This window comes from Pseudomonas poae RE*1-1-14, from assembly GCF_000336465.1.
GTDB lineage: Bacteria > Pseudomonadota > Gammaproteobacteria > Pseudomonadales > Pseudomonadaceae > Aquipseudomonas > Aquipseudomonas poae.
Map to the genome: position 1 here is coordinate 1,660,226 of NC_020209.1, position 56,846 is coordinate 1,717,071.

49 protein-coding genes and 2 pseudogenes (2 of these 51 running past the window's edge) are annotated in these 56,846 nt (G+C 62.0%); 21 read left to right on the top strand and 30 right to left on the bottom strand.

The features are described from left to right. The 4 genes and pseudogenes from H045_RS07520 to H045_RS24390 all read right to left on the bottom strand — a co-directional run. Positions 1 to 245: the beginning of an MFS transporter gene (locus tag H045_RS07520; RefSeq protein ID WP_003236650.1), read on the bottom strand. Its footprint begins 928 nt before the window's first position; the window shows 245 of its 1,173 coding nt (coding positions 1-245); the start codon lies at positions 243 to 245; the stop codon falls past the left edge of the window. Positions 246 to 513: 268 nt separating this feature from the next. Next, the gene (locus tag H045_RS07525) at positions 514 to 2,100 is read right to left on the bottom strand and encodes an ABC-F family ATPase (RefSeq protein WP_003236651.1); all 1,587 of its coding nucleotides are present in this window, start codon (positions 2,098 to 2,100) and stop codon (positions 514 to 516) included. 5 nt (positions 2,101 to 2,105) lie between these two features. Then, positions 2,106 to 2,447, bottom strand: a pseudogene (locus H045_RS25430) (site-specific integrase); the annotation flags it as partial. Positions 2,448 to 2,656: 209 nt separating this feature from the next. Further along, positions 2,657 to 2,866: a DUF1654 domain-containing protein gene (locus tag H045_RS24390; protein WP_370671349.1), complete on the bottom strand. Its 210-nt coding sequence runs from the start codon at positions 2,864 to 2,866 to the stop codon at positions 2,657 to 2,659. 869 nt (positions 2,867 to 3,735) lie between these two features. Here H045_RS24390 and H045_RS07540 point away from each other — a divergent pair. Further along, complete coding sequence (locus tag H045_RS07540) at positions 3,736 to 3,978, top strand: hypothetical protein (RefSeq protein ID WP_015371924.1); 243 nt, start codon at positions 3,736 to 3,738, stop codon at positions 3,976 to 3,978. Positions 3,979 to 4,297: 319 nt separating this feature from the next. Then, positions 4,298 to 4,504 (top strand): hypothetical protein, encoded by a 207-nt coding sequence (locus H045_RS24140; RefSeq protein WP_015371925.1) that lies wholly within the window; start codon positions 4,298 to 4,300, stop codon positions 4,502 to 4,504. Positions 4,505 to 4,806: 302 nt separating this feature from the next. Here H045_RS24140 and H045_RS25975 read toward each other — a convergent pair whose 3' ends face one another. Continuing rightward, on the bottom strand, positions 4,807 to 4,956 hold the full coding sequence (locus H045_RS25975; protein WP_477749763.1) for a BstA C-terminal domain-containing protein: 150 nt from the start codon (positions 4,954 to 4,956) through the stop codon (positions 4,807 to 4,809). 336 nt (positions 4,957 to 5,292) lie between these two features. On the opposite strand from H045_RS25975, the gene H045_RS07550 reads away from it, so the two are divergent. After that, on the top strand, positions 5,293 to 5,496 hold the full coding sequence (locus H045_RS07550) for a hypothetical protein (RefSeq protein ID WP_003236665.1): 204 nt from the start codon (positions 5,293 to 5,295) through the stop codon (positions 5,494 to 5,496). A gap of 46 nt (positions 5,497 to 5,542) precedes the next feature. On the opposite strand, the gene H045_RS07555 is transcribed toward H045_RS07550, so the two are convergent. Both H045_RS07555 and H045_RS07560 read right to left on the bottom strand, forming a co-directional pair. Further along, on the bottom strand, positions 5,543 to 6,784 hold the full coding sequence (locus tag H045_RS07555; RefSeq protein ID WP_003236666.1) for an MFS transporter: 1,242 nt from the start codon (positions 6,782 to 6,784) through the stop codon (positions 5,543 to 5,545). A 238-nt stretch (positions 6,785 to 7,022) separates the two neighbouring features. Next, positions 7,023 to 7,409, bottom strand: coding sequence for a TIGR03067 domain-containing protein (locus H045_RS07560; protein WP_015371926.1), 387 nt, complete (start codon positions 7,407 to 7,409; stop codon positions 7,023 to 7,025). Between the two features lie 334 nt (positions 7,410 to 7,743). Here H045_RS07560 and H045_RS07565 point away from each other — a divergent pair, with 334 nt between their 5' ends. Together H045_RS07565 and lpxO are read left to right on the top strand one after the other, a co-directional pair. Then, positions 7,744 to 9,024, top strand: a complete 1,281-nt coding sequence (locus tag H045_RS07565; RefSeq protein WP_003234903.1) for a GNVR domain-containing protein — start codon at positions 7,744 to 7,746, stop codon at positions 9,022 to 9,024. A 252-nt stretch (positions 9,025 to 9,276) separates the two neighbouring features. Next, a complete protein-coding gene (lpxO, locus tag H045_RS07570) occupies positions 9,277 to 10,176 on the top strand; it encodes a lipid A hydroxylase LpxO (protein ID WP_015371927.1) in 900 nt (299 codons plus the stop codon). 234 nt (positions 10,177 to 10,410) lie between these two features. On the opposite strand, the gene ku is transcribed toward lpxO, so the two are convergent. Continuing rightward, on the bottom strand, positions 10,411 to 11,250 hold the full coding sequence (gene ku / locus H045_RS07575) for a non-homologous end joining protein Ku (protein ID WP_003234906.1): 840 nt from the start codon (positions 11,248 to 11,250) through the stop codon (positions 10,411 to 10,413). 183 nt (positions 11,251 to 11,433) lie between these two features. On the opposite strand from ku, the gene H045_RS07580 reads away from it, so the two are divergent. Both H045_RS07580 and H045_RS07585 read left to right on the top strand, forming a co-directional pair. Further along, positions 11,434 to 11,748: a hypothetical protein gene (locus tag H045_RS07580; RefSeq protein WP_032870814.1), complete on the top strand. Its 315-nt coding sequence runs from the start codon at positions 11,434 to 11,436 to the stop codon at positions 11,746 to 11,748. Between the two features lie 13 nt (positions 11,749 to 11,761). After that, the gene (locus H045_RS07585) at positions 11,762 to 12,919 is read left to right on the top strand and encodes a PQQ-dependent sugar dehydrogenase (protein WP_003234910.1); all 1,158 of its coding nucleotides are present in this window, start codon (positions 11,762 to 11,764) and stop codon (positions 12,917 to 12,919) included. A 57-nt stretch (positions 12,920 to 12,976) separates the two neighbouring features. Here the strand turns inward: H045_RS07585 and H045_RS07590 are convergent, their stop codons facing one another. Further along, positions 12,977 to 13,456 carry a nuclear transport factor 2 family protein gene (locus H045_RS07590; protein ID WP_003234912.1) on the bottom strand — a complete coding sequence of 160 codons (480 nt, stop codon included), beginning with the start codon at positions 13,454 to 13,456 and terminating at the stop codon, positions 12,977 to 12,979. 150 nt (positions 13,457 to 13,606) lie between these two features. Between H045_RS07590 and pssA the strand changes: the two genes are divergently transcribed. Further along, a complete protein-coding gene (pssA, locus tag H045_RS07595; RefSeq protein WP_015371928.1) occupies positions 13,607 to 14,950 on the top strand; it encodes a CDP-diacylglycerol--serine O-phosphatidyltransferase in 1,344 nt (447 codons plus the stop codon). A gap of 62 nt (positions 14,951 to 15,012) precedes the next feature. On the opposite strand, the gene efeO (H045_RS07600) is transcribed toward pssA, so the two are convergent. Genes efeO (H045_RS07600) through efeU form a run of 4 tightly spaced genes read right to left on the bottom strand, consistent with a single transcriptional unit; the run spans position 15,013 to position 19,224 of the window. Next, on the bottom strand, positions 15,013 to 15,831 hold the full coding sequence (gene efeO, locus H045_RS07600; protein WP_015371929.1) for an iron uptake system protein EfeO: 819 nt from the start codon (positions 15,829 to 15,831) through the stop codon (positions 15,013 to 15,015). A gap of 16 nt (positions 15,832 to 15,847) precedes the next feature. Beyond that, positions 15,848 to 17,152 carry an iron uptake transporter deferrochelatase/peroxidase subunit gene (gene efeB, locus H045_RS07605; RefSeq protein ID WP_015371930.1) on the bottom strand — a complete coding sequence of 435 codons (1,305 nt, stop codon included), beginning with the start codon at positions 17,150 to 17,152 and terminating at the stop codon, positions 15,848 to 15,850. 13 nt (positions 17,153 to 17,165) lie between these two features. Then, positions 17,166 to 18,368 (bottom strand): iron uptake system protein EfeO, encoded by a 1,203-nt coding sequence (gene efeO, locus H045_RS07610; protein WP_015371931.1) that lies wholly within the window; start codon positions 18,366 to 18,368, stop codon positions 17,166 to 17,168. Between the two features lie 10 nt (positions 18,369 to 18,378). Continuing rightward, a complete protein-coding gene (gene efeU, locus H045_RS07615; RefSeq protein WP_015371932.1) occupies positions 18,379 to 19,224 on the bottom strand; it encodes an iron uptake transporter permease EfeU in 846 nt (281 codons plus the stop codon). 168 nt (positions 19,225 to 19,392) lie between these two features. Between efeU and H045_RS07620 the strand changes: the two genes are divergently transcribed. The 3 genes from H045_RS07620 (at position 19,393) to H045_RS25025 (ending at position 22,184) form a co-directional block, all read left to right on the top strand. Then, a complete protein-coding gene (locus H045_RS07620; protein WP_003234923.1) occupies positions 19,393 to 20,418 on the top strand; it encodes an AraC family transcriptional regulator in 1,026 nt (341 codons plus the stop codon). Positions 20,419 to 20,526: 108 nt separating this feature from the next. Then, entirely contained in the window at positions 20,527 to 21,507 is a 981-nt protein-coding gene (locus tag H045_RS07625) for an IS5 family transposase (protein WP_015371933.1), read from the top strand. 293 nt (positions 21,508 to 21,800) lie between these two features. Further along, positions 21,801 to 22,184: a hypothetical protein gene (locus tag H045_RS25025; RefSeq protein WP_141687617.1), complete on the top strand. Its 384-nt coding sequence runs from the start codon at positions 21,801 to 21,803 to the stop codon at positions 22,182 to 22,184. A gap of 53 nt (positions 22,185 to 22,237) precedes the next feature. Here H045_RS25025 and H045_RS07630 read toward each other — a convergent pair whose 3' ends face one another. The 8 genes from H045_RS07630 to H045_RS07665 all read right to left on the bottom strand — a co-directional run bounded on the left by H045_RS07630 (position 22,238) and on the right by H045_RS07665 (position 33,665). After that, a complete protein-coding gene (locus tag H045_RS07630; RefSeq protein WP_003234925.1) occupies positions 22,238 to 22,762 on the bottom strand; it encodes a hypothetical protein in 525 nt (174 codons plus the stop codon). Positions 22,763 to 22,970: 208 nt separating this feature from the next. Further along, positions 22,971 to 24,386, bottom strand: coding sequence for an efflux transporter outer membrane subunit (locus H045_RS07635; RefSeq protein WP_003234927.1), 1,416 nt, complete (start codon positions 24,384 to 24,386; stop codon positions 22,971 to 22,973). Continuing rightward, positions 24,383 to 27,562: an efflux RND transporter permease subunit gene (locus H045_RS07640; RefSeq protein WP_003234928.1), complete on the bottom strand. Its 3,180-nt coding sequence runs from the start codon at positions 27,560 to 27,562 to the stop codon at positions 24,383 to 24,385. The genes H045_RS07635 and H045_RS07640 overlap by 4 nt, the downstream gene beginning before the upstream one ends. 15 nt (positions 27,563 to 27,577) lie before the next feature. Next, complete coding sequence (gene mexE, locus H045_RS07645; RefSeq protein ID WP_003234929.1) at positions 27,578 to 28,819, bottom strand: multidrug efflux RND transporter periplasmic adaptor subunit MexE; 1,242 nt, start codon at positions 28,817 to 28,819, stop codon at positions 27,578 to 27,580. Between the two features lie 247 nt (positions 28,820 to 29,066). Beyond that, on the bottom strand, positions 29,067 to 29,513 hold the full coding sequence (locus H045_RS07650) for a response regulator (RefSeq protein ID WP_003234930.1): 447 nt from the start codon (positions 29,511 to 29,513) through the stop codon (positions 29,067 to 29,069). Beyond that, a complete protein-coding gene (locus tag H045_RS07655; RefSeq protein ID WP_015371934.1) occupies positions 29,510 to 31,840 on the bottom strand; it encodes an ATP-binding protein in 2,331 nt (776 codons plus the stop codon). Before H045_RS07655 ends, H045_RS07650 begins: the two co-directional genes overlap by 4 nt. After that, positions 31,837 to 32,490, bottom strand: a complete 654-nt coding sequence (locus H045_RS07660) for a response regulator (protein WP_003234932.1) — start codon at positions 32,488 to 32,490, stop codon at positions 31,837 to 31,839. The genes H045_RS07655 and H045_RS07660 overlap by 4 nt, the downstream gene beginning before the upstream one ends. Continuing rightward, complete coding sequence (locus tag H045_RS07665; protein WP_015371935.1) at positions 32,487 to 33,665, bottom strand: sensor histidine kinase; 1,179 nt, start codon at positions 33,663 to 33,665, stop codon at positions 32,487 to 32,489. Before H045_RS07665 ends, H045_RS07660 begins: the two co-directional genes overlap by 4 nt. A 155-nt stretch (positions 33,666 to 33,820) precedes the next feature. Between H045_RS07665 and H045_RS07670 the strand changes: the two genes are divergently transcribed. Continuing rightward, the gene (locus H045_RS07670; protein WP_015371936.1) at positions 33,821 to 34,339 is read left to right on the top strand and encodes an SgcJ/EcaC family oxidoreductase; all 519 of its coding nucleotides are present in this window, start codon (positions 33,821 to 33,823) and stop codon (positions 34,337 to 34,339) included. A 186-nt stretch (positions 34,340 to 34,525) separates the two neighbouring features. On the opposite strand, the gene H045_RS07675 is transcribed toward H045_RS07670, so the two are convergent. The 5 genes from H045_RS07675 to H045_RS07695 all read right to left on the bottom strand — a co-directional run bounded on the left by H045_RS07675 (position 34,526) and on the right by H045_RS07695 (position 40,965). Next, positions 34,526 to 36,532, bottom strand: coding sequence for a TonB-dependent receptor (locus H045_RS07675; protein WP_015371937.1), 2,007 nt, complete (start codon positions 36,530 to 36,532; stop codon positions 34,526 to 34,528). Positions 36,533 to 36,676: 144 nt separating this feature from the next. Further along, positions 36,677 to 37,057, bottom strand: a complete 381-nt coding sequence (locus H045_RS07680; RefSeq protein ID WP_003234936.1) for a DUF2946 family protein — start codon at positions 37,055 to 37,057, stop codon at positions 36,677 to 36,679. Between the two features lie 211 nt (positions 37,058 to 37,268). After that, positions 37,269 to 37,823: a cytochrome b gene (locus tag H045_RS07685; protein ID WP_003234937.1), complete on the bottom strand. Its 555-nt coding sequence runs from the start codon at positions 37,821 to 37,823 to the stop codon at positions 37,269 to 37,271. 17 nt (positions 37,824 to 37,840) lie between these two features. Then, complete coding sequence (locus H045_RS07690) at positions 37,841 to 39,307, bottom strand: aldehyde dehydrogenase family protein (protein ID WP_015371939.1); 1,467 nt, start codon at positions 39,305 to 39,307, stop codon at positions 37,841 to 37,843. A gap of 281 nt (positions 39,308 to 39,588) precedes the next feature. Next, the gene (locus tag H045_RS07695) at positions 39,589 to 40,965 is read right to left on the bottom strand and encodes an aspartate aminotransferase family protein (protein WP_015371940.1); all 1,377 of its coding nucleotides are present in this window, start codon (positions 40,963 to 40,965) and stop codon (positions 39,589 to 39,591) included. Between the two features lie 208 nt (positions 40,966 to 41,173). Here H045_RS07695 and H045_RS07700 point away from each other — a divergent pair, with 208 nt between their 5' ends. Continuing rightward, positions 41,174 to 42,142, top strand: a complete 969-nt coding sequence (locus H045_RS07700; RefSeq protein WP_003234940.1) for a helix-turn-helix domain-containing protein — start codon at positions 41,174 to 41,176, stop codon at positions 42,140 to 42,142. Between the two features lie 255 nt (positions 42,143 to 42,397). Here the strand turns inward: H045_RS07700 and H045_RS25740 are convergent, their stop codons facing one another. From H045_RS25740 to H045_RS07710, 3 genes and pseudogenes are all read right to left on the bottom strand, one after another. Continuing rightward, the gene (locus tag H045_RS25740; protein ID WP_370671350.1) at positions 42,398 to 43,153 is read right to left on the bottom strand and encodes a methyl-accepting chemotaxis protein; all 756 of its coding nucleotides are present in this window, start codon (positions 43,151 to 43,153) and stop codon (positions 42,398 to 42,400) included. 150 nt (positions 43,154 to 43,303) lie between these two features. Continuing rightward, a pseudogene (locus H045_RS25745) lies at positions 43,304 to 44,572 on the bottom strand (methyl-accepting chemotaxis protein); the annotation flags it as partial. Between the two features lie 53 nt (positions 44,573 to 44,625). Further along, positions 44,626 to 46,101 (bottom strand): MFS transporter, encoded by a 1,476-nt coding sequence (locus tag H045_RS07710; protein WP_015371942.1) that lies wholly within the window; start codon positions 46,099 to 46,101, stop codon positions 44,626 to 44,628. Between the two features lie 307 nt (positions 46,102 to 46,408). On the opposite strand from H045_RS07710, the gene H045_RS07715 reads away from it, so the two are divergent. The 3 genes from H045_RS07715 (at position 46,409) to H045_RS07725 (ending at position 50,702) form a co-directional block, all read left to right on the top strand. Beyond that, positions 46,409 to 47,857, top strand: a complete 1,449-nt coding sequence (locus tag H045_RS07715; protein ID WP_015371943.1) for an APC family permease — start codon at positions 46,409 to 46,411, stop codon at positions 47,855 to 47,857. Between the two features lie 82 nt (positions 47,858 to 47,939). Next, positions 47,940 to 49,361, top strand: a complete 1,422-nt coding sequence (locus H045_RS07720; protein WP_015371944.1) for an aldehyde dehydrogenase family protein — start codon at positions 47,940 to 47,942, stop codon at positions 49,359 to 49,361. Between the two features lie 18 nt (positions 49,362 to 49,379). Further along, positions 49,380 to 50,702 (top strand): alginate export family protein, encoded by a 1,323-nt coding sequence (locus tag H045_RS07725; RefSeq protein ID WP_015371945.1) that lies wholly within the window; start codon positions 49,380 to 49,382, stop codon positions 50,700 to 50,702. A gap of 8 nt (positions 50,703 to 50,710) precedes the next feature. Here the strand turns inward: H045_RS07725 and H045_RS07730 are convergent, their stop codons facing one another. Then, positions 50,711 to 51,475, bottom strand: a complete 765-nt coding sequence (locus H045_RS07730) for an IclR family transcriptional regulator (RefSeq protein WP_003234952.1) — start codon at positions 51,473 to 51,475, stop codon at positions 50,711 to 50,713. Between the two features lie 209 nt (positions 51,476 to 51,684). Here H045_RS07730 and H045_RS07735 point away from each other — a divergent pair, with 209 nt between their 5' ends. The 5 genes in view from H045_RS07735 to H045_RS07755 are tightly spaced (at most 27 nt apart) and all read left to right on the top strand, a layout consistent with a single transcriptional unit that may run on beyond the window. Beyond that, positions 51,685 to 53,226, top strand: coding sequence for an acetolactate synthase large subunit (locus tag H045_RS07735; protein ID WP_015371946.1), 1,542 nt, complete (start codon positions 51,685 to 51,687; stop codon positions 53,224 to 53,226). Positions 53,227 to 53,237: 11 nt separating this feature from the next. Then, entirely contained in the window at positions 53,238 to 54,728 is a 1,491-nt protein-coding gene (locus H045_RS07740; protein ID WP_015371947.1) for an aldehyde dehydrogenase family protein, read from the top strand. A gap of 27 nt (positions 54,729 to 54,755) precedes the next feature. Continuing rightward, positions 54,756 to 55,550: an SDR family NAD(P)-dependent oxidoreductase gene (locus H045_RS07745; RefSeq protein WP_003234955.1), complete on the top strand. Its 795-nt coding sequence runs from the start codon at positions 54,756 to 54,758 to the stop codon at positions 55,548 to 55,550. Positions 55,551 to 55,562: 12 nt separating this feature from the next. Next, positions 55,563 to 56,603, top strand: coding sequence for a WD40/YVTN/BNR-like repeat-containing protein (locus H045_RS07750; protein ID WP_015371948.1), 1,041 nt, complete (start codon positions 55,563 to 55,565; stop codon positions 56,601 to 56,603). An 11-nt stretch (positions 56,604 to 56,614) separates the two neighbouring features. Further along, positions 56,615 to 56,846 carry the 5' portion of a VOC family protein gene (locus H045_RS07755; RefSeq protein WP_015371949.1) on the top strand. The gene runs 227 nt beyond the window's last position, so only the first 232 of its 459 coding nucleotides appear in the window; its start codon is at positions 56,615 to 56,617; its stop codon lies beyond the right edge, outside the window.

The following is a 56,846-nucleotide window of genomic DNA, read 5'->3' on the forward strand; positions in this document are numbered from 1 at the left end:
ACGATCGCGCGTTTGGTGCCCACGTTGTCCGATACGCGCCCGGCAAAGGGGCGGCTAAGCAGAGTGGCCAGATATTGCGCAGCAATGGTGACCCCGGCCACCATCGCGCTGAAGCCCAGTTGCTCGTGCACATAGCTCGGGATCACCGCAATCGGCAGGCCGATGCAGATAAAGGCGATGAAGGTGTAGAAGACTATGGAGACGATCTGCAGGGTGATCGACAAGGAGGAGGGGGTGGCAGACATGGCAACTCATTCGCGGGCGGGCGGTGGTTGCATCATGGCAAGGGCGTGCGGGAAATGAAAGCAGGCTAACTACTTCGACTGAAGCCTGCCTCATTGAATGAGCTTGTATCGTGGCGAGCAGGCTTGTCCTGCGCTGGGCTGCGCAGCGGCGCCCAATCAAAAACACCGCGTTCTGCCTGGCAGAATGCGGTGTCTGGTTTTAGGGCTGCTGCGCAGCCCAAACGCAGGGCAAGCCTGCTCGCCACAGAGGGCCCGGCAGGTTCGCTGCTTAGAACACCACGCCCTGGCTGCGCAGGTAATCGTCATAGGTGCCGCTGAAGTCGATCACGCCGCTGGCGCTCAGCTCGATGATGCGGGTGGCCAGGGACGAGACGAACTCACGGTCGTGACTGACGAAAATCAACGTGCCCGGGTAGTTCTCCAGCGCCAGGTTCAGCGCCTCGATGGATTCCATGTCTAAGTGGTTGGTCGGTTCGTCCATGATCAGCACGTTGGGTTTTTGCAGGATCAGCTTGCCGAACAGCATGCGACCCTGCTCACCACCGGAGATCACCTTGACCGACTTGAGGATCTCGTCGTTGGAGAACAGCATGCGGCCCAGGGTGCCGCGGATCACTTGCTCGCCCTGGGTCCACTGGCCCATCCAGTCGAACAGGCTCATGTCGGTTTCAAAGTCGTGGGCGTGGTCCTGGGCGTAGTAACCCAGCTCAGCGGCGTCGGTCCACTTGACGGAACCGGCATCCGGGGTCAATTCGCCCACCAGTGTGCGCAGCAGGGTGGTCTTGCCGATGCCGTTCGGGCCGATGATCGCCACGCGTTCGCCGGCTTCAACCTGGAAGTTGAAGTCCTTGAACAGCGTCTTGCCGTCGAAGCCTTTGGCCATGCGATCGACCATGACGGCCTGACGGTGCAGCTTCTTGGTCTGTTCGAAACGGATGAACGGGCTCACACGGCTCGACGGCTTGACCTCGGCCAGCTGGATCTTGTCGATCGCCTTGGCGCGGGAGGTGGCCTGCTTGGCCTTCGAGGCGTTGGCCGAGAAGCGGCTGACGAAGGATTGCAGTTCGGAGATCTGCGCTTTCTTCTTGGCGTTGTCCGACAGCAGCTGCTCGCGGGACTGGGTCGCCACGGTCATGTACTCATCGTAGTTGCCCGGGAACAGGCGCAGCTCGCCGTAGTCCAGGTCAGCCATGTGGGTGCACACGCTGTTCAGGAAGTGACGGTCGTGAGAGATGATGATCATCAGGCTGGAGCGCTGGGTCAGGATGTTTTCCAGCCAGCGGATGGTGTTGATGTCCAGGTGGTTGGTCGGTTCGTCGAGCAACAGTACTTCCGGGTCGGAGAACAGTGCCTGGGCCAGCAATACACGCAGCTTCCAGCCCGGGGACACTTCGCTCATCGGGCCGAAATGCTGTTCCAGGGGAATGCCCAGGCCCAACAGCAATTCACCGGCACGGGATTCGGCGGTGTAGCCGTCCATCTCGGCGAATTCGGTTTCCAGCTCGGCCACGGCCATGCCATCGTCTTCGCTCATTTCCGGCAGCGAATAGATACGGTCGCGCTCGGCCTTGACCTTCCACAGCTCCTCGTGGCCCATGATCACGGTGTCGATCACGTTGAATTCTTCGTAGGCGAACTGATCCTGGCGCAGTTTACCCAGGCGCACATTCGGCTCCAGCATGACCTGTCCGCCGGACGGATCGAGGTCGCCACCGAGGATTTTCATGAAGGTCGACTTGCCGCAACCGTTGGCACCGATCAGACCATACCGGTTGCCGGCGCCGAACTTGACCGAGACATTCTCGAAGAGCGGCTTGGCGCCGAACTGCATGGTGATGTTAGCTGTGGAGATCAATTACTTTACCTATCAATAGCTTGGGGTGCGCTTATTTGAGCTGGGACCAATTTGGGACCAATCTGGAGCTTTTCCATTTCGCTCCAGTCCGAGCTTGAGTTGATCCAACGCGCATAAGTCGAGAGCAGCATCTGCACACTATGGCCGAGCTGCTGGGAGATGAAGGCGGGGTTCATGCCAGACATAATGCATATTGTCGCATAGGTGTGACGACAGTTGTATGGCGGCCGACGGCGGATGTTCAGAGCTGTCAGCGTCGGCACTCGCTGCTCGTGTAGGTCAAAGGTGTGTTTCACGTACTCCGCATTCTTTGAGGGCGCAAAAATGAAAGGCGTTTCCAGCACCTTGTCGTTGATGTGTACCCGTTTCCGGACGAGCATGAGATGTACCGCGTGTTTTCCGATGTGGCTGTACCCCTCCCGCAGATGGCTGATAGATGGCAGCCGCTAATCAGCTCTCGGAAAAAGTCGGTAGCACCAGGTCTACATCCCAAACCCCGCTCTCCGTCCCGCTTGAAGACCTTGGTTCCAGTCGATTCCCTTATCGGGGGCTGGGATCATTTCGCTGATCCCGTGCTACCTGGCGGCTTCACCCGTCGTGTGGTCAGGCCCTGAAGCCCTTCGCAGTATTTTCGCCCACCGATCCTGACGGTGCCGTCATGCAAATGTTCGATCCTCACGCCAGCGGTGTCGACGATGTCTTGGATCACCTGTCGCCATGCCTCTGGGCTTTCGTCGTCTCTCCTGGTTACTTCGACCAACTGAATCCTCTGTACTTGAGGAGAGGTGATCAAGCCCTGCAGGCGGCGGCCAACAAGCTCGCAGGATTTTTATGCATAAATGCATATTATGGATGGGCAAGCGTCTGGATGCATAGAAAAGTAGGCACAGAACATCAAAAATCAATTCAAAAAAATATATTTTTGTTCAGCAAAGAGACAGGATTTGCCATTGCAACAAAATATTTCTTCGCTAGCTTGAAATATGGGCCACCTAGCCCCTGTCGCAATAATGCCGAATAGTGGCGTTGCGATATTAAATTATTCGGGCAGTGTTTTGGTCCGTCTAATAGGAGAGCAACAATGAAAATTGTAACCGGCGTAATTGCTATAAGCGTAGCGTTCGCAGCGTGCTCATCAGTTTATGCTTCTCAAATCAAAACCCCTATTGCCCAAGAAGCCAATACTCACGTAATCACTGGTTCACCACCGCTACTGCAACTAGCGGGGAATGGTGGATCGGGTGGTAATGGTGGCGCTGGAGGAAGTAACGGCGGCCAGGGCGGGGCGGGCGGAGCCGGTGGTGCTGGCGGTAGTGATGGTAACGGCAGCGGCAACGGTAACGGCAGCGGTAATGGCAACGGTACCGGCAACGGGAATGGAAACGGCGGGGGGGTAGGTGGAAGCGGTGGTGATGGAGGAAATGGGGGTGGAGGTGGCGATGGCGGCGGCGGTGGCGATTGAAACCTGATCTTTAACCTTCGAGGATTATCCCATGAAGAAGTTGATCATCTTTCCACTGTGTAGCTTGTGCGCTGTTCTACTGGCATATTCGAATGCCGCAGCGGCTTTTGAAGCCTCGACCATCAAAATGCCTCACTCAGCGACGACTGTTGCTGCCAGTGATACGCCCATTAATGGGAATTCAAGTTCCGCCGCCAAAGGTGGGCACGGTGGCAAAGGCGGAAATGGTGGCGCCGGTGGAGCCGGTGGTGCTGGAGGCAGTGGGTCCCAACCCGGCAAGGGAGGCTCTGGCGGCAAGGGTGGGGCGGCTGGCCCTGGCGGTACACCTGGTGCCGACGGTGCCCCGGGCGCTGATGGTGCACGGGTTCCAAGCGATCCGCCTGATAAAAAATCAAGCACCTAACTACTCGCAATAAATAGTTGGAAGGGAGGATCGACTCTCTTCCAACTTATTTGTGATTGAAAAAGGTGGTGTTATGCGCAAACTCTTTGTTGTTTCCTCTATATTTTTTGTAGGAGTGCTGAGCGCAGGTTCTGCGTCGGCAAGTTGGCTGCCGTCGAAAAAAATCAGTTGTAACCAGAATATCTACAGTTGCCTTGAGGCAAGCCTGGACAGCGCCAGCGCCGGTGCAAATGGAGGGCCTGGTCAGAATGGTGGCGCGGGTGCCGCAGGCAGCCCTGGGCAAAATGGAGGACGCGGAGGTGACGGAGGTGCCGGAGTAAACGGCGGTCCAGGTGGAAACGGTGGCGCCGGCGGAGCGGGTGGCGCAGGTGCATCTGGCGGAGATGGTGGAAACGGTGGAGCTGGAAGCGGCGGTTCTTCAGGTGGTAATGGCGGCGATGGCGGAGCAGGAGGCGATGGAGGAAATGGCGGGAACGGCGGGAACGGCGGTGATGGTGGTGACGGATAAAACGCCTTCACCAGGACTCGTGGCCCGATAGCTCGTCAGAGCGGAAACAAAAAGCCCGGCGCTGGTCCGGGCTTTCAATCAAGAGCAGGTTCCGCCCTTATGGTGCGACCCTGTTCCACCTGTTGGATGAGTGCCTTTGGGGCATGCCGAGGCGGAAAAGGAAGCAATCGAAATCAGGGCTACCAGGCTAATCACAGCGAATTTCTTCATAAAGCCTCCATGCACTGCGTAATGCAGTATCAGGGCATCGGCATGTTGAGATGCTACTTGAATCAAAAAGCCCGGCACTGGGCTGGGCTCCCGAAAACCGATATCGTCACGCCGATATCGGTCCTAAAACTTCTCAAGGAGTGCTGGCAAGTACTTAACAGCCGTTGCATCCCGTTCCTGAAAGTAGTCTAGGCAACGCGTTGGCATCCATACGCCATAGAAATAAGCTCGGAGCTCGCCAAGAAGTTCGTTTGGATAAAGGCGCGCCTGCACGACTCGGCCATCTACGGGGGCACAAAGCTACTACGCCGGCGATCACCCCAGCTATCGGCGGTAGCAGTGACGATGCTGGCGGGTTGTGCGACATCACCCAAGTTTCTTTGTTGAGCCTGGCCCCGTTAACCTTGGGACGGGTCTTGCGGAGTCCGGTCTTTGTGCTGGAGCAGCGATCAGAACCATCAGCGCGAACCTCAAGCCCGGCGCTGAAAGTTAGTTTCATATCAGTATCGATAATGGCCTGGTGCCACCGTTCGTCGGCTCGGCAGTAGTACCGCTGAACGATTTTCGCAGATTCGCGCTCTATGTCCGCGGACATTATCAGGTGCAAAAATGCAACGATCACTGCGGCGCTCTGCGGTAAAAACCTGGGCGCAGATCTACTCCCAAGTTGTAAACGAACAGAATATTGAGGACAAATATTTCAAATTGCTGAGGACGGCCGATGATATGGAGAGCAACGGCCTCATCGATGGGAGAGAGTGGAGGAAGCTTGTGCGCAAAGCCGGCGAATTCCTCGCAAGCACCGCAGAATAAGTCAGCGGGTGAGCGCTGCCCGGCTTTCCCCACCTTCCAGTAACGTTCAAGCGACCGTCGCAGCCCCCGCAAACGTCGGTTTTTTTGCCAACGTCTCCGGCACGGCCAGCCACACCAGCGCCAGCGCCACGGCGGCGACGCCGGCCAGGGTCAGGAAGGCGGCGTTGTAGCCCGCCTGCTGCACCACGAAACCGGCCAGGCTGCTGCTGAGCGCCGCCCCCAGACCAAACACCGTCGAGATCGCACCCAGGCTGACATTGAAGCGCCCGGTCCCCTGGGTCAGGTCCTTGACGATCACCGGGAACAGCGCGCCGAAAATGCCTGCGCCAATGCCGTCCAGCAATTGCACGGTCACCAGCCAGTACGGGTCGCCGGAGAGGGTATAGAGCACGCCGCGCAGCGGCAGAATAATGAAACCGGCCAGCAGCAACGGTTTGCGTCCCCACACATCCGCCTTGGCGCCCACCAGCCAGGCCACCGGCACCATCACCAATTGCGCAGCGACGATGCAGGCCGAAGTCAGCGGCGTAGCCATCTGCAGGTTGATCTGCGAGAGCTTCTGGCTGACCAGCGGCAGCATGGCTGCATTGGCCAGGTGGAACAGGGCGCAGCAAATGGCGAACAGCAGCAGCGGGCGGTTGGACAGCAATACCTTAACGCCGGAGGGTTGTTCGTCGTCGGTGTGATGCGCAGGGTCGAAGCCGCGTGCGACGTCGTGGTCAATAGCCGCGGCAGGAACGCAGCTGACGGCCACAAGGCTGGCGACCGCCATGAAGGCCATCAGGTAAAACACCACGACCGGGCCGAACAGGTAAGCCAGGCCTCCGGCCAACAGCGCGGCTACGGCATTCCCGGCATGGTTGAAGGTTTCGTTGCGCCCGGTACGCCTGGTAAAGGCCTTGGGCCCGGTAATACCCAGGGAAATCGCTGAAATCGCCGGGGCAAATACGGACGCCGCCACGGCGCTGGCGGCCTGGGTGAGCGCCACCAGGCTGAAATTGCTGACGAACGGCAGTATCAGGCAACTGGCTGTCACGAGGATCGCGGCAATGGCGATGACTGCGCGCTTGCTGCGGGTTCGATCGAGCAGCGCGCCCGCCGGCCCCTGTGTCATCAGCCCGGCGATGCCCGCCAGGGTCATCACCACGCCAATACTGGCCGGGTCCCATTTATGCACGGCGAGCAGGTAGATGGCCAGGTACGGCCCGAGGCCGTCACGCACATCCGCCAGGAAGAAGTTCAGGCTGTCCAGGGACAGGTTGGTGCGCAGGTCGGAGTGTCGGGCCACGGCAAGATCTTCGAAAGCGGCGTCCAGGGGGGCTGGACACTCGTTGGGTTAATGACCTGAGCCAGTGAAGATTAGTTTCGTGATCACTCGGCCTTTATAGCAGCCTTATTGCGCAGGCAAAAAAAAGCCCGCGAGGAGAGGCGGGCAAGTGATTCACTGGAGTAGGTAGGCCTCACCCTATAGGTCGTGAAGTGAAGGCTTTGTGAAAATCCTGTCGTGAATTCGGATGCTGTGGTGATCAGGATCTGCGCACAAAAGTGCGCATGGTTTGCCCTGGCCCGGTGCTGAATGAGGCAGGACGCGGCTGGCCCGCATCCGCAGCAATAAACGCGAAGGTGTCGCCATCAAGGCGATAGCTGGCGGGAAGCGGCTTACCGGCGTCATCGCCGATGGCGTCAACCCAGGTAATGCTTTTGGGGCGCTGGCTGCTGTCCAGCGTGAATCGCCCAGCCAACAAGACCTCGCCATCAACGGTGACCACCTCAAAGCGATCTGCGGCGATTGTGGTAATTGCACCGGGTGCGCTGTGGGCATCCGCAGGGTTGAGCACGCCACTGTCTTCGAGCGAGGTCTGCTCCCAGGTGCCCTGGAGGGCGTGGTAATCCGGGTCGGTGAGGGTCTGCATATAAGGTCCTTTTAATTTTCCCTTTGTCGGCAACTATTTATCGATCTTTTTACTACGCTTGTGATTAGAATAATCCTACGTCGTGTGTGTCTTTGCTAACGTCTATTTAAATACGACGGAAAGAAACTACGGCGGCATGGGATTTTTCTTCTAGACCCGGTGGTCAGACCTCAATTGGCGAGCCTTGTTATCGGCGTCAGGGCGTTGTCTCTGATGGGTATTCGAGGTCTTCGTGATGGCTCTTTGATATTGGCTTTAAGGTGCATACATTTTGAATCGAACTTCCCCACCCAATACTTCCCCCGCGTCAGATGAAATTGACCTGTTTGAATTGATGCATGCTGTTTGGCGGCAGAAAAAGCTGGTATTGGGTTGTGCGCTGCTAACGGGCGTACTCGGGGCAGGTTATGCGTTTCTGGCGCCTAAAACCTACGAAGTCAGCAGCGTTCTGCGCCCGGCCGCCATTAACGAGCTGGATGCGCTGAACCGCTCCGAGGTCTACAAGCTGCCGCCGGCGGATGCGTTGGCCAAAGTCGGCGCGCAATTGGATTCCTACGAAGCGCGGCTTGGCTTCTTTCGCTCCCACGAGCAGTTGTTTACCGCCTTTCAAAAGCCGGGGCAGAGCCTTGAGCAAAGTTTTGAGGACTTCAACCGCAACTCGGTCAACCTGATCCTGCCGGACCCCAAGAAGTCCGACTCCTTGAGCAGCTACATCCGTCTGGAGTTGCAATATCCCGCCGATGTGGATGGCGTGGCCATTCTCAACGGGTTTGTCGACTACGCCATTGCCTCCGAGCGTGAGCAGGTGGGCGCCGACCTCAAGGTAATCGTCAATAACCGCCTGAACGAGCTGAAGGGCAAGATCGACGCGGCGCGTGCCAATTATGAGACCGAGAAAGAATCCAAGATTGCCAAGCTGCTGGAGGATGACCGCCTCAAGCGTGCCCGGTTGCAGGATGAGCTGAGCGCCTTGCGCCTGCAGATGAAAATGGAACGTACCAATCGCCTGGCCGAACTGGCTGAGGCGATCTCGATTGCCAAGTCCATGGGCATCAAGACGCCGACCACGCCTTCCTCCATGGCTGACGCCACCCGAAGCGGTTCGAGCCAGGTGATGCGTACCGAGGTCAATAACCAGCAGATTCCCTTGTATTTCCTCGGTACCGAGGCCCTTGAGGCCGAGCGCACGGCGCTGCAGCAACGCACCAGTGACGACTTCACCAACCCGCGGATTGCCCAGATTGGCAAGGAGCTGCAGTTGCTCGAGGCCAACCGCGAGGTCGAAGTGCTGCGCAAGCGTGGCAACGAGGACATTTTCCTGCAGGACGTAGAGCCGTTGCGTGCCGAGGTCGCCAGGTTGCGCAATCTGAACATCGACATGAGCAACCTGAAGTTGGTCACGGTTGACCGCCGCGCCCAGGAACCACTGGCGCCGATCAAGCCGAAAAAAGCCATCATTCTGGCGGTGAGCCTGATCGCAGGTTTGGTCATCGGCACGCTGATCGCGCTGATCCGTCACCTGATCAGCTCGCGCAATCAGCCTGTGCCTTATTCGTCGCTTGAAGATGGACGCTTCGCCCGTCGCGAGCGCAAAGACGACGAGCCGGCGGCTTAACGCGCAGGGCCTGCCGCGTGGCAGGCCCTGACTTCTTCGCAGCACACTTCGTCGACGCTTTTTCACAATTCTTGGTTAACCTTTGGTTACAAAGTGTGGCTAAATAACGGCCAATGGCCGTAAAGCGGTTTGCCATCAAATCGCTGACTATCGCCTGTCTGTAAATTGTGAAATCAGATGCTGCTATCCAATCCTCGGCCGTCGTGGGCGCGCAGGAGCAGCCTGTTCTCTACTGACTTGTGACGAAATCCCTTGAAGCTCATCATTGTTGTTCTCTACGTCGTCTCCATTGCGTATGTCCACCTGCGCGGTCGGGTGCGGCACAAGTTGGGTCGCCAATTGAGTGATCACTCTACGTTCCTGGCGCCGATCAACTGCTTTCTCTATCTTTTTTCCAGGCTGCCGAGTCGGCCGTACCTGTCGCCCAGTGACTTTCCGGACCTGAGCCCGTTGCAGGAGCACTGGGAGGAAATCCGCCAGGAAGGTCAGAACCTGATGCGTGCGGGGGAGATCAAGCGGTCGGACCAATACAACGATGTGGGTTTCAACTCATTCTTCAAGTCCGGCTGGAAGCGCTTCTACCTGAAGTGGTACGGCGACAGCCATCCGTCGGCGATGAAGCTGTGTCCGCGCACTACCGAGCTGGTGCAGAGCATCGGCTCGATCAAGGCGGCGATGTTCGCCGAATTACCGCCGGGCTCCAAGCTGGTGCGCCATCGTGATCCGTACGCCGGTTCCTATCGTTACCACTTGGGGCTGGATACGCCCAACGATCCGGGCTGCTATATCAATGTGGATGGCGAGAGTTATTACTGGCGTGATGGCGAGCCGGTGATGTTCGACGAGACCTACATTCACTACGCGCAAAACACCACCCAGCACAACCGCATCATCCTGTTCTGCGATATCGAGCGGCCGATGAAGTACCGCTGGGCGGCGGCATTCAATCGCTGGTTCAGCCGCAATGTGATGGCGGCGGCGGGCTCGCCCAATGATGCTGGCGACAAGACCGGCGCGCTGAACCGAGCGTTTACGCGCCTGTACACGATCCGCCTGCGCGGTAAAGAGCTGAAAAAGCGCAACCGTACGCGGTATTACCTGGAGAAGTGGGCAATATTCGCTGCGCTGGCGGCTGTTTTCCTGTTGATCTGACGCGGCGCCAAGCTTCGACGCCTTGGCGAGCGGGATTGCCCCAATGCCGTTCAGTTAAACGTAGAGTCTCTGTGGGAATCGCGATGGCGTCGGCCCAGCCAGCATTGATGTTGACTGACCCACCGCTTTCGCGGGCAAGCCCGCTCCCACATTTGATCTGCATCGCTTTTGCGTCGGCTTGACTCAACGGCACTGTGCCAAGCCTGTTTGCCCCAGGGTGCCAAGGATAGTGACTCAGGACGCTTTTTTACCGGATTTCTTCGCCGCCGGTTTTTTTGCCGCAGGCTTGCCCGCCAGGCTGCGTTTGAGCAACTCGGTCAGGTCGATCACATCGGCGGACTTGCGCTCTTCAACGCCCTCAGCGCTCTCCACATCTTCGATCTTGCCCGCCTTGGCCTTCTTCTCCACCAGCGCCATGATCTTCTCCTGAAAGCTGTCGCGATACTCCTCCGGCTTCCAGTCCGCGCTCATGTCTTCCACCAGCCGCTTGGCCATGTCCAGTTCGCCCTTGGCCAGGCTCGGCTTGATGACATCGCTGCCCAGCTCCAGCTCGTCCAGGCTGCGCACCTCGGCAGGCCAGCGCAGCATCACCAGCACCAGCGCAGAATCGAGCGCCATCAGCGCTGCCAGGTGCTGCTTGGTGTGCAACACCACATTGGCCAGGGCGACCTTGCCGGTTTTTTTCAGCGTCTCGCGCAGCAAGGCGTAGACCTTGCCGCCGCGTTTATCGGGGGCGAGGAAGTAGGGCGTGTCGATATTCTGCAGAGGGATCTGATCGCTGGCGACAAACGCGATGATTTCAATCGTCTGGGTGGACTTGGGATGGGCCGAGCGGATTTCGTCTTCGCTCAGCACGACATAACGGCCCTTCTCGTAAGCCACGCCCTTGACGATATGTTCCTTGGTGACTTCCTTGCCGGTGGTCTTGTTGATGCGCTTGTAGCCCACCGGGTCCATGCTGCGCTTGTCCAGCCAGTCGAAATCGACGCCCTGTGAGGAGGTCGCCGAGACCAGTGACACCGGAATGTGGACCAGGCCGAAACTGATGGCGCCTTTCCAGATTGACCTTGGCATGGGGGTAGCTCCTTATGCGTTGACAGTCTTCTCGTGACTCGCCGGATCCGGCAAAAGTTTCGCCGCGCGGATGTGCGGACAGATCGTGTTACACCTGATGAGGAAGTATTTAGTGTCGAAATACGAACCCGGGGCGTAGCGTGTTATCGAAAGCAGGTACCACTCGCTCAGAGAGGCTTTGTCATGAACACTTGTGTGCGTCACCTTGCAGCGCTCGCGTTGGGCCTTACGGTTGTTTCCATGGCCCAGGCGCAGAACCTGCCCGGCAACAGCAACACCAACCAGGGGCCGATTCATCGGGCCAACCCCAACAGCATGCAGGGCACCCAGCCCAATGCGCCGGCCATCCGTGGCAACCCGACCGGCCCCATCACGCCTGCGCCGACCCTGGAGAACCGCGGTATCGGCAACCGATATCCCCAGCGCGAAGCCGCGCCCAGCCGGCCTTCGACCGAAACCAAAGCCCCCACCTATGACGCCAACGGCAATCGTCGCTAAGGATCCGTGTCTTATGTCTCTACGCAAAACGTTGCTGGCTGCGCTGTGCGCATCCACTTTTGTCCCCGTCGCGGCGGTATACGCCGCCGATCAGCAACAGTTTCCCAGCGAACAGGGCAGCATCACCGCCACGCCCGTCGCCAGGGGGCTCGATCATCCTTGGGCAGTGGCATTCTTGCCGGACAAGCAAGGTTTCCTGGTGACCGAGCGTCCTGGCCATCTGCGGTTTGTCAGCCCCGAAGGCAAGCTTTCGGCGCCTCTGAGCGGCGTGCCCGAGGTCTGGGCCAAGGGGCAGGGCGGTTTGCTCGATGTGGTGCTCTCGCCGGATTTCAAGCAGGACCGCATGGTGTACCTGTCCTATGCCGAAGGCGGCGGCAAGGGTGGCACGGCCGGCACTGCGGTAGGGCGCGGGCGCCTGTCGGAAGACTTGAGCGGGTTGAAAGACTTCAAGGTGATCCTGCGTCAGGAGCCCAAGCTGTCCACCGGCAATCACTTTGGCTCGCGGCTGGCGTTCGACCGGGCCGGTTATCTGTTCGTGACCCTTGGCGAAAACAACGACCGGCCCACCGCCCAGGACCTCGACAAGTTGCAGGGCAAGGTGGTGCGGATCTTCCCTGACGGCCGCGTACCCGACGATAACCCGTTCGTGGGCCAGCCCGGCGTGCGTCCGGAGATTTGGTCCTATGGCCAGCGCAACCCGCAGGGTCTGGCACTGAACCCCTGGAGCGGCACGATCTGGGAAAACGAACACGGGCCGCGTGGCGGTGATGAAATCAACATTATCGAGCGTGGCAAGAACTACGGCTGGCCGCTGGCGACCCACGGTATCGATTATTCGATGACGCCGATCCCCGAGGCCAAGGGCAAGACAGTGGAGGGCACGGTGGCGCCGCACCATGTGTGGGAAAAATCGCCAGGCATCAGCGGCATGGCCTTCTATGACGCAGACCGCTTCAAGCCATGGCAACACAACGTGTTCATTGGCGCGCTGGCCACCCAGGAGCTGATCCGCCTGCAGTTCGACGGCGACAAGGTGGTGCATGAGGAACGCCTGCTCGGCCAATTGAAAGCGCGAATCCGCGACGTGCGCCAAGGGCCCGATGGCTACCTGTACGTGTTGACCGATGAAGCCAATGGCATGTTGTATCGCGTCGGTTTGAACGAGGACTGACTGATTCGATCACAGCCAACCGTGGAGGGGTGCTGCCCCTTCCACCCTTTACGAGCGCTACAGACCCAGCTCGGACAGCCCCGGATGATCATCCGGGCGCCTGCCCAGCGGCCAGTGGAACTTGCGTTCGCTTTCCTTGATCGGCAGGTCGTTGATGCAGGCAAATCGATTAGCCATCAAGCCGTTTTCATCGAACTCCCAGTTCTCATTCCCGTAGGAGCGGAACCAGTTGCCCGAATCGTCGTGCCATTCATAGGCATAACGCACGGCGATGCGGTTACCGGTGAACGCCCACAGCTCCTTGATCAGCCGATAGTCGAGTTCCCTGGCCCATTTACGCGCAAGGAACTGCCTGGCGTCTTCCCGGTTGCAGGCGAATTCGGTACGGTTGCGCCACTTGGTGTCCAGGGTATAGGCCAGCGACACCCGCTGTGGGTCGCGCGAGTTCCAGCCATCTTCGGCCAGGCGTACTTTTTCGATGGCCGACTCGCGGGTAAACGGCGGCAGCGGTGGGCGGGTTTCAGGTGTGGATGACATCGGCAACTCCTCAGGATAGAACGTCGCCCCTCGCGGCGGCGACGGATTGACGGGTGTGTGACGGCAACGATGATAGCGCGGCTTTCGAGACCTCGGCAGCCTCATGGTGTAAGCTCGGGGCCTCTTCGGATTCGACCCATTGCGAGCCTTATGCCGTCGTTCTTCAAACGCTCCCTGTTGCCCAAACTGCGCGGTTTTCCGCTCTCCACCGATGCGATCCAGGTGCTATCCGGCGCAGCGGCCTTTCGGCACTGCCTGCTGGAAAAAATCCCCCAGGCCACCCGCCGCATCTACATCGTCGCGCTGTACCTGCAGCAGGATGAAGCCGGGCAGGAGATCTACGACGCGCTGCACGCCGCCAAAGCCGCGCGGCCCGAGCTTGAGATCGTGGTGGTGGTCGACTCGCTGCGAGCCCAGCGCGGCTTGATCGGCGCCGGCAAGCAGCCGGGCAACAGCGCCTGGTACCAGGCCATGACCCAATCCCATGCCAGTGAAGTGCCGGTGTACGGCGTGCCGGTGCAGACCCGCGAGCTGTTCGGCGTGCTGCACCTCAAGGGCTTCGTGATCGACGACAGCGTGCTCTACAGCGGCGCCAGCCTGAACAACGTTTACCTGCACAAGTTCGACAGGTACCGCTTTGACCGTTATCACCTGATTCACAGCCAACCACTGGCCGACTCCATGCAGCACCTGGTGGAGCATGGCCTGGTTGCCTCCCGTGCCGTGCACCGGTTGGACCTGCCGAACCCGCCGACCACCCGCAGCCTGCGCAACGACATCGGCGACCTGCGCAGCCGTCTCAAGCACGCCGCGTATGACACCACGGCCGGGCAGTTGCCCAACGGTCACCTGTCGGTCTGCCCGTTATTGGGGGTGGGCAAAAACAACCCCTTGAGCCGGGTGATCCTCGAATTGATCGCCAGCGCCCAGCAGCAGCTCACCATCTGCACGCCCTACTTCAACCTGCCGCTGCCGGTGACCCGCGAAATCAACCGGGCCCTGGCGCGTGGGGTGAAGATCGACATCATTGTCGGCGACAAGACCGCCAACGATTTCTACATCCCGCCCAGCGAGCCATTCAAAGTGATTGCAGCGCTGCCGTACCTGTATGAAATCAGCCTGCGCCGTTTCGCCAAGCGCCATCAGCCGATGATCGACAGCGGCCAGTTGAACCTGCACCTGTGGCACCACGGCGACAACAGCTACCACCTCAAGGGCATGTGGGTGGACGAGCGCTACACCTTGCTCACCGGCAACAACCTCAACCCAAGGGCATTTCGCCTCGACCTTGAGAACGCGCTGTTGATCGACGATCCGCAAGGCGAATGGCTGGCGCCGCGCGCGCAGGAGCTGGCGCAGATTTTCCAGCACACCACGCGTATCGGTGGTTATCAGCACCTGCAGACGCTGGTGGATTATCCGGCGGCCGTTGGCAAGTTCCTGCGCCGTGTCAGCCGGGTGCGCATCGAGCGGTTGCTTTACCGAATCCTGTAAATCGATCGGTAAAAAAAGACCCAGGTCCTTCACAGGGCCTGGGTCTTTTTGTATCGCAGGGTTTAGTTCAAACCCAACTTGCCCCGCAACGTCGACAAGTCTTCGGCCAACGTATTGACCGGACCCACCATGGCCTTGCGGTCGTTTTCCTTGACCTTGTCGTAGGTCTGGAAGCCACCGTCCGGCGTTTTGTATTTGGCGAGGATCTTGTCCACCGTCGCGAAATTCTTGTCGACCTTGGCCAGGAACGCCTTGTCCTGTTTGTCGATCTGGCCGCGGAACAGGTCGACGATTTTCTTCGCGCCGTCGATGTTGCCCTGGAAGTCGTACAGGTCGGTGTGGCTGTAGCGATCTTCCTCACCGGAGATCTTGGTCGCGGCGACTTCTTCGAGCAGCGCGGCGGCACCACCGACGACTTTTTCCGGCGGGAAGGTCAGGCCGTCGACGCGGGTTTTCAGGTCATTGACATCGGTGTTGAGCTTGGCGGTCAGTGCTTCCAGGCCCTGGGTGCTGTTTTGCGAGAACAAGGCGTATTCGATGCGGTGAAAACCGGTGAAGTCTTCGGCGGTCACGCCTTTTTCGTGGTCGTCGACACGTGAGTCGATGGACGCATCCAGGTCGCTGAACAGTTCGGCAATCGGCTCGATGGACTCGTAATGCACGCGGGTCGGTGCATAGAGTTTTTTCGCCGTGGCCAGGTCGCCCTTGTTGATCGCCGTGGTAAACGCCTGGGTCTGAGTGACCAGCTCAGCGATTTCTTCGGTGACATAGATCTTGTAGTCCGACACCGGACCGACCAGGTCCAGCGGTGCGGTGGCGGCAAACGCGCTCAGCGGCGACAGGGTCATCAGCAGCGACAGCGCAATAATCGACTTCTTCATGGAACGCTCCGGTGTTTTAGGTATTGGCAGTGGTTTGAGGGGGCGTTGCCGCCAGCAGCGTGCGCCCGATAAAGTCCTTGGGCCCGGTGACGCCCGGCAAGGTGAAGAAATACCCGCCGCCTACCGGCTTGAGGTACTCCTCCAGAGGCTCGCCATTGAGTCGGGTCTGCACGCTGATAAAGCCTTTTTCCAAGTCAGCTTGATAGCAGATGAACAGCAACCCCATGTCCAGCTGACCGTTTTTGTTGACACCGTTGGAGTAGTTGAACGGCCGGCGCAGGATCAGGTTGGCTTGGGTCTGCGGGGTGCGCGGGTTGGCCAGGCGGATGTGCGCATCGAGTTTGGTCAGCTTGCCTTCCGGGTCTTTGCTGTAGTCCGGCACTTGGGATTCGCTGTGGCCACCCATGGGGGCACCGGTGGGTTTGACACGGCCGATGATGCTTTCCTGTTCCTGCAGCGGCGTGCGGTCCCAGCGTTCGACGAAGTTGCGGATGATGCGCACCGCCTGGTAACTGCCATGAGCGGCCCAGGCCGGCTCATCACTGCCGGGCTGGACCCAGACGACCTGGTCCATGGCCTTGGCATTGTTGGAGTCGGGATTGGCCGAACCATCGCGAAAACCGAGAAAGTTGCGTGCGCTCTGCGCCGGTTCGCCGGGTTTGGCCGGCGCCTGGGGCGGCACGCTGCCTTCCTGTTTCCAACGCACCAGCAGCAGGTCGGGCAGGTTCTTCACGATGTCGCGCAGGGCATGGATATTGGTGTCCGGCGTGTTGGAGCAGAACTGCAGGCTCAGGTCGCCATGGCACTGCGCCGGCTCCAGCGCATCGTTGGGGAAACCGACCATTCGGCTCAGCCGCTTGGGCTTGACCGCTGCGAGGCCGAAGCGCTCGTCGAACAACGACTCGCCGACCGATACGGTGACGGTCAAGTTGTCCGGCGTGACCACCGGGCCAAGGATGCCGGAATCGGTGGGCGGCAGCTTCGGGTCAACCTGGGGCACGGCGCCGCCGGTCATCAGGAAGCTGATGCGCTCGTTGAGGGTGCGAAACAGCCGCTCCAGGTCTTCGCGGTCACTGGCCAATACATCGAACGCCACCAGCATGCCGCAGGCCGGGCGTGGAGTGACGATGCCGCTCTGGTGCGTGCCGAAAAAATCGTGGTGGTCCTGGGTCTTGTCACTGCGCGGTGCCGTGGCGACCTGTTCGGCCGCCGCTGCCATCGCCGGACAGCTCAGGCTGCTGCCGGCAATCGCGGCACCGGTGGCGGCCATGCCCAGCAGGACACGGCGGCGTTGTACGGAAAACTGCTCTGAATCACTCATCTATGCGTTCGTCTCACTGCAGGCCGGAAAGGCCAAGGGCGGGGTCGATTCCATCGAGTGTGGCGGCCAGTGCCTTGGCCTTGTCGGCGATCTGCTTGCGCTGATCAACGGTGATGCTGTCGTAGCGGGCGTAACCGTTATCCCCCTTGAACCCCTGGAGTTCGCTGTCGAAGGCGGCGAGGGCGCTGTCGATAGTCGGCAGCAGGCCGGCGGCGGATTTGCTCAGCAGAGGGCGCATCAGCTCGACCACTTTGTGCGCGACCTGGAGGTTGGCAGCAAATCCGTTGAGGTCGATATGGCTGTAGCGTTCTTCTTCACCGCTGGCCGCGCGCACGTCCGCCAGGCTGTTGAGGTTGCGCACCACAATGCTCACCAACTGCTCCGGCGGCAGGGACTGGGCCAGCAACTGCTGCTTGAGGGCGGTAACGTCGTTGACCAGACGCTGGGCAATCGGCGCCAGCCCGTCGAGGCTGTGCTGCTGAAACAGGCCGTACTCCAGGCGATGGAAGCCGATAAAAGCCGGATCCTGCTCGCGGTGTTCGAAGTAGTCGGCGCGGGCGTTGATCGCGTTGTCCAGTTCGGCCAATCGCTGAGCGGCCGGCGCCAGGCGTTGGTAGGCCTCGCGGGCCGGTACATACAGCGCCTGCGCCTGGCCCAGATCGCCGGCGTCGATGGCGTGTTGCAGCGCTGTTGTCGTCTTGACCAGCGCGCTGCCTTGCCCGCTCAGGTACACGCGGAACTCCGACAATGGGCCTATAAAGGCCACCATCGACGGTTTGGCCTTGGCCTGGGCGTCGGATTCGGCGGTCGGCGTGACATGCAGGGTGCCGCGCGGGTTGCTTAGCAGCCCGCAGGTGATCGCGTAATCGCCGGGCAGCAGGTTAGCGTTGATCACCTGGCTCAGGCCCGGCGCGATGTTCTCGCGCTCCTCGACCACCAGCACACCGTCGAGGATTTCCCACTCCACGGCGCGATCCGAACGGTTGACGATGCGAAAGCTCGCACGTCCTGCCGGCACGCTCAGCGCATTGGGCTCGCAGGCATGATCGTGAATGGTCACGGTGATTTCATTGTGGTTGGCCTGGCGTTTGCTCGCGGCCAATTGCGAGGCGTAGTAGAACAAACCACCAGCGGCGATCATCACGACCACCGAGCCCGCCACGGCCCAGCGCAAGGCGCGGGACGGCGGGGCGGGTTGAGGCGTTGGGCTGGACAAGAGACGGTCCTTACTGGCTGGAAGCGGAAGAAGGTTGAGCGACAGGCGCAGCGGGTGATGCGGGCAGGAAAAACATCACCAGCGCCACCACCAGGTAAATCAGGTAGGCGCCGAGGGTGCTCACGGTCGGCGCTTCCTGATAGCCGAACATCCCGGCCAGCACCGAGCCCAGCGGGCTGTCCATCGGCAGCGCGCTGCTGAAATCGAACAGCACGGTTTGCAGGTGGTTCCACACACCGGCTTCATGCAGGGCCTGCACCGAGTTGGCGAGAATGCCGGCGGCCACCACCAGGATGAACAGGCCGGTCCAGCGGAAGAACGCGCCGAGGTTCAAGCGCATGCTGCCACTGTAGATCAGGAAACCGACGATGATCGCCAGGATCAGGCCGAGCAGCGCACCGATCGGCGCGCCGGGGCCTTCGCTCTGCTGGAACACTGCCAGCAGGAAAAACACGGTTTCCAGGCCTTCGCGGGCCACGGCGAAAAACACCATCAGGATCAAGGCCGTGACCTGGTGCCGCGAACCTGCCAGGGCGTGATCGAGGGAGGCGTGCAGCGAGTGTTTGATCGAACGCGCCACCTTGCGCATCCAGAACACCATCGAGCTGAGGATACCCACGGCGACCAGTCCGACGATGCCTTCGAACAATTCCTGCTGCTTTTGCGGAAATTCCGCGCTGACCAATTCCAGTCCACCGCCCACCAGCAAGGCCAGCGCAGCGGCGAGGAACACCCCGATCCACACCGCCGGCATCCACTGGCCGCGGCCGGTCTGCTGCAGGTAACTGGCGATAATGCCAACGATCAACGCGGCCTCAATGCCTTCGCGCAGCATGATGAGAAAGGGGACAAGCATTCGGCACCACAGGGTAATTAGATAGGGTGCTAAGTTGTAACATAATGATACTCATTGCTAAACAGGAAATGTTGACGTTTGCTGAACCCCGGCTGAACGGTGGTGGCAAAGCGCAAGCGCCCTTATGATGCTCGCCATCTTCAGCTTGATCGGATTGCCCCGCAGCCCATGTCGGAAAAAGACACCATCTCCGTCCACCTCGTGCGCGAGGCTCTGCTGCAGAGCTGCGCGCCGGGCGTGGCCACGCTTGAGGCCCTGAGCAAGGTCGGCATCGACCCGGCGTTGCTGGGGCAGCCACTTGCCCGCGTTCCCGCCACGGCCTATGCGCGCCTGTGGCGTCTGCTCGCGCGGCGCAGCGACGATGAGTTCTTCGGCATGGACCCGCGCACGCTCAAATCCGGCAGCCTGGCGTTTCTGTGTCGCGCGTGCATGGCACAGCCCAGCCTCGCCGCCGGGTTGGAGACGGGCCTCGGGTTTCTGTCGTTGATGCTGGAATGCCTGCCGGCGCAGTTGGTGCGCCAGCAGAGCCTGGCGGAAATCGTCCTGCTCGAACCCGAGTCCTCGCCCAGGCGAGCGTTTACCTATTTCACCTACTGGATGATCGTGCACGGCGTGGCCTGCTGGCTGGCCGGGCGGCGTATCCCGATTCTGGCCATCGAACTGCGCTGCCCGCAGCCAGATTTTTGCGATGACTACCGGGTGATGTTTTCCGACAACCTGCGCTTTGACCGGCCGCGAACGCGCATGATTTTCGCAGCCGACTGTCTCGATCTGCCGATCAAGCGCAGCCCGCAGGAACTGCAGCGTTTTCTGGCGCATGCGCCGGCCAATATCCTGGTCAAATACCGCGACCCGCAAAGCCTGGCCACCCGCATCAAGCACGACCTGCGCCAGCTGCCCCCCGACACCTGGCCGGAAACCGACGGCCTTGCAGCCTCGCTGTGCGTCTCTGCGTCGACCCTGCGACGCCGCCTGGCTGAAGAAGGGCAGACCTACCAGGGCCTCAAGGACAACGTGCGTAAAGAATTGGCCATCGTATGGCTGGCTGAACCGCAGATCAGCTTTGCCGAGATTGCCGCGCGGTTGGGATTTGCAGACACCAGTTCCTTTTATAAAGCCTTTCGTAAATGGTCAGGATCAAATCCTGGCCATTATCGAAGTTTGATCCTGAATGAAATAATGCCTGACAAGTAGTGCCCGTGCGGGACTAGGACGTCGCTGACAGCGTCCTTCTTTTAGGGATTCTCCGAACAAGTCCGCAAATGTGATGAAATGTGCCTGACCACCTGATCCGAGCCGCCCATGAGCCAGATGAGCTTTTCCGATTTCGAATACGCCGGAAAACGTAAGCAGACACGCCGCGAACGCTTCCTCGCCGAGATGGATCAAGTCGTGCCTTGGACAGACCTGCTGGGGCTGATCGAGCCGTTCTACCCCAAGGCCGGCGGTGGCAGAAAACCGTATCCGCTGGAAACCATGCTGCGCATCCATCTGTTGCAGAACTGGTTCTCCCTGAGCGACCCGGCCATGGAAGAAGCGCTCTACGAAATCACGCCCATGCGCCAATTCGCACGCCTGACGTTGAGCGCGCCGATCCCGGAAGACACTACGATCATGAACTTCCGGCACTTGCTGGAGCAGCATCAACTCGCACCTGCGATCCTCGCGGTCATCAACGCTTATTTACAAGAAAAAGGCCTGTCGCTGCGTCAAGGCACTATCGTTGATGCCACCATTATTCATGCCCCCAGTTCCACCAAGAACGAGGAAGGCAAGCGCGATCCCGAGATGCATCAGACCAGGAAAGGTAATCAGTATTTCTTCGGAATGAAGGCCCATATTGGCGCTGATGTCGAGTCCGGCCTGGTTCATCACGTTCATGGCACCGCCGCCAATGTGGCCGATGTCACACAGGTCGCCGAACTATTGCATGGCGAAGAAAACGCGGTGTATGCGGACGCTGGATACACCGGTGTCGAGAAGCGTGAAGAGCATGAAAATCGTGAAGTTATCTGGCAAATCGCAGCCCGCCGCAGCACCTATTCCAGGTTGAATAAACGCAGCCTGCTGTACAAAGCCAAGCGCAAGATCGAGTACTGCAAAGCTCAGACACGGGCCAAGGTTGAGCATCCGTTTCGGGTGATCAAGCGGCAGTTTGGTTACGTTAAAGTGCGCTTTCGTGGGCTGATGAAAAACACAGCTCAGTTGACCACGCTGTTCGCCCTGTCAAACCTGTGGATGGCTCGAAAACAGCTGATGGGTATGGGCGAGTTGCGTGTTTAACACGGAAGAGCAGACGAAATAGCCCTCAATACACGAAGCATCGGTCGTTTTTTGGCAAATAGCGCTGCGTCCCGAGGAAATTTGGACTTGCCGCCGCCGCGTGGCAAGTTGATCGGAGCTTCCTTAGGTATGACAGAGCGTTCCTTAGTGTTTTTAGGAAGCGGCTGGCTTACGTCGCATAAAAAGTCGTGCACAGTTTTCGTCACGGTCCTACCCAGTGGCTGAGACGTGCAGTTCAATCCTGAGTAATGCGCCGTAAACATAAAGCACATTAAACTTGCCAGGGTGAACTTATGAAAGGTTTTATTGCGTGGCCTGTTGCGGCGTTGATGTTCGTTTCTGTTCAGGTGTCGGCGCTGTGTTTGAATATTTCGGAGAGTTATACCGGGGTTGTACCATCTGATACCGAGGGCACTGCTTTCGGGCCTTTCACAATAGCGGGGGATAATGGCTGCCTAAATGCAAATATATCGGCAATGGTTTCTGCGGGTGGTGCCGGTAGAGCGCCGGAAATTTATATTCAGCAAGCCGTGGGGGCCACCTGGAAGATAGTAGCGGGCAATCCATTGTCGGCGAATGCGTCGTGGGTAGGCCCCTTTGGCACTTATCGCGTGGTATTGAGAAATCCCGACGCTGCGCCCAAGTCCTATTCAGGTACAGTCAGGTACGGTCGCTGAGCGTCTGCGGGCCACAGCGTACCGTAGCGTCGGTACACTGTGGCAGGCGGCCGTTATACATATTCATCAACCGATAGGTCATCTCTCGAAGAATTCACAAAATACGCCAATGCATTAATGGCGCGATTAGCGTCGAGCATGCCTTGTATGTATTCAGGAACTCCCTGTGATCTCCCGACATTTGGGTTGCTTTTAACAAACGAGAGATAATCCTCCAGCTGCTCATCGAATAATGCCAGTGCATTATATTTAACGTGCGTATTCGCTTGGCGACCTTGCGCATCAAAACCGCCGTCCCCGGATATGAAAATACCGAAAGCATTTGTGTCGATTACGCCACTTTCATATAACCGTCTCCCCACCACTTTAAGCTCATCGGTACTGATCGACGTCATGTCGTAATCCTTCAGAAACGCCTTCAGCTCCGCAATCTGATCCTGTTGCGACAACTTCAGTTCGTCAGCGGCTTTGGCTTCCTCAGTAAAGGTGTACACATTCGTGGTCTTGGTCGGGTTCTTGATCAAAAAACCGTCTGATTGCTTTGACAGTGTATTGGGTATTGTCAGCATCATGTCCATCTGCGTCGCCTCGCGGGAATTGACTGTACATACCGTTATCGACACTCCTGTGACCCACATTAAGTTGATTGTTTAATTTGAGAAGTGTCTGACAGAAGTTATAACTTGCCACGTAGCTTCTTTCTCAAACCCAAAAAAAGGCCCCGTGACCGAATGGACCACGGGGCCAAAATTGGCTGGATGCGACCAACCAAAGGAGCTCTTTACATTACTTCGCGGTCGCGATGACCGTATTCGGCTGCCAGCCACCGCCCAACGCCTTGTAGATCGCCACGATGCCGCGATACAGGTCCACTTCGGCCTGAGCCTGGGCGTCTTCGGCGGCCAGGCGTTCGCGTTGGGCATCAAGCAATACCAAAAAGTCCACGGTGCCTTCGCGATAACGAATCGCCGCGAGGTCGGCGGCGGCGCGGCTGGATTCACTCTGACGGATCAACGACAGCAGGCGCTGTTGGCGTTTGCCGTAATCACTGAAAGCATTTTCCGATTCTTCCAACGCCAGCAGCACCTGTTGCTCATAGGTCGCCAGCGCGCCATCGGCCTCGGCGTCCGCGCCGCGCAAGCGCGCACGCACGCTGCCCAGGTCGAACGCCGCCCAGGTAATGCTCGGGCCGAGCGCCCAGGCATTGGCTGCCGACGAGCCGATCTGCGAACCGCGCCCGGCGGTAAAGCCGAGGAAGCCGCTGAGGCTCACCCGTGGGAACAGGTCGGCCTTGGCCACGCCGATGCGGGCGGTGGCGGCGGCCAGCTTGCGCTCGGCGCTGAGGATGTCCGGACGCCGTTGCAGCAGTTGCCCCGGGTCGCCAATCGGCAGCGCTTTGGCAATCGCGGGCAGGTCTTTGGGGCTCAGGTCGACGCTGAGCTTGTCCGGGCGCTGGCCGAGCAGGGTGGCGATGCGGTTGCGCTCGCGCACCTGTTCGGCCTGCAGTTGCGGCACGCTGGCTTCCACCGAGGCCAGACGTGCGTCGGCGCGCTCCACATCGAGCTGGTCGCCCACGCCGGCATCGCGCAGGCTTACGGTGATGCTGCGTGAATCCTGCTGGTTCTTCAGGTTGTCCAAGGCAATACGCTCGCGCAGTTGCGCACCGCGCAGCTGGCCGTAGGCATCCACCAGTTCGGCAATCATGCTCACTTGCAACTGGTAAAGGTCGGCCTCGGCCGCTTGCTGGTCGGCGTCGCTGGCCTCCAGGTTGCGCTGGATGCGGCCGAACAGGTCCAGCTCCCAGGCCATGTCCAGGCCCAGGTCATAGCGCTCGCTGTTGACCCGCCGGGTGGTCTGGCCAGGGATCTGCCCTTTGGCCAAATCACTGCTGGCGCGACTGGTGATGGTTGGCATGGCGTCATTGCTGGCGTCATCACGAATCGCCCGGGCCGCCCGCAGACGGGCAAACGCCACGCGCAGGTCACGGTTGCCTTGCAGCGATTGAGTGACCAACTGATTGAGCGTCGGGTCCTCGAACTGCTGCCACCAGATGCCTTCAAATTTGGCGTGATCGTATTGTTTTGCATCCGCGGCAGCGGTGATGTTCGCCGCCTCCGGGGTCTGGGTTTTGTAGTCCGGGCCGACGGCACACGCGGCGAGCGCCAATACCAGCAGGCTCGGCAGGAAGATTTTCACGCTCATGGCTGTGTCTCCAGCTTCAAGGCCTTGGCCGCTTTGCGCGCCTGGCTGCGCTCCACATAGCGACGAATGAGTACGTAGAACACCGGCGTCAGCAACAGGCCGAAGAAAGTCACCCCGATCATCCCGGAGAACACCGCCACGCCCATGGCATGGCGCATCTCGGCACCGGCACCGCTGGACAGCACCAGGGGCACCACACCCATGATGAAAGCGAACGAGGTCATCAGGATCGGCCGCAGACGCAGGCGGCAGGCTTCGAGTACCGCAGCCAGCGGATCAAGCCCCTCCGCCTGTTTGTCCTTGGCGAATTCGACGATCAGAATCGCGTTCTTGCACGCCAGGCCCACCAGTACGATCAAACCGATCTGGGTAAAGATGTTGTTGTCGCTGCCCGAGATGATCACCCCGGTGATCGCCGACAACAGGGTCATCGGCACGATCAGGATCACCGCCAGTGGCAGGCTCCAGCTTTCGTACTGGGCGGCCAGCACCAGGAACGCCAGCAGCACGCAGAGCGGGAACACGAACAACGCAGTGTTGCCCGAAAGGATCTGCTGATAGGTCAGGTCGGTCCACTCGTAGGTCATGCCGTTGGGCAGCTCATCCTTCAGCAGTTTTTCAATCGCCGCCTGGGCCTGGCCGGAGCTGTAGCCCGGTGCGGCGTTGCCGTTGATCTCCGCAGTGATAAAGCCGTTGTAGTGCATCACGCGGTCGGGCCCCGAGGTGTCGCTGACCTTGATGAAGGTCGCCAGCGGGATCATCTCGCCCTTGTTGTTGCGCACTTTCAGCTGGCCGATCTGGTCTTCGTCCTGGCGGAACTGTTGTTCAGCCTGCACGTTGACCTGATAGGTGCGGCCAAAGCGGTTGAAATCGTTGGCGTACAACGAGCCCAGGTAGATCTGCAGGGTGTCGAAGATGTCGCTGATCGCCACGCCGTGGGTCTTGGCTTTTTCGCGGTCGATGGCGGCATCGACCTGGGGCACGTTCACCGTGTAGCTGGTAAACAGACCAAACAGCTCCGGCACGCCACGGCTCTTGGCAATGATGTTCTGCACTTCCTTGTACAGCTCGTCGTAACCCAGGTTGCCACGGTCTTCGACCTGCAGGCGGAAGCCCCCGATGGTGCCCAGGCCTTGCACCGGCGGCGGCGGGAAGATCGCCATATAGGCTTCCTGGATGCCGGCGTACTGGCCGTTCAAGGCACCGGCAATCGCACCGGCGGACAGGCTCGCGTCTTTGCGCTCATCGAACGGCTTCAAGGTCACGAACACGATGCCGTTGTTCGGGCTGTTGGTAAAACCGTTGATCGACAGGCCCGGGAAGGCAATGGCGCTTTCCACGCCCGGCTGTTTCAAGGCGATGTCGGACATGCGCTTGATCACCGCTTCAGTGCGGTCCAGGCTCGCGGCGTCCGGCAGTTGCGCGAAGGCCACCAGGTATTGCTTGTCCTGGGCCGGCACGAAACCGGTGGGGGTGTGGGCGAAGCCGAACCAGGTCAGCACCATCAACCCGGCATACAGGAACAGCGCGATACCGCTGCCGCGAATCACTCGGCGTACGGTGCCGACGTAGCCATGGCTGGCTTTCTCGAAGAAGCGGTTGAACGGACGGAACAACCAGCCGCCGAACAGCTTGTCGAGCACCCTGGAGAAGCGGTCCTTCGGCGCGTCATGGCTGCGCAGCAACACGGCGGCCAGGGCTGGGGACAGGGTCAGCGAGTTGAACGCCGAGATCACCGTGGAAATCGCAATGGTCAGGGCGAACTGCTTGTAGAACTGCCCGGTCAAGCCGCTGATGAACGCCGCCGGAATGAACACCGCACACAGCACCAGCGCGGTGGCGATGATCGGACCGGTCACTTCGCTCATGGCCTTTTCAGTGGCCGGGAAGGGGTCCAGCCCCAGCTCGATATTGCGCTCGACGTTCTCCACCACCACGATGGCGTCGTCCACCACGATACCAATGGCCAACACCAGGCCGAACAGCGACAGCGCATTGAGCGAAAAGCCGAACAGGTGCATCACCGCAAAGGTTCCGATCAACGACACCGGCACCGCCACCAGCGGAATGATCGACGCACGCCAGGTCTGCAGGAACAGGATCACCACCAGCACGACCAGAATCAGCGCTTCGAACAGGGTGTGCACCACCGCCTCGATGGAGCCGCGCACGAACACCGTCGGGTCGTAGGCGATGCGGTAATCCATGCCTTCGGGGAAGCTCTTTTTCAGCTCCGCCATCTTGGCGCGCACTTCATTGGAGATGTCGATGGCGTTGGAGCCAGGGCGCTGGAAGATCGGGATCGCCACCGCCGGCTGATTGTCGATCAGCGAGCGCAGGGCATATTGGCTGGAGCCCAGTTCAACCCGAGCGACGTCCTTGAGACGGGTGATCTCGCCGTTGTCACCGGCGCGGATCACGATGTTCTCGAACTCTTCTTCAGTGACCAAACGACCCTGAGTATTCACCGACAGCTGGAAGCTGGTGTCGGTGGGCGCAGGCTGCGCGCCCAGGGCACCGGCCGCGACCTGGCGGTTCTGCTCGCGAATCGCCGTCACCACGTCGGTGGCCGTCAGGTTGCGCGAGGCGGTCTTGTTCGGGTCCAGCCAGACACGCAGGGAGTAGTCGCCCATGCCGAACAGCTGCACATCGCCGACGCCGCCCAGCCGGGCCAGTTCGTCCTTGATATTGAGGATCGCGTAGTTGGACAGGTAGAGCATGTCGTAGCGCTGATCGGGCGAGGTGACGTGCACCACCATGGTCAGGTCCGGGGAGGCCTTGTCCACGGTGATGCCAATGCGCGTCACTTCCTCGGGCAGCTTGGGCTGGGTGCGCGTCACGCGGTTCTGCACCTGCACCTGCGCGTTGTCCAGGTCAGTGCCCAGGGCGAAGGTGATGGTCAGGGTCAGCTTGCCGTCAGCGGTGGATTGCGAGGACATGTACAGCATGTTCTCGACGCCGGTGATTGCCTGTTCCAAAGGCGCGGCCACGGTTTCACCGATGACCTTGGGGTTGGCGCCGGGGAAGTTGGCGCGTACCACTACGGTGGGCGGCACCACTTCCGGGTATTCGCTGATCGGCAATTGAAACAGCGAGATTGCACCCGCGATCAGGATCAACAGCGAAAGTACCGCTGCGAAGATCGGCCGCGAAATGAAGAACTTGGAAAAATTCATCTTGAGTCGTATCCCTTAACCGCGTGGAGTCGCGACAGCGGCGAGCTTGGGCGCAGTTTTTGCCGGCGCTACCTGTTCAAGGTTGCTGGCTTCAAGCGCTTGTCGTTGTTGGGCGAGGGCGGCGAGGGTTTCCTGGCTGGCCATCGGGATGGTCTCCGGGGAAACCGGCGTACCCGGGCGCACGCGCTGCAGGCCTTTAACCACAATGGTGTCGTCCTTGCCCAGGCCGTTGCGCACGATGCGCAGGCCTTCGATCTTCGGCCCCAGTTCCACCGCGCGATAGGCAGGTTTGTCACCTTCCATCACCAGCACGAACTTCTTGCCAAGGTCTGTGCCAACGGCTTCGTCGTTGATCAGCACGGCCGAATAGGTGCCGCTGCCCACCAGCTTGAGGCGGGCATACAGACCAGGGGTGTATTCGCCCTTGCTGTTATCGAACACGGCGCGCCCGCGAATGGTGCCGGTGGCCGGGTTGACCTGGTTGTCGACGAAGTTCATCTGGCCCAGGTGCGGGTTGCCGGTTTCATTGGACAGGCCCAGGTACACCGGGGTGGTCGCGCCACGGCGGCCCTGGCGCGCCAGCTCGGTGTACTTGAGGTACACGCGTTCGTCAGCGTCGAAGTAGGCGTATACCTTGTCGGTGGAAACCACGCTGGTCAGCGCGGTGGTGTCGGCCGTCACCAGGTTGCCGGCGGTGATCTCGGCGCGGCTGACCCGGCCGCTGATCGGCGAGGTCACGCGAGTAAAGCTCAGGTTCAGTTTGGCCAGGTCCAACTGCGCCTGGATCCCGGCAACGGCGGCGCGGGCTTCCTGGGCGGCGGTGGTGCGCGAGTCGGCCAGCTCGGCGGAAATCGCATTGCTCTGGCGCAGACGATCACCGCGCTGGGCTTCGTTATCGCTGCGGCTCGCGGCAGCCTTCGTCTGTTGCAACTGGGCTTCAAGCTGGCGCACTTGCGCCTGGAACGGGCGAGGATCGATCTGGAACAGCAGGTCGCCTTTCTTGACCAAAGCGCCTTCGGTAAAAGCGACTTGATCAATCTGGCCAGAGACCCGAGGACGAATCTGCACGGTTTCCGGCGCTTCGAGACGGCCGGTGAATTCATCCCATTCGTTGACCGGTTGCTCCAGCACCTTGGCCACGCTGACTTTCGCCGGGGGCATGGCGGCGGCCTGTTCGGGGGTCTTGCCGCAGGCGCTCATCACCACCACGGCCAATATCGCCAGGGGGAAGCGCAAGTGTTTGAGTGACTGTTCCATGAGGTGCATCCGCCAATGTATTTGAGATGGGCGGATCATGCGCGGGGTGGGGGTATGTCACGAATCGAATGAGGCGAAGGTGACTATCATTCGGAATGATATAAGCAAGGTGGGTGTGGGTGATGGTTGGGGCGTGGAGGCATCTGCGTGAGATCTCTGCATCGCAGGCAAGCCAGCGCCCGCAGGGATGCGGATGGTGGCAGATCCTGCCTTTGCCCCGCGTTTCGAGTGACGAGGCTGCCCGGCTTCAGGCGCGTTGCAGCAAGGCAATCTGCTCGGCTGGCACCAGGGTGCGCAAGGTCTTGTAGAGCGCGCGGGTTTCCAGCAGGTTCCACACCCGCAGCATGGTTTCCAGCGCATCCAGCGGTTTGCTGATGAAATCCCGCGCGCCGAGGGCCAGGGCGCGCAGGCGCGTGTCGCGGGTGGCGTCGGCGGTGAGCACCAGAATCGGCAGGTATTCGCCGTGAGGAATGCGCCGGTTGAGCTGTTCGAGCACCGCAAAGCCATCGAACTGCGGCATGTGCAGGTCAAGAATCACCAGGTCCGGCTCGAAGCTGTTGAACAGCTCCAGGGTGCGCAGCGGCTCGGTGCTGCTCAGCACATTGGTCAGGCCTTCGCGCGCGAGCAGTTGCTCCACCAAATCGAGGTTCGGGCGTTGGTCGTCGATAATCAGAATGCGCAGGTCAAGGTTCACGCGGGCTCCGGAAAATACAGGTCGAGGTGGGCGAGAAACGCAGGCACGTTGATCGGCTTGTTCAACACGGCGGTGGCGCCCGCATGCTGCAAGGCCGTGCGGGTAAGGTCGCTGGCGTCGGCAGTCAGCATCAGCACCGGCGTGTCGCGGGTCAGCGGCGCATGGCGCAGACGTTGCAGTACCTGCAGGCCGTCGATGTCGGGCAGTGATACGTCCAGCAGAATCAGCTGGGGCGCATGCTGCGCGGCCAGGTCCAGCCCGAGCTGGCCCTGCATGCTCGACAGCAGCTTGATGCCGGGCCTGCGCTGTAACAGGGTTTCGATCAGCGCCAGGCTGGCGAGGTTGTCTTCGATACACAGCACCTTGCCGTGAATTGCCTGCGCGCCTTGGGCAGGGGCGGCCAACGGCGCGTCGCTGCCCACGACAGCGCCGGTACGCTGCGCATCCTGCACCCGCACCAGCGGCAGCTCCAGGGTAAAGCGCGAGCCGACGCCGGGCTGGCTGTGCACCTGCAGGGTGCCGCCCATCTTCTCCAGCAGGCTCTTGCTCAACGCCAGGCCCAGCCCGCTGCCTTCAACGGTCGGGTCGGCGCCCAGGCGTTCGAACGGCTTGAACAGTTGCCCAAGGTGCTCGGCCGCAATGCCCTTGCCGGTGTCGCACACCGACACGTCGATGCGTTGGCCGTCCAGGTTGACCTCGATGCTCACCTGGCCAGGGCGCAGGTTGTACTTGATCGCATTGGACAGCAGGTTCAGCAGCACCTGGGTAAGGCGTTGGCGGTCGGCGACGATGCCCAGGTCGGGGGCGAGCGCGGGCAGTGGCTGCAACTGGATACCGGCGCCTGCCGCCATCGGCGACACCAGCGTCAGGCATTCCTGCAGCACCCCGGCCAATGGCAGTGGCTCGATGTTCAACGGCAGGCGCCCGGCTTCGATCTTGGCGATGTCCAGCACTTCATTGATCAGCGTCAGCAAGTGTTGCCCGGCACGCAGGATATGGCCGACGTTGGCTTTTTGCGCGGCCGGCGCGTCCATTTCCAGCAGTTGCGCAAAGCCCAGGATCGAGTTGAGCGGGGTGCGCAGTTCGTGGCTCATGCGCGACAAAAACTCGCTCTTGGCACGACTGGCGCGTTCGGCTTCCTCGCGTGCGGTGCGCAGGGCGATTTCCGCCGCGCGGCGGTCGGTGATGTCCCGGGTGATCTTGGAGAAGCCGCGCAGGGCGCCGGTGCCGTCGTACTGCGCGGTGATCACCACGCTGGCCCAGAAGTGCGTGCCGTCCTGGCGGCAGCGCCAGCCTTCTTCGGTGTAGTCGCCGTTGCGTGTGGCTTCGCGCAATGCCATGGCCGGGTGCTGTGGGCATTCCTCGGGCAGGTAGAACACCGAGAAATGCTGGCCGATGATTTCCTGTTCGGTATAGCCCTTGATGCGCTCGGCGCCGTTGTTCCAACTGGTGACGTGGCCCGCCGTGTCGAGGGCGAAGATTCCGTAGTCCTTGACCCCGTCAATGATCAGCCGCAAGCGCTCCTCGTTGTCGCGCAGCGCGCGTTCGCGCTCGGACAGCAGCAGGCCGGCTTCCACCAGGCGCGTGCCCAACTGACCGATTTCATCGCGTTCCGGCGGTTGCGGCAGCAGCGGATGACCCAGCGCCAGGCGCTGTGCGTTGCGTTGCACGTTTTGCACTCGGGCGACGATGCCCTTGGACAGAAACAGCACCGCGACGATGGCGCCGAACAATCCGCAGACCGCCGCCAGCCAGGTGGACAGCAGCAGGCGCTCGCGGGTTTCGGCCGCGGCCTTGCTGCGTTCGGCCAGCAACGTGTCCTCCAGCCTGAGCATGGTGCTGATGTGTTGGCGCAACGCGTCGAGGATGTGTTTGTTGCTGATCAGAATGACGCTGATCGATTGCGCCGTGGCCTCGCGATCATCGAGCATGGCTTGCAGGCCGTCGACCTTGTGTTCGATCAACGGCTTGATTGCGTTGAGTTGCTCGCGCACCCGTGGGTCGCGCACGTTGCTGTCGAGCCTGTGCAGGGCCGATTCGATTTGCGGTCCGGCCGTGCGGTAGCTGGGCAGGAAGTCCTCGCGGCGGGTCAGCAAGTAACCGCGCACGCTTCCCGCCGCTTCGGCCAGCAGGGTGTGCACGGCCTGGATATCGCGTTGCACGCGCAACACCCGACGCACGTCTTCTTCAGCGTGGGCGGTCTGGCGCTCGGTGATGTAGATCAACACCAGCGACAGCAGCAGCACCACCAGTGGCAGCGAAATCACCAGCAGCGCCTTGCCGCGCAATGGCAGGTCGGCCCAACGCTGTGCCTGCAAGCGCCTCATGCCTGGGTCACCAGGCCCAGGGCGATGCCGCGCACCGCCGCCTGGGTGCGGTCGGCGGCGCCCAGCTTGCCGATCACTCGCTCGACATGGGCCTTGGCGGTACCGGTGGTAATGCCCAGCTGCGCGCCGATTTCGCGGTTGCTCATGCCCGTGGCGACCAGCCCCAGTACCTGGCGCTCCCGTGGCGTGAGGTGTTCCGTGGGGGCCGCGCCGCCGGCGTTGCGCTCGGCCATACGCCGCAGCAGGCGGGTGCTGACCAGGCTGTTGAGCGCTTCGCCACCGGCGGCCACTTGCTGCAAGGCTGCGATCACCTCGTCACGGCTGGCGTCCTTGAGCAGGTAGCCGACGGCACCGGCATTGATCGCCGCTTCCAGGTGATCGGGGCTGTCGTCCATGGTGAACATCACCACCTTCAGTGTCGGCAGGCGTTGTTGCAGCAGGCGCGCCGCGCCGAGGCCATTGAGCACCGGCATGCGGATATCGAGAATGACGATGTCCGGCAGCAGCTGCTCGCACAACTCCACGGCCTGCTGGCCATCGCGCGCCTGCCCGACCACCTCGAACTGCGGGTGGCCGGCCAGCAGGGCGACAAAGCCGGTGCGGGTGACTTCGTGGTCGTCCGCGAGGACCAGGCGCAGTACATCGCTCATGGGCAGGTTCCGTCGAAGTGGGCAGGCACGCTGGCCTGCAAGCGGGTGCCGCCATCGACCGTGCTGACGCAAGTGAAGCGCCCGCCCAGCAGGCTGGCGCGCTCCTGCATGGTGGCAAGCCCCAGGTGCCGGGCGTCATCGCGTGGCTGCCCTGCGGCAAAGCCCCGACCGTTGTCGTCGACCCGCAGAGCGGCCTCGGCGTCGCGCAGTTCCAGGGCCAGGTGCACCTGGCTGGCCTGAGCATGCTTGAGCACATTGTTGATTGCCTCCTGGCCGATGCGGAACAGGGCGATCTCCACCTGGCTGGGCAAGCGCGTGTCACAGTGCGCCTGCCAGACCACGTGCACACCGGCTTCGCGCAGGCGATCGGCCTCCTTGTCGAGGGCCTTGAACAGGCCAAAATCGTCGAGCACCACGGGGCGCAGGCCGGCGATCAGTTGCCGGCCTTCACCGACCGAGTGTTGGGCCAGGGTGAGGATGGCCTGCAGGTCGGCGGCCAGGGCATCGGGCAACGGCGGACAGCGGCCGGCGAACCCTTGCAGGCGCTGATGCAGGCCGGCGAGGGTTTGTGCCAGGCCGTCGTGCAGGTCGTAGGCCACGCGTTTGCGTTCGTCCTCCTGGGCGTGCAACAGCCGGTTGACCAGCTCGGAGAGATGTTTGTCGCGGGCCTTGAGGGTGGTCAGCAGGCGTTCGTTTTCCAGGTGCGCGGCCAGCAGCGTGGCGAGCAATTGCAGGGATTCGGCGTCTTCATGGTCCGGCGCGCGCAGGCTCACGCTGTTGCCCAGTACCAGCACGCCAAAGGTGCCGCCGTCGCTGCCGCGCAGCGGTATGTGCAGCACGCTGGGCAGCGCCTCGCCCGGCAGTTCCTGCCAGTACGGCGCGCGCCGGCTGCGGTCGGCGAGGGTCGCCAGACGGGCAAGGTGGGCCGGGTTGCCTTGGCAGGCGCTGGTATGGGCGACGCCCCTGGCGTCCCATTCCTGCAGCAGCCCGTGGTCCATCGCCAGAAACGCACAGGCCCGTTCCAGCACGCGTTCGCGCATGGCGGCGGGGGCCAGTTGGGCCAGTTCCTGCCCGGTGTCGACCAGCAGGCGCAGGCGCGCGGTGCGGCTTTGCGATTGCCTAAAGTGCGCGCGCATGGCCAGGGCGCTGGCGGGGTCGTGAGGCGTGTTGTGCATGTTGAGTGCTCAGGGGCGCGAGGCAGCTATTAGACCTCGCCGGGCACCTTGGGCGCTATCTGCCAAATGGCATAGGCAAATGACTCCGATTGGCCGATGGCGGGAGGAGGGCGGCTTGGCAAAGTGGGCTCAACGCACACAACCGGAGCATCGCCATGCAATCCAGAACCGCCGTCCTCGCCCTGCTGTTTGCCTTGAGCGCACCGCTTGCCCAGGCTGCCGTAACGGCCCCTTATGTGTACCTGGACGTGGCCCAGGCGCCTGTCAACGTCAAAGACCGCGAGATTGCCGGGCTGTTCGACCGCTGGAACAGTGCCCTGCAGACCGGCGATGCCAAATCGGTGGTCGAGCTGTATGCGCCGGACGCGGTGTTGCAGCCGACCGTGTCCAACCAGGTGCGCACCACGCCGGATCAGATCAGGGATTACTTCGATCACTTCCTGGCGCTCAAGCCGGTGGGGCAGATCAACTACCGCGAGATCCGCCAGTTGGGCAGCAATGTGGCGATGGACAGTGGGGTTTATACCTTTACGTTGACCGAGGCCAATGGCGGCAAGCGGCAGGTGCAGGCGCGGTATACGTTTGTTTATGAGCAGGTTGGGGGGCAGTGGAAGATTCTTAATCATCACTCCTCGGCGATGCCGGAAGTGCAGGTTCGGCAGGCCAGGCAGTGAGCGGGTTTGTGGCCATATCCGTTAACGGCTGACGGCCCGCGTGTTTGACGGGGCGCCCCAGATCGAAAGCCAGAGCGCAGCGGCTTTAGAACCGACCGGGATTGGCTGCCGAACGCTGTACAAACTGTGGGAGGGAGCAAGTCCCCTCCCACATTTGGATCTCCATTTGTCTGATGGATGTCACACCTAAAAATCCAACGTCACCCCACTCATCACCGTCCTCCCATCCCCCGGCGAATGCAGCGATGCCCTGGCCCCATCCGGGTCATACCAGGCGTACTCGTAGTAACGGTTAGTGAGGTTCTTCACCTGCAGATCAACACTGACCGACTCCGTCACCCGGTAAACCGCGCCAAGGTTCATCAACACATAACCCCCGTAAGTACCCTGGGTATTTTCCCGCTCCAGATAATAGTGAGTCTGCCCATTCATCCACGCGCTGAGTTGCAGGGCCGGCGTAGCCTGATAACGAATGCCGGCGTTGTATAAATGATGGGGGATATGGTCAATCTCGCGGCCTTTGCTGCCCGGCAACGTAGCGCTGGGCTGGAGGATTTTCGAGTATTGCCAGGCGTACGCCAGCCAGATCTCGGTGCGTTCGTTCGGACGCAGGTTGAGTTGCGCGTCATAGCCCCAGCGGCGGGTTTGGCCGACGTTGTCCGACTCGCCGCTGGGGTCGTTGAGTCGGCGGCTGACTTCGCCGCTGGCCTGCTGTTGCCAGTAGGCAATGCGCCCATCGACCCAATCGGCAGGCGTGAACTTGATGCCGGTTTCCCAGCCCTCGTTGATCGACGGTGCCAGGTCGGTGTCACGCGGCGGGATTTTATAGGCGGCTGCCCCGGTGCCCACCTGGAAGGTGCGCCCCCAGTTGGCGTAGACGCTGGCCACGTCCCAGGGCGAATACGTCACGCTGAGCTTGGGTTGCTTGATCAGCCCGTAGTCGTTGATGGCGTAATCCGTGCCGGTCATCTGATTGGTGAAGTCACCCTGGATTCGGTCGACGCGGTACGCGGGAATGATCTTCAGCGATTCGAACGGTTGAATCTCGGCCTGCACGTACGCGCCCAGGGTGTCGAAGTCGAACTGCTGATCCCGGGTCTGCGCCAGGCGCGCGCGGTTCAGGGTGCGGTAGCGCTCGCTGGTGTTCTGCTGGCGCTGGATATCCGCGCCGCCTTCCAGGGCGAAGCGGTACAGGCCGCTGACGACGGGGCGCCAGGTCAGGGAGGTGAGGGCGCCGTACTGGGTCTCGTAAGCGTCCCGTTCCTGCTGGGCGCTGGTGCGCCAGTACTGGGTCCAGCGTCGGTCATCGAAGGTATTGAGGTAGGTTTTGGCCGACCACGAAAGCGTCTCGGCCAGCTCGGTATCAAGGTGCAGGCTGAGCTGATTCATTCGCCGCGTGCCTGTGTCGCTGGCGTTATAGACGTTGCTCATGCGTGGATGCTGGTGCGCATCGTCGGCACTCAGATAACCGGGTTCCTGGGCCTGGGTTTCGTAATGGCGGGCGATCAGGCCGATACGGTAGCGATTGTCGTCCGGGGTGTAGAACCATTTGCCGGACATCGACACTTTGTCCGCTTGGGCATGATCGCGATAGCCGTCTGCTTTCTGGTAGGCGAAAAAGTAATTCTGCGTCCAGTTGCTGCCCTCAATGCCTTTGGCGAACTGGGTTTCACGGGTGTCATCGCCGCCGTAACGAATGCGCGCACGGGTGTAGTCGCCGCCAGTGCGGGTGAGCATGTTCACGTTGCCGGCGATGTTGTTCAGGCCATAGCGGGCATCACTGGTGCCGCGCACCACTTCGATGCTGTCCAGTTCCAGCGGAAAAACCATGTCCATGAAGGGCATGTTGCCGTCGTTGCTGTTGCTGGGGATACCGTCGATCAGCAGCTTCACCGCGTTCACTTCGCCTTCGCCGTTGAAGCCGCGAAACGAAATCTTGCCGGAGGTGGTGCCTTGGTTGAACTCGGTGAGCATCACCCCCGGCGCCCGGCTGAACAGCTCCCAGCTGTAGTTGACCGGCATTTTCTCCACGATATCGGCACCGAGGATGTCCACCGAACCGAGCACGCCGTGCGTGCCGAGCGGGCCGCTGTCAGCGCTTGTGCCCTGGATCGCGACCGCGCCGAGGGTGAGGGCGGAGCTTTCGTCCGCCGCGGCCAATGAAGTGAAAGCAAGCAGGCCCACCGAGAGCATCGGCCAGAGTGAGCAGGGCACAGGCACACGCTTTGCGCGCGGCAGAGTAGATGGAGCAGGCATAAGGCACGCTTCCTGAAACCTGAAAAACGTCAATGACGTTCAGCCACGCAATCGCGCGGCTGAAACATGAAGTTCGGTCAATCAGGTCACAGGAGAGGCGCGCGGACTCAGGCTCGGCCAGCGAATCCTGGGATGCAGCGCGGGCAGCAGCGGATCATCAAGGACGATATCCGGTGCATGACGCGGCAGAAAATGACGGTAATGGCTGGACGGCAACGCCGCCAGACCGGCATGCCCGCAGCAACAGTCACCGTGCTTCATCTCACCGGACGAGGGCGCCGACTTGAACGGCACGACCAGCTTGTCAAAGCCTGGCGGCAGCGCGTGCGATGAACAAAACCCACCCCACAGCATCAACCCGCCATCCGGCGCTTGCATCGCACGGCCGAGCGGCATGGCCAGCATATTCAGCAGCAAGGCCAGGCAGGCAATCCAGGGGCTGATGCGTGAAAACATGGGCATCAAGGCAGTCGACACAAAGGGGACGCTATTTAGCCGCAGTTAACCGCCCAAGTGAAAGCGCAAGGCATGCGCCATTTCGCCGCAGCTCAACGCTTGGCTTCGCTAGGGCGGAACCAACCTACGCCGTAACCGCAGCAACGAATATGTACCCAGTCAGACCGCCATCGGAGCAAGCCCCCTCCCACATTTGACCGCATCCCCCAGCAACACCTCAGAGCATCCGACGCAACACATCGTTACGCGGGTCCTTATCAAAAAACCGATGCTTAAGCGCCCCCAGAACATGCACCACAATCAACCCAAGCAACGTATAAGCGCACACCTTGTGCAACCTCTGAAACACCACAAACCACTCATCATTCTTGCCCAGCAACTCCGGTAAGTTCACCCCGAAAAAAAACACCCCATCACTCATCGTGTAAGTGCTCGACATCGAGTAACCCATCAACGGCACCGCCACGATCAGCACATACATCGCCCGCTGCACCAGCCGTGACAAAAACCGCTCGTGGGCCGCCAAGGTGGCAGGCGGTGACGGCAGCACCGGCGTTCGCCAGCGCAACACGATCTGCACCAGCACCAGCATGAACGCCAGTACCCCGAAGGATTTGTGCCACGGGTAATACAACTCGTATTTGCTGGCCACTTCATCGTCCAGCCCGGTCATATGCCAGCCCGCCCAGAGCAGCCCGGCGATCAGCACCGCGCGCGCCCAGTGCAGAATGCGCAAAGAGGTTGGATATCGGTCAATCATTTCGCTGTTCATCGATATCTCTCCATTGATCAAGGTTGCGAGCCACTGGGCAGCAACACCGTGATGACCTTCTCCTCGGTATAGGCCAGCGCGCCGCCAAACCCGCCTTCACGGCCGATGCCGCTGGTTTTGACGCCGCCCCAGGGCAGGTTGGCGTCCAGCGGGCTCCAGCAGTTGATGCCCACCGCGCCGGCCTTCACCGCTGCGGCCACGCGATGGGCGCGCACCAGGTCGGCGGTCCACACGGTGGCCGCCAGGCCGTAGGCGGAGTCATTGGCCAGGGTCACGGCATCCACCTCGTTGTCGAACACAATGATTGTGCCCACCGGGCCAAAGATTTCGTCGCGGGCAATCGCCATGTCATTGCGCGCGTCGGCAAAAATGGTCGGGCGCACGAACCAGCCCTGATCCGGGGTCGACACGCCGCCAGCGAGCAGGGTGGCGCCTTCGTCAATGCCCAACTGGATGTAGCGATTGACCCGCTCCCATTGCGCCTTCTTGGCCACCGGACCCATCTGGTTACCGGGCTGACGCGGGTCGCCCACCTTGACCGCCCGCGCCGCCTCGGCAAGCGCCGCCGCGAAACGATCGGCGATGCCACGCTGCACCAGAATGCGCGACCCAGCCGCACAAATCTGACCCTGGTTGGCGAACAGGCCAAGGCTGCAACCGCGCAGCGCGTCCTCGAAGGAAGCGTCGTCGAACACGATCTGCGGGCTCTTGCCGCCCAGCTCCAGGGTGACATGCTTGAACAGCACCCCGGCGGTGCGCTGGATCTCACGCCCGGCCTCGGGGCTGCCGGTGAAGCTGATCTTGGCGATGCGCGGATGCTCACACAGCGCCCGACCCACCTCATTGCCGTAGCCGGTGACCACATTGATCACGCCGTCCGGAAAGCCTGCTTCCTGCGCCAGCACCGCCAGGTGCAGGGCCGACTGAGGGGTCTCTTCCGAAGGTTTGATCACCACCGTGCAACCTGCGGCCAGCAACGCCGCGAGCTTCCACACGGTGATCATCAGCGGCGAATTCCACGGCACAATAGCCCCGACCACGCCCACCGGCTCACGCACGGTATACGACAGGGTTTTGGTGCCGAAATACCCTCCGCCGGGAATGGTCCGCCCCTCCAACTGATTGGCCCAACCCGCCGCCGCGCGCAGATTGGCCAGCACATTGGGCAAATCCATCCGTCGCGGCTCCAGCGGTGAACGCCCGATAGCATCGGCGTCCATATCCGCCAGCAACTCACTGTCGCGCTCCACCAGATCCGCCAGCTTCAACAACACCCGAGCGCGCTGCGCCCCATCAAACCGACTCCACTCGCCGCGCTCAAGCTGCTCAAACGCCGCATTCACCGCCCGGTCCACATCCTCCACCGTACCCCGCGCAAAACTGCCATAAACCGCCTCCGTCACCGGATTCACCAACTCAACCCGCCCACCCTCCGAAGCCTCGGAGGCCAAGCCATTAATAAAATGCTTCAACTGCTGAGTCATACAGCCTCCATAAAAATTCGTTTTTGATCTGCTTTTGATTTTGATCTCAGGCGCCCCATCAACCACGCTGGCCGCACACCGAGCCCCAGCGAGGTGCCGAGCGGTGGGGCAAGAGCCCTTTGGTTACTTTTGGCTGGGCCGGCATTCCGGCTCTTTTCCAAAGTGACCCGCCGTAACGGCGGAACCAATCTCCGCCATCACCGCAGCAACGGATATGTACACCGTCAAACCGCTATCGCAGGCAAGCCAGCTCCCACAATCCACACCCGGTGCGGCCCGGATCACTTCTCAAGCGACCCCAGCGCCTCCCGAAACACATCCAACGCCCTGAAAAACAACCCCCGCGTAATCGTCAACGAAGGCATCACCCGCATCACATTCCCGTACCGCCCGCACGGGATCATCAACACCCCATGACTCATCAGAAACCCCATCAACGCCCCAATCTTCTGCGGCGCCAACGGCGCTTTGGTCAGCGGATCCTCCACCAACTCAATCCCGATCATCAGCCCACGCCCACGCACCTCACCCACAAACCGGCTGCCAAACCCACGGATATATTCCTGCGCCTCCAGCCCCAGGCTATGCGCACGCCCCAGTAGGTCCAGCTGCGGGTCCTGCAGAATGGCGATATTGGTCAGCGCCACCGCCGCCGACAGCGAGTTCGCCGCGAAGGTATTGGGCATCGACCCATCAGGAATCTGCGCCGCCAGATCCGAACGCATGATCAACCCCGCCATCGGCAGGTCGCTGCCGATGCCCTTGCCAAAGGTGAGCATGTCGGGCTTGACCCCCGAGTGCTCCACTGCCCACATCTTGCCGGTGCGCCCCGCGCCGGACTGCACCTCGTCGACGATCAGCAGCGTGCCGCTGCGGTCGCACGCCTGGCGCAGAATCTGCAAAAACTCCGGTGACGGCGGCACATAACCGCCTTCGCCCTGCACTGGCTCGACGATCACCGCCGCCACGTCATCGGCGGCGGTGTAGGGCGTGTTCAGCAGGTAATCAACGTACTCGCCGGCAATCTGTTCGGCGCTTTTGTGCGTGGTGTCGAACGGGAAGCGATAGGCGTAGGGGTAGGGCGCATGAATCACGCCGCCCATCTGCGCGCCGAAGCCCTTGCGGTAGGCAGTGCCGGTGGTGAGCGAGCCCGAGGCGTTCCAGACGCCGTGGTAACCGCCGTGGAAGGCGATGATCTGGTGGCGCCCGGTGATGCGCTTGGCGAACTTGATCGCCGCTTCCAGGGCATCGCTGCCGCTTTGGGTGAAGAAGGTGATGCAGTCACCACGCAGGCCGTCCGGCGCAATCTCGGAAAGCTTGGCCGCCAGCTCGGTACGCCGGGTGCTGTTGATTTCCAGGGCGTGCATCAACACTTCGGACTGGTCGCGGATCGCCTGCACCACTTTGGGGTGGCAGCGGCCGACGCTGCTCACGCCGACGCCGGCGGAGAGGTCGATATAGGTGTTGCCGTCCGGGTCCTTGAAGGTGGCGCCAAAGGCGCGGTCCATGGCGATCGGCATGCGACCGCCGCCGCGCGCCATCGACTCGGTGCTTGCCGACAACGCCAGGGCCTCGCAGGTTTTGGGGCCGGGCAGGGCGTCGGAAATGATGCGCGGGGCATCGGCGAAGTGGAGGGCTTCAAGCTGGGCTTCACTCATGATGGGTCTCTGGCAGGTCTATTCAGGTGTACCGATCATCGGCGTGACCTGCCCGAGACCGGTATCCCGAATCGGCACATGGGTGCGCTGCGCAGCGGATTTTTGCCGACCTGAAATAATGCTGAAATATTGCAATATCCGGCCTTTGTGCGACTATCTGGCACGAAGCTGGCTTTAAAATAAAAAATTGCGGAGAGCGTCGCGCATTATGAGAAGTCAAAGCATCGGCCATTTTCACGATGTGCATGTGCACGCGGCCAACGTTCAGCAGTGGCACCAGGACTACAGCCAGCTAACCGGTGGCTCGGCCGAGAGTTCGCTGATGCAGTTGACCACCGCCGCAAGCCACGTTTTCCTCGAGCAGATCAACCAGCGCGTGGTGCAGCACGGCGTGGCGCCACGCAACAAGATGTGCTTTGCGGTGCCGATCAATGTGCCGGGGTCGGTGCGGATGCAGGGGCGGGAGGTCGATGACAGCAGCCTGTTCTTCCTGCGCGGCGGCGAGGAATTCATGTTCCATATGCCGATGGGCATGCAATTGCTGTCCATCACCTTCGAGCGCGAATTGTTCGAGCAGGCGCTGGCGCACACGGCGTCGCCCAGGGACCTCAGTGTGTTGCTGCGTCAGCCGGTGATCCGGGTTTCTCCCCAGCGCTTCGCCGATGCCCGCCGCCGTTTGCTCGCTCTGTTCGGCCAGGCCATGGCTGGCGAGCTGCGTGACTCACACGCGCGCCTGCTGGAGCAGGCGCTGCTCGACGAGCTGGTGCAACTGATGAGCGATCCGTCCTGCGACAAGCAACAGCGCACGCCCAGTTCCACGCGCAGTTTTATCGTCGAGAAATGCCATCGCCTGGCGACCACCGGGCAGTTCGACGTGCCCAGCGTCAACGACTTGTGCGAACGCCTGCAGGTGAGCCGGCGCACCGTGCAGAACAGCTTTCGCGCGGTGGCCGAGACCACGCCGCTGAACTACCTGCGCGCCATCAGGCTCAACGGCGTGCGCCGCACCCTGATGTCCACGCCCGCCGCGCAGCTTTCCATCGGCGATGCGGCAGCGCAGTGGGGGTTCTACCACCTCAGCCATTTTGCGGCGGAGTATCACGCGTTGTTCGCCGAGCTGCCGTCGCGCACCTCACGTGCTGCTTCTCATCAAACACACAGTAGCGTGTTGATTTAACACCCAACGTTTCAGACAGCGACATTCCTGTGGCGAGCGAGCTTGTTGTGGCGAGCGGGCTTGCCCCGCGTTGGGGTGCGAAGCGCCCCCAATCCAGCAAAACGCGGTGTACCTGATCCGGCTCAGCGCCTGGTTTTGGGGCTGCTGCGCAGCCCAACGCAGGACAAGCCTGCTCGCCACAGGGAGTCTGCGCTTAACTGAACGGCATTAGTGCAAGCCCGCTCGCCACAGCTTCCCTCATTGGTACAGCGGTCGCTATACGCGGAACTGGTCCATCAGTTTCATCTGCTGAGTGGCCCGGGCGTTGAGTTGGCTGCTGATCTGCGCCGACTCGGCGGCTTGCTCCGTGAGCGTCTCGGTGACCCCCCGAATGGTCGCGACGTTGCGATTGACTTCCTCGGCCACCGCGCTCTGCTCCTCTGCGGCACTGGCGATCTGCAGGTTCATGTCACTGATCACCGTCACCGCCTCGCTGATCCTGCCCAGGGCCTGCACGGCCTGATGGATCTGCCCGGCGTTGTCCTGGGCCAGCGTCTGGCTGGCGTGCATGGTGGTCACCACGCCCCGCGTGCCGCTCTGGATGCGCTCGATCACCAGGCGTATTTCCTCCACCGAGTCCTGGGTGCGCTTGGCCAGGTTGCGCACTTCATCAGCCACCACCGCAAAGCCACGGCCGCTTTCGCCGGCACGCGCCGCTTCGATGGCGGCGTTAAGGGCCAGCAGGTTGGTCTGTTCGGCAATGCCGCGGATCACCTCCAGCACCGAGCCGATCTGTTCGCTGTTGACCGCCAGCGCTTCGACCTCGGTGACGGCCTTGCTGACCTCGCTGGCCAGGGCGGTGATGTCGCGGGTGCTGCGTTCGATCAGCATGATGCCATCCCTGGACGCTTGATCGGCCCCGCGCGCCGCCTGGGCCGCACTCGAAGCGCTATGGGCCACTTCATGGGCGGTGGCGCTCATCTCATTGGACGCGGTCGCCAACTGATCGATCTCGCGAAACTGCACCTGCATGCCTTCGCTGGTCTGCCGTGCGATGTGCGAAGACTGGTCGGCGGTGCCGCGTGCGTCAGTGATGCTCTGCTTGATCTGCGCGATGGTCGGTTGCAGTTTGTCGAGGAAGCGGTTGAACCAGCCCACCAGTTCGCCCAATTCGTCTTTTTTGCGGTAATCCAGGCGTTGGGTCAGGTCGCCGTCGCCGCTGGCAATGGCCTTGAGCATCTGCGCGACGCTGTTGATCGGGCGTGTCACGCCGGAGGCGGTGAGCCAGATCAGCAGCAGGCCCAGCAGCCCGGCGCCGATGGCCACCAGTGACGCCATGAGGGTGTCGCGGGTCTGCGTCTGATCGAGCAACGACTGCAAGGCCACCGAGTCGGCCAGCAACACCTGCTTGGGCAAGTCGATGACCACGCCCCATGGCGCCGCGTCGGGGATCGGCGTCACCGGGTAGACTGCGCGGATCAAGTCGTCCTGGGCCAGCACCTGCGGTTGTTTTTGCGCCAATGCCGCGAGCAGCTCCTTGCCCGCATCGCCCAAAGCGGCGGCGAGCGGTTCGCCGACCTTGCCGGCGTCCTTGCTGTAGGCGGCGAGCACGCCGCTGTCGGACACAATCAGCATGCTGCCCGAACCGTTGAACAGCGTGCGCTGGGCCTCGCCGGCGGCCGCTTGCAGCGCGCCGAGGGCAAGGTCCACGCCGAGGGTGCCGATGACCTTGCCGTCGGCAATCAACGGCATCGACAGCGTGGTCATCAGTTGCACCTGGCCGGCCTGGGTGTCGGCGTAGGGCGCCATCAGGCAGGTACGCCGCGTGTCACGGGGGCAGGTGTACCAGCTGTTGTAGGGGGCGCCGCTGATGCTCAGCTCGGTTTTCTGCAGATCGGTTTCGGGAATCAGGATGTTCACCGCCGGGCCGGCCCCCCGGTTCCAGGCGCTGGCGAAGCGTCCGGTTTCGTTGGAGGCGCGCGCGGCGTCGTTGACGAATTCGCTGTCCTGACCGCCCAGCGCATTCGGCTCGAACACCAGCCACAGACCCAGTACCTGGGGATTGTGTTCGAAGGTGGTGTGCAGGCTCTGGTTCAGTTCCTCGCGCAAGGCGGCCGCCGGCAACCCGCGCTGTATCGCCATGCTGCGCAAATGGGTCGCCTGGTCGGCGAGGCCGGTGATCAGCAGCAGGTTGTTGCCGAAGGCCCGCTGCAGGTTGCTTGCCTGCTCGGCGGCCTTGGCTTGCAACAGGTTTTCACCGCTCTCGGTCAGCATCCTGCCGCTGGAGGTGCTGATCAGGCGGTTGTTCTGGCTGCTCTGGTAGAGGTTCATGCCGACGATCAGGCCGATCACGCCCAGAAGGCACATACCGGATAGCAAAATGATTTTCAAGCGGATGGAAAGGGCGTCGAGCATGGGAGGATCTCGCAAGTGAGCGTGCCGGTTGACCATCGGTTGGCCAGGGCCACTGGTTTCTTATTAGGTATGTCACTGCATCGGCCGAGTCAGCGCTGGCTGAACCTCACCAGCAGCGCTGCCACCAGCAACAGGGCTGCGAGCACCGCCAGCACGGCAATAAAACCTGCATCGAACGCGGCACGTGCCAGCCCCGTCAGCAGCGTAGCGTCGTCGCCCGGCAGCGTTGCGGCCACCAGCAGCGCATCGTCCAGGCTCTCGAACGTCAACGGGTTCAGGCCCAGCCTGGGTGGAATCGTCAGGCTCGTCGACCAGGCATACACCGCCGATAGCAGGCTGCCCGCCAGGGTTACCCCGGCGGCACCGCCCAGTTCAAAGGAGACTTCCTCGATGGACGCCGCCATGCCGGCCTTGTCGGTGGGCACGCTGAGCATGATGGTGCTGGAGGCCGCTGTGAGGGCCGCGCCCATGGCCATGCCCAACAGCGCCAGGCTGGCAATCTGCAGCGGCACCGCTGCGTTGCACAGCAACAGGTACGCCAACATCGCGGCGGCCGACAGCAGCAGGGTCCAGAACAGCATGCGCCGGCTGCCCAGGCGCGACAGGTAATAGCCGGCCACCGGCCCGGCAACGAAGGAGCCCAGTGGCAATGGCAGGATGAACAGCGCCGACGCCAGCGGCGACATGCCCAGCACCAGTTGCAGGCGCTGGCTGAACACCAGTTCCATGCCGATAAACGCCAGGGCCGAGGCGAGCGCTGCAATCACCGCATTTCTGAACAGCGGCTCGGCGAACAGTGACAGCTCGAGCATCGGCTGCGCGGCACGGCGCTGGCGCCGGATGAACATCGCCAGAAACAACGTGCCCAGCAGTATCGCCACCAGCATGGCGGCGAAGGCGGGCGAGCGTTTGCCCAGCTCCTTGACGGCATAGGCGATGCTGATCAAGCCGATCATGACCTGCAACGAGCCCAGCCAGTCCCAGTGGCGCCGGGGATTGCCCGGATGCTCGGGAATCAGCGTCACCCCGAGCACCAAGGCCACCAGCACAATCGGCACGTTGATCAGAAACACCGAACCCCACCAGAAATGCTCCAGCAGCAGGCCGCCGACCACCGGCCCCAGCGCCGCGCCGCCGGAGGCCACCGATGCCCAGATGCCAAACGCCATGGCCTGTTCGCGCTCATCGTTGAACGTCAAACGGATCAGCGCCAGGGTGGCGGGCATCATCATTGCCGCGCCGACCGCGAGAAACCCCCGGGCGCCGATCAATACGTTGGCCGATGGCGAGAAGGCCGCAATCAGCGAGAACACCCCGAACACGCTCAGCCCGCCGATGAACAGGCGTTTGTGCCCCAGGCGATCGCCCAGCGTGCCCATGCCCAGCAGCAGGCCGGCGGCGATCAATGCGTAGATATTGACGATCCACAGCTTCTGCGAAGCGCTGGCGCCGAGCTCGCGGGTCAGGGTGGGCAGCGCGGTGTATAACACCGTCATGTCGATGACGATCAACAGCAAGGCGCTGGAAATAATCGCCAGGATCAACCAGCGACCCTTAGACGACATGGGACGGGCTCGATAATTGAATGGCCAACACGGGTAACTCCAGTTCAGGCAGGCAAGGGAGCGCTGACCCTAGCATGCACGGCGCCGAGCCCGCAGCGCTATCCCGAATCGGCCGGCAGTGCCGCGGCATTGACCTGTTTTGGGGCGCGGCCCGCGATGTTACCGATTTGGGATAGCGAGGTGCTCACGGCCGGGCATAGCATCGAAACCAGCGTGCAACCTCAACAATAAAAGCGCAACCCGGCACCGATTGCAGCTGGATCGGGGCCACCCCACAGCGACTGCCTCATACAATAAGGTCAACAACATGAGCGTATCTCTCCCGGTCAACAGCTCCACGGAGCTCAAGCGTGGCGCCCTGGGTGTCGGCTTCATCATTTTCTTCGTGATTTCGGCGGCAAGCCCGCTCAGTGTCATCGCCGGTGGTTTTCCCATCGGCATCATGCTGGGCAACGGTGCCGGTACCCCGGCATTGCTGATTCTGGCGTTGCTGGTGCTGTTGGCGTTTTCGGTGGGTTACACCACCATGTCGCGCCACGTCACCAATGCTGGCGGGTTCTACGCGTTCACCTCGCGTGGCCTGGGCGGCCTGGCCGGTGGCTCGGCGGCGGTGCTGGCGATGTTTGCCTACAACATTCTGCAGATCGCGCTGTATGGCATGTTCGGCGGCGTGGTTAGCGGCACCATGGAAAGTGTCGCGGGGGTAGTGTTGCCCTGGTGGTCTTATTCGCTGATGGCGATGGCCAGCATTGCGTTTCTCGGCTATCGCAAGATCGACCTGTCGGCCAAGGTGCTGTCGCTGGTGGTAGTCGCCGAGTATCTGGCCATCCTTATTCTCGATTTCGCCATTCTGAAGACCGGCGGTGACAGCGGTGTCAATCTCGACTCGTTCACCCATCAGCAGGTCTTCAGCGGTACGCCGTCCATTGGCCTGCTGTTCTGCTTCGCCGCGTTCATCGGTTTCGAGGCCACCACCATCTACGGCGAAGAAGCCAAAGACCCCAAGCGCACCATACCGATTGCCACCTACTGTTCGGTGTTGCTGATCGGCGCGTTCTACACGCTGTCGGTGTGGTCGATGATAGTGGGCGTGGGCGCCGACAAGATCGTGCCGCTGCTGCAAGCCATGCAGGACCCGACCACCCTGATCTACGGCATGTCCGACCACTTCGTCAGCCCGCACCTGACCCAGGTCATCCGCGTGCTGTTCATGGTCAGCATCTACGCCGGGCTGCTGGCGTTCCATAACGCGGCGGCGCGCTACTTCTACGCCATCGGCCGTGACGGCCTGCTGCACAGCCTGTTGGGCACCACCCACCGCGTGCACCAGAGCCCGCACATGGGCTCGGCCTTGCAGAGCCTGATCGCCGCGGTGGTGGTGCTGATCTTTGCTGCGATGGACGCCGATCCGATCCTGCAGTTGTTCGCCTGGTTCTCCAACCTGGCGACCCTGTGCGTGATTTTGCTGATGGCAATGACCTCGGTGGCCATCTGCGTGTATTTCCATCGCCATCCGGAACTCAAGGTCGGCCTGCTGCGCGGGCGCATTTTGCCGGTGTTTTCGTGCGTGGCCCTGCTCTGCGTGCTGGTGCTGGCGGTGGCGCATTTCGATGTGCTCACCGGTGCCAGCCAGCTCCTGTCCTACAGCTTGTGTGCGGTGATCCCCGCCGCGCTGCTGGGCGGCCTCTACCTCGCCGCGCGCCTGCGCAAGGTGGCGCCGCAGCGCTTCCTGGCCCTGGGCAGCCACAAGCTCTAAGGCCTTGCTCGCGTCATCCCCTCTGTGAATTGATCGCCTGCCGGTGTCCGGCAGGCCTCATCTGCGTTAAAGGAAATTGCCCATGCACGCTTACAAGATGCTCATCAACGGTGTTCAGGTTGAAGGTGAAAACGGTCAGTTCGACGTGATCAATCCGGCCACCGGTAGCGCTTTCGCGCAATGCCCGGCCGGCTCGCTGGGCCAACTGGACGACGCGGTAGCCGCCGCCCAGGCCGCGTTCAAGACCTGGCGCCACAGCGCCCATGAACGGCGTTGCGAGCATTTGAATGCGATTGCCGATGACATCGAACAGGACGCCGACGCACTGGCCCGACTGATCGTGCTGGAGCAGGGCAAACCGCTGGAACTGGCGTTTTCCGAGGTCATGGGCGCCGCCGCCTGGACGCGCTATGCCGCCGGGCAGGAAATCGCCGTGGAATTGGTGGAAGAGACCCCGACCCAGCGCGTCGAGCTGCACCGCAAACCGCTGGGCGTGGTGGCGTCGATCACGCCGTGGAACTGGCCGTTCATGATTGCCGTGTGGCACATCATGCCGGCGCTGCGCGCGGGCAACTGCGTGATCAGCAAACCGTCGAGCCTGACGCCGCTGAGCACCCTGCGCCTGGTGGAGATCATCGCGCGGCACGTGCCCCACGGCGTGATCAACTGCGTGACCGGCGAGCAGGGGTTCGGCAGCGCGATCACCGCGCACCCGGGCATCCAGAAGATCGTGTTCACCGGTTCCACCGCCACCGGCCAGAGCGTGATGCGCGGCGCCGCCGGCAATCTCAAGCGCCTGACTCTGGAGCTGGGCGGCAACGACGCGGCAATCGTATTGCCCGGCACGCCGGTGCACGAGGTGGCCGAAGAGATCTTCCAGGCCGCCTTCCTCAACATGGGCCAGACCTGCGCCGCGCTCAAGCGCCTGTACGTTCACCAGTCCCAGTACCAGGCGTTCGCCGAGGCGCTGACGCAGATTGCCGAGCGCCAGGTGGTCGGTGACGGCCTGGAGCCGGGCGTCAATTTCGGCCCGGTGCAGAACCTCGATCAACTGGAACTGGTGCAGGCGCTGGTCGCCGATGCGCGGGCCCAGGGTGCACGGGTGTTGTGCGGCGGCGCACGGCTGGACCGGCCAGGGTTCTTTTACCCGCCGACGCTGGTCGCGGATGTCACCGATGGCCAGCGTCTGGTGGACGAAGAGCAGTTTGGCCCGGTATTGCCGCTGATCGCTTATGAGGATGTGGAAGACGTACTGCGCCGCGCAAATGCCGGCGACATGGGCCTGGGTGGCTCGGTCTGGGGACCGGACAGCGAGCAGGCGCAGGCCCTGGCCAGCCGCCTGGAAAGCGGCGTGGCGTGGGTCAACTGCCATGCGCGGATCCAGCCGAACACGCCATTCGGCGGCAGCAAGATGTCCGGCTTCGGCGTCGAATTCGGCCTTGAGGGACTGCTGGAATTCACCGGCCAGCAATTGTTGTTCGTCAATAAACGCGCTGCTGAATAACCTCAAGGAGCTTCGATCATGCGTCATTCATCCCCTTCATTTCTCTGCGGCACGCTCGCCTGTAGCTTGACGCTCTGCGCCATCAGCCAGGCCCAGGCCTACGAGCTGTACAGCGACGACAGCCGGCACCTGAATGCCGACATGACCGCCGTGTTCGGCCTGTTCAACAGCCGCAAGAACTACGACGGCACGCCGGGCGGATCGAGCTGGCGCGAAGGCTATATCAAATATGGCCTGAGCGGCGACCAGGCGCTGGCGGGCAACGGCACCGCCTACGGCGCTTTCGCGCTGGTCAGCTCGGCGACCTGGGGCGAGGGCGACCCATCCGGCAATACCCTGGGCTCCGAGCGCACCACCAAGATCGAAGACGCGTACCTGGGCTGGCGCTCCGGCGACCTGTTCCCGGCCCTGGGCAAGGATGGCGTGGACATTTCCGGCGGGCGCCAGGTGGTCAAGCTTGGCAGTGGTTTTCTGATCAACGACGACGGGCCCAATCTGGGCAAGGGCCCGGCCAATGGCACGATGAACCGGGGCGGTGCGTATTACCTGGCCGCGCGGCATGCCTTCGATCAGACCGCGTTGCTGCGCCTGGGCGGCAAGGATGGCCTGCATGGCAGCCTGTTATGGCTCAAGTCCGACAACCGCGCCCAGGCAGAAACCGAAGTGGCCGCCGGCACCCTTGATTACACCGCCAAACCCGGCACCCTGGGCCTGACCTGGGTGCACGGCATCGATGTGAACGAGCGCTGGGCCAGTGATGCGCAGCGCCAGCGCAAGGGCATGAACGTGTACAGCGTGCGCGGTGAAGGCGATGCCGGCCTGCCCAACGTCAGCCTGGCGTTCGAATACGCCTGGCAGGACAAGGACAGCGGCCCCGAAAAAGCCTGGTACGGCGAAGCCGGCTACACCTTTGCCGACGTCGCCTGGACGCCGAAGGTCAGCTACCGCTACACCCGCTATTCGCAGAAATGGGATTCGCTGTTCACCGGCGTGAGCGGCGGCTACGGCACCTGGCTGCAGGGTGAAGTCGCCGGCAACTACACGGGGCCGTTCAACAGCAACACCCGCATCCAGCATGTGGCGCTCAAGGCCACGCCCCTGGAAAACCTGACCCTGGGCGCGCTGTACTTCGACTTCGACACCGTACGCAAAAGCAACGCGCTGAACCTCGATGCGCGCGAGCTGGATGTATATGCCGAATGGGCCGTCAACCCGCACCTGATCATCACGCCGCTGATCGGCCTCTATAAGCCCAAGCAGGACGCCACTACCGGCGGCAATCAGGTCGGCGGCAACGGCACCAACGTTTACAGCCAGCTGACCGTCGCCGTGCCGTTCTAGCTATTGGCTCAGGCGTCGGCCGCGCCTGACGGCGGCGGGTTGCGCAGGTTGTCGGCGATGCGCCGCGTAGTGTCCATCACCATTTCAATCACGGTTTCCTGACGCAGCAGCTTGAAGCTCTGGGTGCTGCCCACGGCCGACAGGCTGCCGATCACCTCGTCGATATCCGGCTGGATAATCGGCGCGGCGATACCGGTGAGGCCCAGGTTGAGTTCATCGTGGGTCATGCAGTAGCCGTCCTTGCGGATCTTTTTCGTGGCCTTGGCAAACCCCGCCCAGTCGTAGGGGCTGTCCGGGTCGCCAGCCAGGTGTTCGTCGAACAGGCGTTGCAGGCGACGGCCTTTCTGGAAGGCGATCAGCACCTTCGATTGCGCGCCGCGAAAGAATGGCAGCGGGTGCCCGCGCCCGAACGAGAAGTGGTAAGTGTCGGTGGGTTCGGCGATGTAGGTGTTGATGATGCGCCCGTCGTAGAAAACGCTGGCGAACACGGCCAGGCCGGTCTGCGCCGACAGCTCATGCATCAGTTCGCGCCCCGCCAGGAGGATGGGGTCGTACTGGCGCATCATCCAGTCCAGCTCGATCACGCGGGGCCCCAGGCCGTAGTGGCCGGCGTCCACGCGGGTGAGCAGGCCGGCCTCGCACAGTTCCTTGACGTAGCGATACGCGGTGGCGCGCGACAGGCCCATGCGCTCGGCAATCGTGTCCGGGTCGATCTTCAACGTCGCCGGACCGAACAGGTCCAGCACACTCAGCAATTTACTCAGGCTGCTCATTTCGTTCCTAGAGAAGGGATGGCTCGCGGGTAAGCACTATAGGCGAAAACGCCAGGGATCCAAGGTGGCGGATCCGGCAGGTAATTGTAAGAGGGGTTATTATTGCATAAATCTCAAATTAAGAGATAAAAAGTAAAAAACACTTGTTTGGTGTGTTTTTGTGTGTGATAAATCTCACCAAAGAAAACGCTCAAGCGAGAGGGCTGACAATGAATGGCGCGCAACTGATAGTGAATGCGGCAGCGGCAAGCGGTATCGAGTACTGCTTTGCCAACCCGGGCACCACCGAGATTCCGCTGGTGGCGGCCATGGCCAGTGCACCTGCCCTCAAACCCGTGCTGTCGCTGTTCGAAGGCGTCTGCACCGGCGCCGCCGATGGCTATGGCCGCATCGCCGGCAAACCGGCCATGACCCTGACGCACCTGGGCCCGGGCTTTGCCAACGGCATTGCCAACCTGCACAACGCACGGCGCGCCAATACCCCCATCGTCAACGTGATCGGCGACCACGCCTCGTGGCACGTCAATTACGATCCGCCGCTGGCCAGCGACATCCAGGCCCTGGCCGGCACGGTGTCCAGCTGGGTGCGCACTTCGCGCACCGCCTCCGGCATCGGCGAAGACCTGCAGGAAGCCATGCGCGCCGCCTGGCAAGCCAAGGGCCAGATCGCCAGCCTGATCCTGCCGATGGATCTGCAATCCAATCCGGTCACCCATCACGGCCAGTTCAGCCCGCTGCGTGCGCCGGTGCGACGCTTTGCCGGCGATCGCATCGAAGCGGTGGCCCAAGCCCTGCGCGATGGTCAGCGGCTGGTGTTTATCGTCGGCGACCAGGGCCTGTCGGTGGCCGGCCTGGAAGCGGCGGGGCGCCTGGCGCAGTTGCCTGGCGTGCGGCTGTTCGCCGAGACCTTCCCGCGCCTGAGCTACCGGGGCGGCGGCTTGCCCGACCTGGACCGCCTGCCGTACTTCCCGGAAGTGGCCATCGAGATTCTTGAGCAGTACGACAAGGTGGTGTGCGCCGGTGTCGTGGAGCCCATCAGTTATTTTGGCTACGAAGGCATCCCGTCGCGGCTGGCCGAGCGTGAGCGCCTGCTGTCGCTGGCCGAGGTCGGCGATGACGTGGCCGGTGCGCTCACCGCGCTGGCCGACGCGTTGAACGCGCCGGCCTATGTACCGACGCCGCAGGCTATCCAGCTGCCGCCGGGCGAGGCCGCTCTGAGCCCGCAGTCGGTGGGTCAGGTGTTGGCCGCCGCGCTGCCCCACGACTGCATTGTCTCGGTGGAGGGTGGCACCTGCGGCTATCCGTTTTTCACCGCCTCAGCCGGCGCTGCGCGCCACCGTGTATTGACCAATACCGGCGGCGCCATCGGCCAGGGCATTCCGGTGGGGTTCGGCGCTGCATTGGCCGAGCGTGGCAACCGCGTGTTCTGCCTGCAATCGGACGGCAGCGCCCAGTACACCATCCAGACCCTGTGGAGCATCGCCCGCGAGCAACTGCCGGTGGTGATCCTGATTGCCGCCAACCACCGCTACGCGATCCTGCAGAACGAACTGCGCCGCTTCGGCATGACCGAACTCGACCCGCAGGCGCTCAAGCTGACCGTGCTCGACAGCCCGCGCATCGACTGGAAGGCCCTGGCCACCGGCTACGGCGTGCCGTCCTGCACCGTGCACACCAACGCCGAATTGCAATGGGCGCTGGCCAATGCCGCCGCCGACGCCGGGCCTTGCCTGATCGAAATGGCGCTGTGAAGGAGACGACCATGAGCACGTTCCACTTGTTACCTGCCGTTCAGGCATTCCTCGCCCAGCCCGGCCGCCTGTTTATCGGCGGCACCTGGCAGGACGCCGCCAGCGGTCGCCGTTTTGCCGTGGAAAACCCGGCCACCGAGCAGACCCTCACCGAAGTCGCTCAGGGCGATGAGCGCGATGTGAATGCCGCCGTGGCGGCCGCACGCGCCGCCTTTACCGGCACCTGGGCCTTGCAGTCACCGGCCCGGCTTGGCCTGTTGCTGTTGCACCTGGCCGACCTGCTGGACCAGCACCGCGAAGAGCTGGCGCAACTGATCACCCTGGAAAACGGCAAGCCCATCGCCAACGCGCGGGGTGAAGCGGCCAGCGCGGCAAACATCATTCGCTACTTCGCCGGCTGGCCGAGCAAGATTGAAGGCAGCACGCTGCCCGTATCGCCGGCCAGTGGCGCGCCGATGCTCAATTACACGCTGCGCGAGCCGGTGGGCGTGTGCGCGCTGATCGTGCCGTGGAACTTCCCGCTGACCATGTGCGTATGGAAGCTCGGTCCGGCGCTGGCCACCGGCTGCGTGGCGGTGCTCAAGCCCGCCGAGCAGACGCCGCTGGTGGCGATCCGCCTGGTGCAACTGATCGAAGCCGCGGGCTTCCCGGCGGGGGTGGTCAACCTGATCACCGGCCTGGGGGCCGACACTGGCGCGCCGCTGGCCCAGCACCCGGACGTGGACAAGATCGCCTTCACCGGCTCCACCCAGGTCGGTCGGCTGATTGCCCAGGCGGCCACCGGCAATATGAAAAAGGTCTCGCTGGAGCTGGGCGGCAAGTCGCCGAACATCATCCTGCCCGACGCCGACATCGTGCGCGCCGCCAAGGGAGCCGCCGACGGCATTTTCTACAACCAGGGCCAGGTGTGCACCGCCGGTTCGCGCCTGTATGTGCACGCCAGCGTGCTCGACCAGGTGCTTGAAGAACTGCAGCGTCACGCCGCCGCCCATGTGCTCGGCAACGGGCTGGACCCGGCCAGCAGCATGGGCCCGCTGGTGTCCGGCCGGCAGTTGGACACCGTCAGGGGCTACTTGCAGCGCGGCCAGGAAGAGGGCGCCGAGCTGGTGTGCGGCGGCGGTCGTCCCGCGTACCTGGAGCGCGGCCACTTCATTGAGCCGAGCATCTTTCTCGACCGCGCCGAGCGGGCCTGCGTGGCCCGCGAAGAAATCTTCGGCCCAGTGCTGACGGTGATGAGCTGGAGCGAAATCGACGACCTGGTGCTGCGCGCCAACGATTCGCCCTATGGCCTCGCCGCCGGCCTGTGGACCCGCGACCTGCGCTCGGCGCACCGAGTGGCCGCGCAGCTCAAGGCCGGCTCGGTGTGGATCAACTGCTGGAACGTGGTCGATCCGGCCTCGCCGTTCGGCGGCTACAAGCAATCCGGCTGGGGCCGGGAAATGGGCAAGCACGTAATCGACGCCTACACCGAGACCAAAAGCGTCTTTGTCGATCTGGCCTGAAACCAATAATCACAAGAGGAAATGGCAATGGATCTGGAATTGAAAGGCCGTGTGGCAATCGTCACCGGCGGCGGTATGGGCATTGGCAAGGAAGTCGCACGGTTTCTCTCCGAGGAAGGCTGCAAGGTGGTGATTTGCGCGCGGCGCATGGCGTTCCTGCAGTTGGCTGCCGAAGAGATCACCGCACAGACCGGTAACGAAGTGCTGCCGTTGTTCTGTGACACCAACGACATGAAGGCCGTGTCCGAGATGGTCGATGCGGCGTACAAGCATTTCGGCCGTATCGACATCCTCGTCAACGGTGCCGCCGCGCCATCGGGCGTGGTGCGCAATGACATCGAACATGCGGGCGACGATGAGTTGCTGTCGGACCTCAACACCAAGGTGATCGGCTACTTCCGGTGCGCCAAGGCCGTGACCCCGCACATGAAGGCTGCCGGCTTCGGTCGCATCATCAACATCGGCGGTCTCACCGGGCGCAGCAGCAAAGTGCTCTCGGGCATGCGCAACCTGGCGATTGCCCACATGACCAAAACCCTGTCCGACCAGCTCGGCGCTTCGGGCATCACGGTCAACCTGATTCACCCTGGCGTGGTGGATACCCCGCATATCCAGGAGCTGTACGAGCGCGAAGCGGTCAAGCAAGGCAAGACCGCGCAACAGGTTGAACAGGCCTACATCGACGCGACGCCGATTCGCCGCACCCTGGCACCGATTGAAATGGGTTGGCTGATCGGCTTCCTGGCGTCGCCGAAGGCTGGCGCGGTGACCGGTGAGTCCATCGGCATCGACGGTGGTTTGACCCGTGGCATCTATATCTGAGGAGCATCAGAGATGAGTAACGGCACCCTTTTAGTCGCCACTGTTGGCCAGGCGGTGATCCGCAGCGCCGACGATGGCAAGACCTGGCACCGCCTGGGCCTGGGGCAGGACCTGGAATTCGATGCGATCACCCGCTCATTGAGCGTGCACCCCGGCACGCCCGAGGTAATCTACGCCGGCACCGACATCGGCTTGTGCGTCAGCCATGACACCGGCGGGCACTGGCAGCAGGTCGATGCACCGTTCAATGGTGAAACCGTGTGGAAAGTGGCGGTGGACCCGCAGGACGCCCAGCGGATTTTCGTCGGCACCGGTGCGCCCTCGCGCGCCGTGCTGTGGCGCACCCTGGACGGCGGCGTGAGCTGGGACCGCGCGCCGGTGGAGATTCCGGAATTCTGCGACGGCGTCAGTCGCCCGCGCCTGCTGGCTTTCGCCTATGACCCCACCGACCGCAACCAGGTGTGGTTCGGCCTGGAGGAGGGTGGTCTGTTCCACTCCCGCGACGGCGGCGACAGCTGGACCCGCGTCGACGACCGCCTGCTGTGGGACTTCAACTCGGACATCCACAACATCGTGGTGCTGCCCAACCATGGCCATAAGGTCATCGTGGTGGTGTGCGTCAACGCGGTGTACCGCAGCGTCGATGAAGGCCTGACCTGGACCGGCATCGTCGGCCGCGAAGCCTTCGGCCTCTACTACCTGCGCGCGATGAACGCGCCGCCGGGCAGCGAGGACACACTTTACCTGAGCATTTCCGACGGCACCCCCGGCACCACCAGCAAGGTGCTGATCTCGCGCGACGCCGCCGTCAGCTGGGAAGTGCTGCCGCTGCCACAGCAGCCCAATTCCTGTGTGTGGGCCATCGCCTTCAACCCGGCCGACCCGCGCCAGATCGTCGCCGGCACCAAGTACGGTCACCTGTTCACCTCCGACAACGGCGGCAACAGCTGGCAGAAGCACTGGCGCGAGTTCAGCGAGATATCCGATGTGCTGTGGACGCCGGCCGTGGCGCAGATCAAGGCAGGGCATCAATCCATCGTCAAACAACACTGAGGTATGCGGTGATGAAAGTCGAAATCCTTCGGACCCACTTATCGCTATTTGTGAGTGATCCTGATGTGTCGGCACGCTGGTACGCCGACATTCTGGGCATGCACGAAAGTGCCCGGGGCGAAAACTGGGTCATGATGGCGTTTGGCACCAAGCATCACGACATCGCCTTGATTCGTGCAGAGCCCGGCGCCCATCAGGGCGGGCTGGGCCTGCAACACTACGGATTGGAAATCGACGGTGACA

What these genes read in the sequence shown, in the direction of transcription:
- H045_RS07540 (WP_015371924.1), top strand. Translation starts at nt 3,736, where the DNA reads ATGGGAATTCAAGTTCCGCCGCCAAAGGTGGGCACGGTGGCAAAGGCG.
- H045_RS07550 (WP_003236665.1), top strand. Translation starts at nt 5,293, where the DNA reads ATGCAACGATCACTGCGGCGCTCTGCGGTAAAAACCTGGGCGCAGATC.
- H045_RS07560 (WP_015371926.1), bottom strand. Translation starts at nt 7,409, where the DNA reads ATGCAGACCCTCACCGACCCGGATTACCACGCCCTCCAGGGCACCTGG.
- H045_RS07565 (WP_003234903.1), top strand. Translation starts at nt 7,744, where the DNA reads ATGCATGCTGTTTGGCGGCAGAAAAAGCTGGTATTGGGTTGTGCGCTG.
- ku (WP_003234906.1), bottom strand. Translation starts at nt 11,250, where the DNA reads ATGCCAAGGTCAATCTGGAAAGGCGCCATCAGTTTCGGCCTGGTCCAC.
- H045_RS07580 (WP_032870814.1), top strand. Translation starts at nt 11,434, where the DNA reads ATGAACACTTGTGTGCGTCACCTTGCAGCGCTCGCGTTGGGCCTTACG.
- H045_RS07585 (WP_003234910.1), top strand. Translation starts at nt 11,762, where the DNA reads ATGTCTCTACGCAAAACGTTGCTGGCTGCGCTGTGCGCATCCACTTTT.
- H045_RS07590 (WP_003234912.1), bottom strand. Translation starts at nt 13,456, where the DNA reads ATGTCATCCACACCTGAAACCCGCCCACCGCTGCCGCCGTTTACCCGC.
- pssA (WP_015371928.1), top strand. Translation starts at nt 13,607, where the DNA reads ATGCCGTCGTTCTTCAAACGCTCCCTGTTGCCCAAACTGCGCGGTTTT.
- efeO (WP_015371929.1), bottom strand. Translation starts at nt 15,831, where the DNA reads ATGAAGAAGTCGATTATTGCGCTGTCGCTGCTGATGACCCTGTCGCCG.
- efeB (WP_015371930.1), bottom strand. Translation starts at nt 17,152, where the DNA reads ATGAGTGATTCAGAGCAGTTTTCCGTACAACGCCGCCGTGTCCTGCTG.
- efeU (WP_015371932.1), bottom strand. Translation starts at nt 19,224, where the DNA reads ATGCTTGTCCCCTTTCTCATCATGCTGCGCGAAGGCATTGAGGCCGCG.
- H045_RS07620 (WP_003234923.1), top strand. Translation starts at nt 19,393, where the DNA reads ATGTCGGAAAAAGACACCATCTCCGTCCACCTCGTGCGCGAGGCTCTG.
- H045_RS07625 (WP_015371933.1), top strand. Translation starts at nt 20,527, where the DNA reads ATGAGCCAGATGAGCTTTTCCGATTTCGAATACGCCGGAAAACGTAAG.
- H045_RS25025 (WP_141687617.1), top strand. Translation starts at nt 21,801, where the DNA reads ATGAAAGGTTTTATTGCGTGGCCTGTTGCGGCGTTGATGTTCGTTTCT.
- H045_RS07630 (WP_003234925.1), bottom strand. Translation starts at nt 22,762, where the DNA reads ATGGACATGATGCTGACAATACCCAATACACTGTCAAAGCAATCAGAC.
- H045_RS07635 (WP_003234927.1), bottom strand. Translation starts at nt 24,386, where the DNA reads ATGAGCGTGAAAATCTTCCTGCCGAGCCTGCTGGTATTGGCGCTCGCC.
- H045_RS07640 (WP_003234928.1), bottom strand. Translation starts at nt 27,562, where the DNA reads ATGAATTTTTCCAAGTTCTTCATTTCGCGGCCGATCTTCGCAGCGGTA.
- mexE (WP_003234929.1), bottom strand. Translation starts at nt 28,819, where the DNA reads ATGGAACAGTCACTCAAACACTTGCGCTTCCCCCTGGCGATATTGGCC.
- H045_RS07655 (WP_015371934.1), bottom strand. Translation starts at nt 31,840, where the DNA reads ATGAGGCGCTTGCAGGCACAGCGTTGGGCCGACCTGCCATTGCGCGGC.
- H045_RS07660 (WP_003234932.1), bottom strand. Translation starts at nt 32,490, where the DNA reads ATGAGCGATGTACTGCGCCTGGTCCTCGCGGACGACCACGAAGTCACC.
- H045_RS07665 (WP_015371935.1), bottom strand. Translation starts at nt 33,665, where the DNA reads ATGCACAACACGCCTCACGACCCCGCCAGCGCCCTGGCCATGCGCGCG.
- H045_RS07670 (WP_015371936.1), top strand. Translation starts at nt 33,821, where the DNA reads ATGCAATCCAGAACCGCCGTCCTCGCCCTGCTGTTTGCCTTGAGCGCA.
- H045_RS07675 (WP_015371937.1), bottom strand. Translation starts at nt 36,532, where the DNA reads ATGCTCTCGGTGGGCCTGCTTGCTTTCACTTCATTGGCCGCGGCGGAC.
- H045_RS07680 (WP_003234936.1), bottom strand. Translation starts at nt 37,057, where the DNA reads ATGCCCATGTTTTCACGCATCAGCCCCTGGATTGCCTGCCTGGCCTTG.
- H045_RS07685 (WP_003234937.1), bottom strand. Translation starts at nt 37,823, where the DNA reads ATGAACAGCGAAATGATTGACCGATATCCAACCTCTTTGCGCATTCTG.
- H045_RS07690 (WP_015371939.1), bottom strand. Translation starts at nt 39,307, where the DNA reads ATGACTCAGCAGTTGAAGCATTTTATTAATGGCTTGGCCTCCGAGGCT.
- H045_RS07695 (WP_015371940.1), bottom strand. Translation starts at nt 40,965, where the DNA reads ATGAGTGAAGCCCAGCTTGAAGCCCTCCACTTCGCCGATGCCCCGCGC.
- H045_RS07700 (WP_003234940.1), top strand. Translation starts at nt 41,174, where the DNA reads ATGAGAAGTCAAAGCATCGGCCATTTTCACGATGTGCATGTGCACGCG.
- H045_RS25740 (WP_370671350.1), bottom strand. Translation starts at nt 43,153, where the DNA reads ATGCAGGTGCAGTTTCGCGAGATCGATCAGTTGGCGACCGCGTCCAAT.
- H045_RS07710 (WP_015371942.1), bottom strand. Translation starts at nt 46,101, where the DNA reads ATGTCGTCTAAGGGTCGCTGGTTGATCCTGGCGATTATTTCCAGCGCC.
- H045_RS07715 (WP_015371943.1), top strand. Translation starts at nt 46,409, where the DNA reads ATGAGCGTATCTCTCCCGGTCAACAGCTCCACGGAGCTCAAGCGTGGC.
- H045_RS07720 (WP_015371944.1), top strand. Translation starts at nt 47,940, where the DNA reads ATGCACGCTTACAAGATGCTCATCAACGGTGTTCAGGTTGAAGGTGAA.
- H045_RS07725 (WP_015371945.1), top strand. Translation starts at nt 49,380, where the DNA reads ATGCGTCATTCATCCCCTTCATTTCTCTGCGGCACGCTCGCCTGTAGC.
- H045_RS07730 (WP_003234952.1), bottom strand. Translation starts at nt 51,475, where the DNA reads ATGAGCAGCCTGAGTAAATTGCTGAGTGTGCTGGACCTGTTCGGTCCG.
- H045_RS07735 (WP_015371946.1), top strand. Translation starts at nt 51,685, where the DNA reads ATGAATGGCGCGCAACTGATAGTGAATGCGGCAGCGGCAAGCGGTATC.
- H045_RS07740 (WP_015371947.1), top strand. Translation starts at nt 53,238, where the DNA reads ATGAGCACGTTCCACTTGTTACCTGCCGTTCAGGCATTCCTCGCCCAG.
- H045_RS07745 (WP_003234955.1), top strand. Translation starts at nt 54,756, where the DNA reads ATGGATCTGGAATTGAAAGGCCGTGTGGCAATCGTCACCGGCGGCGGT.
- H045_RS07750 (WP_015371948.1), top strand. Translation starts at nt 55,563, where the DNA reads ATGAGTAACGGCACCCTTTTAGTCGCCACTGTTGGCCAGGCGGTGATC.